Raw genomic sequence first — 57671 nt, 5'->3', positions numbered from 1 at the left:
AGTCAAAACCGCTTGGTTTTAACGGTCTTGAGTGATGCTCCAGATTTGCCGGATAATCAGAGCTCGATCAACAAAGGACGGCACAGCGAGGCCGAAACACCCTGGATATTTAACGGTGCGGCGACCAGTAAGTACGTGCCGCTTGTGACGACCGCCAGATCAATGACGAGCGGGGCGATCAGCAGCAGGCGCGGGTTCGACATAAAGAGGTTTTTCACCGCCCCAAAGGGCGTGATCGGGTGGTCGATGATCGGGACGTCGACACCGAGAAGATGCAGTCGCGTTTGACACAACCATTCGACAAGTCGTCTCGAAAAATAGGGGCACGCGTCCAGGTAATCTGACGCCGCGTGATTCATCCCCCAACCAGTCGCGATTAGCAATGAGTCCCCCGCATTTACGCTGAGGCCCGATTGATCCATGGCGGATTGAAACTCGTCAAGCGTGACCTCTTTGCCTGGCTGACCGGACGCCAGACACAAAACCTTGCAAGTGCAAACGAGGTCGGTGAGTTTGAAATCGTCCAGCAGAATATTGTTGGCAAGTTTGTGCTGACTCGTCTCCACATACGTGCCGGTGTGCGAGCAAAGTCCGAAACGATACACCGTGCTGTTGTCGCCTGCGACCGTTTCCGCCAATGGCGTGACCTCGTTTTCCCATCCCGGCCGATAGTGCCACATCCCCTTGTAAATCGGCATCCCAATGTCGTGAGTTTTCTGCGCGTCAGGCATTTCGTTTTTCCGTCAAGAATTCAATCTTCTTTTCACACCACTCGCTTCAGCGATCCCGGTCGCTGGCGGTGGGTTGAAAACATACTACGGCTGAAACCGCGACGGGCTGCATGGGGGCTTCCGACATCTCCATTGACAAATAGAAAAACTCCCATCTTGCCTAGAAAACCCAACCTATAGTTGAGGCAGCACGGGTCTACCTACCGCGACGGAGCCAGTGGTCATTGTGTCACCATCAATGACCGCGAAGCTGGATTTTCGTTCTTATCCAACGGTTGTTCCCATGCCTAAAGATTTTCCATGGTCCTATCGCCAAATCACTTTCGCCGTCCCTCGGTCTCCCCGCAAAACCTTTGCGGAAGATACGCCTAGGAGCATCCGAGCAGGCCCTATATACTCCCCAGCCTAGGCAAATTACTCACGCATTAGAGTTGATGGAAGATTTCGTGACTGGGGCAGAGTCACCGATTCTTGCGCGTGAGGCCCTGCGGCATGGTCACTGCCTGTTTTCTACGGAGAGCGTCTGCGTTTTTCTTGTACGTACGCGTCGCGACCTTTCTCCTCGTCAGACCAAAACGTTTGACCGGCAAATGGCACTGGCGACCCCGCGCAATTGTATCGACGAGCCGACGGTTGGTCGCCGCTGAGTTCATCGACATCGATCCATTGTGAACCGACAAGACGCTCGGGCCGAACGAGCTCTTGATCCATCAAGCCCCAAATCTATCGAGCCCCACAACCACAACGACTGAGCACCGGTAATCCAGACATGATGCGTCAATCGACTTTCCAGCAACTTGAGTATCGCCAGATGCTCGCTGCCCACATGCACGGAGCAGCAATGGTGACGGACACTGCTGTGGTGACCTCCCACGATACCATTCCTCGGATGGTCGGTGCAGATGTCATCGCGATCCAAGACGGCGCCTGGTCGGACCCGGCGACTTGGGGAGGTCGGGCACCCGGGCCCGGCGACAACGTAAGAATCGCTCCCGAAATCGATGTCGTTTTTGACGAAATCACCGGGATCGGAAACTTGGAGATCTTCGGCTCGCTGAGATTCGCCCCCGACCGAGCGACATCGCTCGAAGTCAACACGATTCACGTGATGCCGTCAGGCGTGTTGCAGATCGGGTCGGAAGAGTCGCCGATCGTGGGCTCAGCCGAAATCGTTTTTGCCGACACCCCGATCGAAACCGACTTCGATCCGTTCCAATTCGGTAACGGCTTGCTCGTGTTCGGCTCGCTCGAAACGAACGGCCGCGATGTGACACCCTATGTCCGCGCCGCGACCGACATCAACGCTGGGGACACCGAGATCGTCGTCGGGTCGGTTCCCAACGATTGGCAAGTCGGAGATGAAATCCTGTTGCCGGGAACGAATCAGCGAACAGGCGTCAAACAGTCATTGACGACGGAAACGGCGTTCATTGCTGATATCCAGGGAAATCGGATCGTACTGTCAGATGCCGTGACTCACGATCACCACGGGATTTCCGATAACCCGTTCGGTGTTGAAGTGTTTGCTCATATCGCCAACTTGACCAGAAACATCGAGTTGCGATCGGAGAATCCGGACGGAACAAGAGGACACTTTTTGTCGACCGGGCACGCCAACGTTCAGATTGTTGACGCGTCGTTTACCAGCATGGGGCGAACGACCGGCGACCGTTTGGACGACACGATGGTCGATGAATTCGGGAACGTCATCAACATCGGCACGAATCACACCGCCCGGTATCCGATTCATGCCCATCACAATCTTGGGCAGTTCGATGTCGAGTCGTCTGTCGTCCGCGATGGATTGAAGTGGTCGATCACAATTCATGCAACCGATGATGCGAACATTCTCAACAACATCGTCTATGACGTCGACGGTGGCGGAATTGTCACCGAAGATGGATCCGAAGAACGAAATCGATTCATCGGGAACCTCGTCGCGAAAGTCGACGGCGGGGCTGCGGTCGGTAGCCGGAACGGTGGCGGCGGTTCGAGGGACTTTGCACTCGACGGATCAGGGTTTTGGTTTCGCCTCGCCAGTGGAACGGTCGAAGACAACGTGGTCTACGACGCCCGTGGCTTTGGCTACAACGCCAACGGCTATGGCATGTCATTCACGGACAATCGCGGTACCTTCGACGCCTTTGATTCCTTCAAAGGCAATGAGGTTGCATCGAGCCGCGGCGGAATTTGGCTGACATGGTCACAGGGGCAAACACGGTTCCGCAACTACGAAAGGACTCTCATCGAAGACACGTTGGTTTGGCACGTGCGGTCGGCCGGCGTCGAATCCTATCATGATGCCAACTACACATTTCAAAACTTTACGGTGATCGGGGACCCTGCGGTCAGCAACGCCAACGAAGGCTCCAACAGCAGCATACAGTTCCGCGCCACCGTCGGGATCAACATGCTCAAGTCCACCTACGAAAACTGGTCGATGATTTTTGATGGACTCTACGTGTCCGGAGTGAATGTTGCATTCGGCGCCCCCGGCAACGCGGGCGTTGAGGGGACCATTCTTCGAAACGCCATTTTGGAATCTTACATCAACATCGCGTTCGATCGTGACGCCGAATCCGACACGATCGTTACAGACAACATTACGTACTTGCCCAGCAAGTCGATCAGGCTGGCTCGTTCCTACCCCGATCAACCGGCCAATTTGTGGCACGAAGCGGTTGGAATCATTCAGCCGGGGCAATTGAGCGATAGTGTTCCTCCACCTGTGGTGCAGGACGATTCGGACCTGTTCGTCCGCATGTCCGACACCGGCATCCTGGTTGTCAAGGGAACTTCCAGCGACGACCAGATCACGATCGATCAAGTCGGTGACCAACTGGTCGTGCAGTTCAACGAAGAAACATTCCAGTTCGATTACGACAGCGTCCGGGTCGTGACAGTCCAGGGACGCAGCGGAAACGATGTGCTGACCAGTAATCTTACCGATCAAAAAACGGTTCGATTCTACGGAAACGAGGGCGACGACACGCTGATCGGTGGTGCCGGGCACGACAAGCTCGATGGCGGCGACGGAAATGACACCATCGATGGGCGATCCGGTGACGACGTCATCTATGGTGGTGACGGGATTGACATTTTGATCGGAGGGCTCGGGCGTGACAAGCTGCGCAGCGGAGACGGCGACGACCAGCTATTCAGCGACGCGGTCGACTGGTTGGCTTTGCAGTGAGCCCCCGCTGCACTCGCTTTCCCATTGTTCCACCGTCATCATTCGTGTCTCGTCGGTATTCGACAGAATGTAATGCTTTGATTCGAACGACGACGCGAAGTCGAGCCAGCAGCGGTAGTACTGGACGATCTTGTTTGCGTCCTTGTAGTCTTCTCGCAGCCGAAGGGTCTTGCCGCTCTTCGGCGCGACGCCGGTGCGACGGATGTGATCCTGGATCTCACTCGTCTCGAACTGCTTTCGTAATTGGTCCGGCGCAGTCCACAATGTCACGATCTTCAGATTCCGGGCACTGTTGACGATGTCGACGAACTCGAACATCTGTTCATGTTCCAGGTTCCATTTCAAGCGGGCATGAAAATCGTAGTGCATGATCACATTGGGGAGTTCCGCCCGCGGATGGTTGATCAGGTCGTAGAACTCCATTTGTTGCCAGCATGAGATGTCACCAATGCCGAGTTCCTTGCAAAGCTCGTTGGCCTGCCCAGAGGCAAGTTTGTTTTTCAGAGTCGTCTTTCCCGCAGAAGTCGGGCCGGCGATGACGATCAGATTCTCGATCCGGCGTTTGTATCCGATCAAAACATCATACCGCCGATCCGACGGATGGGCCGTCTCCACGTGAGAAAACACTTGTCGGCGTTCCGTCAAGATGCAACGGACGGCCTCGGTCGACAAATAGAATCGCCGGCGTCGCCTGCGAGGCGCATTCGGGCTCACGAACGCGATCGGCGTGGAGGTGAACGCGCCGAAGAGTAGGCGTCGCCACCAGTTGAGTTTCAATTCCTTCAGGATCGACCTGTTCAGCCGCTCGACGCCGATGATCAGCCGCTCCCTGCACGAATCCACCAAACGATCTAGCAGCACCACCGGTGCAACCGATTGGCTCAAGCCTGTCAGGCAGATGACGTCATCGAACGTCTCCTCAGGATACCGCGCGTCGAAATCAAGCTGTCGGAAATCGACCGCCATCCCCAGCGATTCGGCGCGTCGTCGGGCAGCATCAATATGATCGTGGCGCACGTCGATGCCGACCACGCGGCTCGCCCCGCGTCGGACCGCTTCAAAGCAACAGGTCCCATCACCAGCGCCGACGCAAAGCACCGAGCGTCCTGTCAGGTCATCGGGGATGGCGTCAACCAGGCTGCCTGTCGACTGACGGTTGCGTCGCTCAGAAGCAAGTTGCGTTGAACCGCCGTGGGTGTTCGATGACGCATTGGATCCGCACTGCGTTCGGTCAATGCTCTCCATCTTCAACTCCCGGTTCTTCGAGAAGCATCCGTTCAGCCTTGCCAATCCACCGATTGGATCCATTGCATTGGGTCCGACAACGCTGGCTGATCCTGATTCGCAATCACGCTGTGTTTCCAGCCGCCTGTCGAAACGAAATCGAACCAGTGTTGATAGAAGTTGCGCACGGCTTCTGGGTCGCGGTAGCTGTCTCTCAACTCCACCAGTGGCCCTTTGTTAGGCTGTTTGCCGTGCTTCTTGACGTAAGACTGGATTTTACTCGATTCGAATTGTTCTCGAAGCAGCTCAGGCGTCGCCCCAACCGTGAGAACTTGAACCTCTTCGGCACAACGAATCAGATCCATCAATTGCAGTTTTCGATAGTCGGTGATGTTCCACTTCAGTCGCGACAAGAAATCGAACGGGACCACGATATCACCGTAATCGGCAACGGTGGACTTAGAAAGGTCTTCGACCTCCTGCGTGCTCCAGGTCGACGGATCTGACAAATTCAGGTGTTCGGCGACGTCAGACGCTTGCCCCTTGGACATCCGGTCGATCAGCGTGGACTTTCCCGCGGCGGTCGGGCCCGCAACGATGACCAGCCGACGTACGTTCCGGCGGTGCCCGATCGCGATGTACCGCCCCTTGAAGGGTGACGGAATGATCTCCACGTCGGAAAAGACAAAACGGTGCCCAAGCAAATAGTTCTTCATCGCCGGCGCGGAGATGAAAAACTTTTGCCGGTTGCCGGTCAACGCCTTTTTCCGAACATAGATCAGCGGCATCTTTTCGATCAACTTGCCTGCCACCCAGGGGATCTTCAGCTTCTTGCGCTCGTGGTATCCTAGCCCCGCGACTTCCAAGATCAGCCTTTTCTTGGTGACCGAGATCAGCTTCTGGATCACCTCCAGCGGGTCGATCAAATGGTGCAGCACGTTGAGGCAGGAAACGTAGTCGAACTGGCCCGTCGGAGTTTCGAAATCGATGTCCAGTTGATGGAACTCACCGGGCAGTCCCTGTTTCTGCGCCAGAACGTTCGCGTTGTGCACGTAGTTGGCATTCATATCCAATCCAACCACTCGGCTGGCGCCGCGGCGCAAGGCTTCGAACGGAAAGAAACCCTCCATCGTTCCGATATCCAGATAGGAGAGACCGGTCATATCGTCCGGGAAAATCACCTGGGAAGTGATGGAGCGATCGAATCGGCCTCCGGTCACCGAACCGTCCGGCATCACGATCTTTTGATAAGCCGTGGCGTTCTTTCTTAGAGTCGACGCAGATTTTGTCGCTTGCAATTCATTTGACATCGGATTCTCGATCAATCAGAAGACGGTTTCAGGCGTCGAGCAGCAGAAAAAGACGATTAGGACGGAAGGGGATGTGGTTGGATTGCACATTATTTGACAATGCACGCGAATGCAATTCGTTGTGCCAGGGACGCTGCGTTGCTCTGGACATGTGGATGCATCCTGGCGATTGTAACGGTTGGCCATGCGTTGGCAATTCGCTGAGTTGCGAGGCGGATCCGCGAGCCATCCAATCCTGTTTTTTTGAGTGCCTCTTAGCCGGAACTTGGTTTCGCACGGTAATGTTCACTGCTGTGCCCGGCCAGTCGTCTCATCTGCGCGAAAGCGAGCTGGAATGTGGCCTCGGTTCAGCCCCGTCCCAATGCCACGCATGGCGATCTCCGTCCGAGCAAGATATCATGGAACTCCCCGCTGTAGACGCCCGCCAAAAGGCGACGTCATACGTCAGCGACCCCGCGGGATTCCATTCGGCGGATCATTTGCGTACCGCGGGTAAGCCACTCTTGATCCCAAAAACTGGCCGTGTTGAGATCAAGAGGGCTCGATTTTCCTGGGGGGGATTTGGCGACGAACTGAAAACTTCAATGTCGCTCAGGCATGATACCTGGAGCTTTGATGGCAGAAAGTCGCAATTATGATGTTCAACGAACGCGGGTTTCACAATCGCGAAAAAACCGGTGCGGGGAACGGTTCGAACAACTGGGTATTCGGCTCTTCCACAATACTGATACAACGTCACCAATCGGATGAACAAACTCTTCACTCTAGGCCTGAGCCACACAGGGACCCGAAGCCTTGATCGATCGCTTTGGCTTTTAGGGATTCGATCGATCCATTGGCCCACCGACAAGCAGACGTTCAAAGAGGTGTCCAGCGGGAATTACCGGTTGAGTATTCTCGAGCAATATCAGTCGATTACAGACATCAACACTATTCCGATTTACCCTCAACTGGACAAGGAATACCCAGGCAGCAAATTCATTTTAACCATGCGTGACAAGGACGCATGGCTTAGAAGCATGAGTCATGTGAATCGGGTGGATTGGCAGAGGTATCTGAATAAGAGTCGTTTCCAGGTCTTCGCCATGACGCTTCAGGACGAATTGCGTAGAACTGGATTCCGGAAGGCCCTGAAAAGGGCATGGCGTCGAACACGAGATGACGAGGCGATACGGTTTATTCGCAAATCTACTTATGGCGTCTTGGCATTCGAAGACGAGGAAAAACTAGCAGAAGTCTACGATCAGCATCATCGCAACGTTCTGAAATATTTTGAGAACCGGCCGGATGACCTTCTGGTGATCAACATCTTCGAAGGTGATGGCTGGGAAAAGTTGTGTCCTTTTCTCGGCAAGCAGATTCCGGATGTGGAATTCCCGCATGTGAAGAGCAAGAAGTAGCCTCGCTTCATGTGCACGACGACCGCAGGAAAGCTGCTCTCGGTATTCGTCAAAGCATTGTTCTGACGAATCGTTCTGCCAATAGGTTCGGCCGAGCCGGTCGTTCACTGCCCTGTGATGAAGACGGCAATCGTCTCGGCAATCGCCGGCTAGCATCGAAGGTTCCGTCGATGATCCGTAATAATACTGGGTGTTGTTGTTTGGGGGTCAGTTCACATGTGACGACAAAAGCGGGCTGATGAATTGCACCATCGCTTCTGCCCCACGGCCTTCTGCGGTGGGCCCGAGGTGCCTGCGGACAAATGCCTCTCGTCGCATTTTTCGCTGGTCAGACCCCTGGTCACTCAGTAGCGTCTCTATGGAGCGACGAAGTTCTTGATCATCCCTGGCTGGCAAGGAAGCACCATCATCAACGTAGGGAAAGCGATCTGGTTCTTCGGAAAAATTTGCGCAAATCGTCGGTCTTCCCAGTAACGTGGCTTCCAATACCGTTGTCGAAGAACCGCTGATCAGAAAGTCGCAGGCGATCAGAAGCGTTTCAAAGTGGTCGCCGAAGAATTTCACCGACGCATTGCCGGAATGCTTCGCGGCCTCTCGGTAGGTATTCAACATTCCCACGTCTCCGGGATGTGTTTTCACACAAACGACGCAGTCGTCTTGATCGGCCGTCGCCTGGAATACCGATTTGATCACTTGAATGAACCACGGGTAGGTGCGGTACGTGTGGGTCGCAAGCAGTATGATTTTTTTGTCCGTAGGAAGGTCCAGCTTCGCCCGCGCGCTCGCCCGACCAGCCACGTTGTTGACAAGAACGTCCATTCTGGGGCATCCGGCGATCCAGACCCTGTCTTCTGGATAGGCGCCTAATTTGCAAACAATGTCCTTCACGTACTCGCCGTACACCGCGAAGTAACTGGGGATTGGAGCGCCGCCAACATGGCCTTGAGGAACTGTGTAAACAAGATGCATTGGCATGATCCCTCCGTGTTGAACACCGATGGCAGGGATGTTCAACCGTTTTGCCGCGGCAATGTATCGCATCGAAGGCCGATAAAACTCCGCCAACAGCAAGACGGCTTTAATGTTCCCCGCGCGAGAGAACGTTGTTGTGAGAACACCTACTTCACGTTCCCATTCAGCCATATTTGAAACAGCCTTACCTAACGCCGGAATGATCAATTCATAGATGTTTGCATTCGCGAAGGTAAACGAGGATCGAAAATCAGCCGACTTATCAATTCGGTAAAACCGCAGGAGGGCAGCGATTTGTTTGGGCAACGCGATGCCCCAGCTGATTAGTCCTGTAGAGCGTTCAGCAGGAGGCAACGCCCCGTCCAGTTTATCAAGCAATTCGGCTCCGGAATCTCGCAGCCATCGAACCATGTTCCAGTGACCCTTTTTCGCTTGCTTAGGGAACAGCAGGAATTTCTGCCTCACGTCCGGAAACTGCTTTTTTAATTCATTGAGAAAGGCGTCCCAAAACGGGATCTCGACGCCTGCATCTGTCATTTTCACCAGTCGTGAAAGATTCGGGCTCAGGAGGATGGCCGGGGCGGACCGCGTACTCCGAGATTCCTGGTGGCCTCGAGTCAGAATTCGAACGAAAAGGGCCAGAGTCGTGATCTTAAAGGGGACTGCGGTGAGCTGCACAAGCTGCATTGCCAGCCACTTGGCTCCGACAACCCCGGACGTCGCTTTCGTGCTGAGCGTTCTGCCATTTCGCTCGACCAAGATTGAATCGCGTTGACAGCGCAACGTAATCGCATTGTCGAGCTCGCGTGAGCGACCATTGAGCACGACTCGTTCGACCTTGGTATGCTGCAATGCCCGATCGAGAACCCAAAGTTGTTTTAGCATCTTGACATTTGAGTTGCTCGGTGTTCGAACGGCGCCCACACTGGTCCACCAGACTGAATATCCGTCTCGCAAACGAAATAGCTCGTCGAAGCATTGTTGTTTGAAGATGGCTTTTTTAGGCCATTCTTCAAGAAACCGAAGAAAGTCGCGACGAAACATATCTGGGTCGAATAGTTCGCTGCTATTCAGCCGTTTCCAGCTATCCGGGAGTTCGCTTTGGATCCCACTCTCTGATAGGTCAAGAAAGAGCACGTGAACATCGTGAAGATTACGGATAGTCTCCGGCGGAATTCGTTCCGTCTTATCGAGTGTGACGTAGAGAAGTGTGTTCATTTTGCGCAGGACAGGACTGTCGTCCGAATCAACCGCTGCTAATTGGAAATCTGTTGCAGCTTATCGGTGTCGCCTTTGGGGTGGATCAATGCTCTCAGCAATGGCTTGGGGCGAATGAGTGAGGCGACAAGCCCACGGCGCGTCAGTTCACGGCAAACGGTCCAGTAGGGGCGAATGCCATATCGCGACGCCCTCTCCATCGCGCGGCCGGTTCTCCTGGTGAGTTCACCGCGCACCGCCGCCACCTCGTCGTCGCTCAGCTTCATTTTGTCTGCATCTCCCAGCGCTATCGTGAGTGCATCGATCGCACAAACGATATGGCTGGCAATATGGCGTCGGTGAGTCGTGTTGTCGTCGTGTTTGCGGAGCAGTGTGACCGGTGCCATGTAAAGACCGAAGGTCCCAAGACGCGATAAGCGAAGGAAGAACAGCTGATCTTCGTATGAGCGGAGTGATTCGTCAAACAATCCAACTTCGACCGCTGCCGCCCTTTGGAATATACAGCTAGAAGTCTGAATATAGGCACCCTTCAAAAGGCTCTTGAATGCGGACCCTCGAATAATCCGCAGGCCAGCATCATCGCAATCATACTCGAATTTCTTAAATAGTTCTTCTCCGTAAGCCTCTCGTTTAAATTGGGGCAGATCGTCCAGACGTTTCGTGTTGCCGGCGCTGACAACGAGATTGGGATGATTGTGAAACGCTTGCAGCAGAATCTGAACGTGATCCGGGACCCATACGTCATCGGAATCCAACGGGGCGATCAGGTCTGCGTCGGTCTGGCGGATCGCCGTATTGCGTGCCGACGCGGCGCCGCCGTTGGATTGCTGGATGATCTTGATCGGAAACGAGTTCCGGTCTGCCCATCGTTGAACCACCTGAACGGTGTCATCCGTTGAACCGTCGTCGACGACAATCACTTCATCGGGAACCCTGGTTTGGCATGCCACGCTGTCCAACGCTTCACCAATCAGATGGGCGCGGTTGTAGGCGGGGATCACCGCACAGATTTTGAAGCTGGTTGTCATCAAATCACCATTCTTGATGGATCGTGTCGGGAGGCGAATTCGTCCAATGATGCGGCTTTGTTGCCCTTGTGGGATCCCCTTAACGGTAAGCGTCGAAGCGCTCTTCGCAGTGACCGCGACGTGATCTGTCGCATCCCCATTCCTTCCGGATCAACTCGTCGCGCCAGTCGAAAGAGCTGATACGCTGCTCCCCAATTCAGTCCGACGTGGTTGACATGTCGAAGTACCATTCGTCGGATCGTTTGGCGACAGCGGCGGCACGCCGCTGTCGCGTCGTCCGCCGGATCATCGAAACAATGGAAAAAACGATCGACCATTTCGGGGAACTGGTTCCATTGTGGCCTGGGATAGTCCCAGATTCTGTGGGGTTCACCGGAGCGGGCGGCAAAGGCCAGGAATAGTTCTGACTGATCTTGGCAACCGGCAACGCCTGAATCCACCAAGTGCGCCATACTCTTTTGACGCGTCACTCGCATTTGTTCGGAACGCTTCGTCGCCGAAATCGCATTGGCGTGCAATCGATAGCGTACTAAACGTTCCGGAAGATTGGCACATTCCCCTTCCAAAGCCAGCCGGCACCACAGATCGTAGTCCTGCGCACAACGAAGATTCGGGTCATACCCTCCGACCCGTTTTACCGCGTCGGCCCGGAAGATGACGCTGGGGTGAATAAATGGGTTGGCTGACAGCAGGTGCCAGCGAATTTCAATGTTGTGGTGCAGACGCTTGATGTCCCGCAGGTGCTGTCCTTGGGCGTCGATCCGTTCCGCTTCGCTGCCGCACAAGACCACGGAGGGATGGGTCTGCATGAAGTCGACCTGGCGTTGAAGTCGACTATCGACTGAGAGGTCGTCGGCGTCCATGCGGGCGATCAGCCGGCCTCTCGATTCGGCGAGTCCTCGGTTCAACGATGCCGCCACACCGAGTTGTGATTCGTTGGTCAGCCGGACCAGACGGGCGTCTCGGATCCCGTCCAGGATTGACGCCGTTTGATCGGTCGACGCATCATTGACAACGATCAGCTCGAAATCCGAAAACGATTGCCGCAGGATACTGTCGACCGCCTCGGCCAGATAGACTTGGCCGTTATGGACCGGCATAACAACCGAGACCAGCGGGGAGCATGAGGTGTCTACCGAGTTCACAATCGATCGAAAGGGACAGGAGTAACCGGACGCCGTGCGGCGAGGAATATTGGATCAGACGAATGGGCGCGTGGGGTAAACCTAACTTGCCCCCTCAAAATCGTCCCACCGCAACCGTTCAAATGCTTTTATGTCGCGCACCAGTTTCTTGCCGATCAAATCAAAATAGTTCCGGGCATCGATTCCTTCGTGAGGCCGCAGAGTCGTCAAATTGTCCAGCGATGCCACGTCACCGGCACACATGTCTTGCTTGAAGTAGCAGGCTCGGCGAAACTCCCAAATACGACGCGGGGTCTCGACGCGATGAACGGGGCGTTTGACGCCGTCTCCGAGCATCGCTTCACGGCGCGCACAAAATTCGATGAAATCGGCGAGTGACTCCTTGGTGTGGGCGAAATGATGATCTCGAAACTCGCGAGAGTTGTCATCGGTAAAGTGAGTTTCGATCACGCGAGCGCCCATGCAGACCGCAGCTTTGACGGCGACATTTCCCGTCGTGTGGTCGGAGTATCCCATCACGATTCGATCATCCAGGGCGTCACGCATCGTCTCGATGGCACGCAGATTGGTGTATTCGTCTAATGAATCGCCGTACATTGCGACACAGTGCATCACGCAGAGCCTGCCTTCAGGGATCAGCGTGGGATCGATTGAATCGAGGAAGTCGACCGTTTCCTGCACTTCGCCCAAGTTGCTCATCGCCGTCGCGATGCAGAGTGGCTTTCGCGTTTCCACCAATCGCTTTAATAGCGGATAGTTGGTCAGGTCCCCCGATCCCACCTTGTGCACGCTGATAAAACGGTCCAGCACTTCGATCGATTCCAGGTCCCAAAGGGAACTCATGAATTGAACGTTCCGCTCGTGGCACTCGTGCGCCAACGTCACGTATTGATCAGAGGTCAGTGCAAACTTTCCAAAGTGCCGGTGGCGTTCCGGCGATTCGACCTTGCTGACAATTCGGTCCGGAGTGTAGGTCTGAAACTTGACCGCATCGGCACCAGCTTCGACTGCGTCATTGAGCAGCTTGATCGCATAGTTAAAATCACCTTCGTGATTGCCGCCGATTTCGGCGATCACAAACGGGCGATCTAGATGATGGAATGATTTCACGTCGCTTCATCCGTTTGGGAGGGATTGCCGGTGCTGGAGCGCATCGCTTCCAATCGAACAAGATCGTCTGGCGTGTCGACCGTATAGTCGCCACCGGCCAGGTCGATCGTGACTCCGCGAGCATTGGCGATGCGGTATTGGTCCCGGTGGCGGTAGAACCACGGTGTAACGTGCTCGCGGTCATGGTCGGTCAAATGCTCCGCGTCGATTGATTTCATCGCATCGGCCCGGATCAATTCCGCATTCTGTCCCTTGGGGTACTTCGGGGCAAAACGAGTTGTAACGATATCCCAGTTGGCGTCGGGCATCGCATGTCGGCAAACTTCGTTCAGAACATTCGGACTGAGCAGAGGGCTGTCGGCGCACAATCGCAGCACCCAGTCGGACGGGAACCGCTTCATCGCCGCCAGGAAACGCCCGAACACGTCATCCAATGGACCGCGAAAGACATCGCAACCGATCGAATCCAAGTAGTCGACCAGCGGATCGTCCGAAGGTTCATCGCTGGTCACGACCACGGTCTGATCGATCAGGTGAACCGTCTGGACCGCATCGATGACGTGACTGATCAGCGGTCGTCCGAGAAACGGCGTCAGCACTTTGCCGGGAAAGCGACTCGATGACATGCGAGCCTGGATGAAAGCGGTAATCAAATTGGTATTGTCCATGCTCAACCTACAATCCCCATGCACAAATGATCTCAGACGCAAGCGACATGGCTTGACAATCGTTTTCGACACGAATCGAATCGGCCACTATGCTTCTTTTTGACACGGAGTCTGGTAGACCCAACGATGTGGATGGGCAATGGATGGAAGGTTGTTGCGATCCTTGAGCGGACGCCCATGCAATCGACCACTAATGACTTCGATCGCACACGCCGCTTTGACCTGATCTTGTCGCACGCCTTCGGCAAAGAGTTCTACATCCACTCGGTAGTGCCCGGGCATCAGCAGAACCTCGGGAACGCTGCATCGAATCACATCGGTCGACACATTTGGCAAGTCATCCTCGAGCGAGTTGAGGCGAGAGTCAAATTGAGTGATGAAATGTCCCTTGTCGTCATAAACACGCAAGGCGCACTGGGGACAGTTGACCGAATCGGAAATCTGGACGGCAACGGTTGTCGGTTGACCGGTCGCGACGGTGTTGATCGCAACGTCTTGTTCGTCGCGTATTTCGATCGCCTGCACCCTGAAGTCACCTTTTCCGCCACGATCGGTGCGCGTCGCGAGGTCTTCCTGGGCGGCGACGGAGTTCAGCGATGAAAGGTAGAAATCGAGGACTTCTGGTAGCGGGCCGTCCATCACGCTTCGTCCTCCTTGCAGCAAGATTCCGCGTTGGCACAGGCTCCGAAGCGCGACCGCATTGTGACTGACGAATAGGACCGTGCGGCCACTCTGGGCCACGTCCTGCATCTTTCCGATACACTTTCGTTGAAACCCTGCATCGCCGACGGCCAGGACTTCGTCGATGATAAGGATTTCGGGATCAAGGTGTGCGGCGACGGCAAATGCCAGCCGCACCTTCATGCCCGATGAGTAGCGTTTGACGGGCGTGTCAAGAAACTTATTGACACCGCTGAATTCGACGATGTCGTCAAACTTTCGATCGATTTCCCGTTTGGTCATCCCGAGAATCGTTCCGTTCATGTAAACATTTTCGCGACCGGTCAGTTCCGCATGGAATCCCGTTCCGACCTCGAGCAGGCTGCTGACGCGCCCCCGAATCACCGCTCGGCCGGTCGTCGGATCGGTGATGCGGGAAAGCACCTTGAGCAACGTGCTCTTGCCCGCGCCGTTGTGCCCGATCACACCAACCACCTCCCCCTGGTTGATCTCAAACGAGATGTCCTGCAACGCCCACACAATGTCTGTTTCGATGTCGGTCGACAATCCGCCATCGTCCGGGGCCGCCATCGACCCTTGTTGGCTGCGGTTGCCCGCACTTCGCGCCGTGGCGACCTCTTTGTGAAAGGTGTTGAGACGACGGAGACGATTCAGGTTGCGAAGCGGGGACTGCAGCCAGCCGGTCAATGCGCCCATGAACGTATCGGGAATCTCGTCTTTTAACCCAATGCGATACGCCTTTGACAGCCCTTCGACAGTGATCAGTGGAGTTGACATTCTGTTTGTCTGGATGGAGTGTTGGGGCACCGACTGAATCGTGCAACCTTACGCGACGTCAGCGAACAAGCGTTCTCGGTTTCGGAAATACACCAACCCCGTCGCGGCGATCAAGATGCTGGTTGCAAATCCGATCGCGATGAAATCCCATGGCATATCTCTAGTCCCCAGCAACGCCGCACGGAAGCCCTCGATCACTCCCACCATCGGGTTGAGAGCGTAAAGGTATTGGAATCGTTCAGGAACCAGTGAGGTTGGGTAGACGACCGGTGCCGCGTACATCAACAACTGCACGACAAACGACATCGCATGTTTAACGTCGCGATACTGGACAGCCAGTGCGGTTAACCATGTCCCCAAGCCGGACGCCGTCAAAATCATCATCACGATCAGCAGGGGCGATGCTAAGATGCCCCACGTAGGAACGACCTGAAACCATACCATCATCAACGCTAGCACCCCCATCGCGATCGCGAAATCGATCAGTTTCGCCGTGACGGCCGAAAGCGGCAGAATCAACCGGGGAAAGTAGACCTTGCTGATGATGTTTGCGCCCGTGACCAGACTGTTGGTTCCGTCATTGACTGCGTTTGAAAAATACGTCCAGGGGACCAGTGCTGTAAAACTGAAGATCGCATAGGGCACACCGTCCGATTCCATGTTGGCCAGCTTGCCAAAGACGATATTGAAAACGAGCATCGAAAAAACCGGTTGGATGACTGCCCATCCGATCCCGATCGCCGACTGGGCGTACCGCACCTTTACCGAACGCCAGACGAGAAACATGAACAGGTCGCGGTACTGCAACAGCTCAGCCAGGTCAAGCAGCCGCAGTCCGTTGCGCGGCTCAATGACTGTGACGGTCAAATCATCGATCGCAGTTTGATTCTCGCGTTCAACTGGGCGTTCAGCGTCCTGAGGCATTGCCGACGCGTTTGCTACGTTGTTGCTTGACATGTTTTCTCTATGCGTTTTTTCACGTCGCGAATTCACTCTGTTTGTTGATCACGCGCCTCAAGTGAAACGCTCATTTTGCGAGCCGTCGGATCGGATGCAATCGGTAGTCAGAACCGTGGTTCAACTTCGCAGGGGAGACGAAAGGCGTTTGCCAATTGTAGCGATTAATCGAAGAGGTGCGTTCCGTGGCGTAGCGACAGCAGGCGATTTGCGAAGGGTGGTCGCTAAACGGAGTTGGGCGTCCCAGGAGACTCAAGGACGTCGGGATCCTCGTGATGACGCCTATCGAACACAAACCTCGACATCGTGTCCGCAGCCAAGACAAGTGCAAATGGCCACAAGGGAACCGCAGCACGAGACGACGCGACAAATGCGGAAAGGGCGGGCATCACAAGAAAGTGGCCGGCCGCCAAAAGGACCAACCAGGCCGACAGTCGGTAACGCATTGGATGCCGGAGCATCAACAGGGCTGTCAGTGCGGCAAAAGCGAGCGTCATTCCGCTCAGCATGAGCTGCCAGACGACAATTCCCACCAGGGCCAATGAGTTCTTAAAGACGTCGCGAAACGCCTGTTGGTCGCCTTTGACCAGTCGACCGAATCCCGGGGGATTCCATTCCATCGCGAGCGCGAGTGCCGAGTTCGCCGCCGTATGCGATCCGACCGCCCGCAGGATTCCGGTGGTGCCCGCTTGAATCGTCGCGATGGGATATTTTTTCAGGACCGGTCGGACCGCTTGCTTCACACTGAAGTACTTCTCCGACAGATTCCCCCCCACGAAATCATGATTGTGAAGCTCATGGTTGGACGGAATCTGGAACTCGTTTTGGATCATCTGAAGGGCTTCCTCGCGGTCCACCCCGTGATGAATCTGATATGCGGCCGCCCCCAGGTAGTACACGGGCATCCCGACATCCGTTGACGTGAGTTTGGCAAGCCCGGTCGCGCGATGATTCCGCCAAGTCCACGCATATGCCGGCAGGTACACGACCAGTGCGAATAACGTCACTTGAACGGCGGTCGCAAAATACTTTCGACGGCTGATACCATTGACGGCAACAGCGGCGATGCAAAGCAATGGCAGATACAAGCCGGCAGGCCGAGTCAAGATACAGAGTGCAAAGAGTATCGCCGCGATCAAAAGACTGGCTGAAAGCCTGCGATCATCCCCGGATGAATCGAGTGAGACCAGCACGTATCGCACGCCGCCCAAAGCGAGAAGCGTAAAGGTAACCTCTGACAGCGGCCGAAGATTTGCAAAGACAAAAATGAAGTTCAGTGCGAACAGCAACGCGGCGAGGAAACCAGTTCGAGGTGTGAAACAACTCGACCCAATATCAAATAACAACACACACGACAGCGAATGAAAGATCGCCTGCGTCAGATAAATCCCGAACGCCCCGAAGACCAGATTTAGGGATCCCGCAATGACGGGAAACACGGGAGGGCGGTGCATGTTCGGTGTGTAGGGTGGCTCGGTATGCCGACTGTATTCACCCCGCAACAATAGATTTTCGCCAATTCGAACATAACCTTTTCCATCTTTCGCGCCGGCGACAGCATAATCCTTCATGTACTCAGGATTTCTGACAAGCACGGTTATCTGAACCACCAAATTGATGGCCATACAGACGACAAACACGGCCACGCGTGGATGTTTCGGGATGAACAAGAACGACATCGAAATGCCTCTCACGCGGTGCTTAACGATCCAATGCAATCACGACGCCTAGTCTCGGGCTAATCCCAAGACGCTGAAAAAGAAACTGAAAAGGGCGATTTGGCAACCTAACGCCATCGCGAGCACACTCGGGATGACCAAACGCATCATCTGAGACGGATCAAGCTCGCCAAATGATTCTTGCCCCCACTGGGTCACCGCAAAGACGGACCCGATCACTCCGCCCACCATGAGCACGCCGCCAAGAATCAGCCCCGTTTCCAGCTTCGCAATCTGAAACCATTTTTCCCACGATACCGGTTTGGGGATCAGGCCGGAGGTCACGGCAAAGACCTTTGTCAGGACCGAAAACAGGACCGCCTGGAAACCGATCAGGACGGCCCCGGCGGCATAGAGCAGTGTGTTGATGTCCAGAACGATATTCCCGACAAATCGGCTGCCAGGAAGCAGCCACAGCATCCCCACGACGCCGATCAGAAAAACCAACAGTCCCGGGTAGAGGAATAGCCAGCGCGGGCTGTACAGCATCATAAATCGGAGGTGCCGCCAGCCGTCCCGGAAACTCCGCAAGTGTGGTGCCCGCGATCGTCCATCCGGAGAAAGCGTAGTCGGAACCTCCGCGATGCGGACTTTGTGCAAGGTTGACTTGACGACCATTTCACTGGCGAATTCCATCCCGGTCGTGCGGAGGTCCAATCGCTCGACCAAGTCCTGGCGAAAACCGCGGAGTCCGCAGTGAAAATCTCCGCAAGGGGCAGAAAAGAACAAACGCCCGATCCCGGAGAGCACAGGATTCCCCAAATAGCGGTGCAGAGGCGGCATCGCGCCCGGTTCGATCCCGCCTTTAAATCGGTTGCCCATCACCAGATCATTTCCATCCCTCAGTTTTTCCAGGATTCTAGGAATATGGGTGAAATCGTAGCTGTCGTCGGCGTCACCCATGATCACGAATTTTCCCTTCGCCGCTGCGATTCCGCCTCGCAATGCACTGCCGTATCCTTTTGATTCGACAGGCACGACTCGGGCTCCCGAGCGACGCGCGATTTCTTGAGAGCCATCCGTGCTTCCATTGTCGGCGATTACCACCTCTCCATCGATGCCGTGCGCTTGCATCGTGTCGAGTGATTTCTCAATGCAGATCTGCAACGTTTCTGCTTCATTCAAGCAGGGCATGACGACCGACAACTCCAGTCCGCGGTCATCCCCCCCATCCCTGTCAGATTCTGTGTTTGCAGCCGTCAAGTCCGAATTCAGTTGCTCTGTTTTCATGGCTCGCTCTCTTGAAACGACGATTCAATCTTCGATGGGGGGAACGTGAGGCTTGGGATTCGTGACGACGCTAGCGACCAACAAAGTGGCGGCTGACGTGTGAGAAGTTGGGGGGGATGCCGATCGGCGTCAGCCAAATGTCGAACCGGCAGCGTCGGGCGCGTTGGGATCGAGTTCTATTTCAGGAGGCGCAAACCGCAGCCGATGTAGAACGACCGCGAAAGCGAGAAACCAGTATGCGGGATCGGTTTGGTGGTCAGAGTGGAACAGTCCGCCGACCAGCCAACCGATAAGTCCGATCTCGATCCCCATGGCGTAGACTTCAAGTTGATGCGGATTGCTTGGATCGGCAGCTTTTCTGATTCGACGCAAAATCCAAAACGTGGTCAGAACGGCTCCCAGCCACAAGCAAAATCCTTGCACGCCCGTTTCGCAAGCGACTGTACAGATCGTGCTGTGCGCGGCTTTACTGGCCCCATAATACTTTTTCGACTCAAGGATAAAACTGCGGTAGCCCACGCCAAGCGGGTGATCGGCAAGCATCTCACCACTAGCCTTGTAGAGATCATACCTGCTGGCTGCCGAACCCTCCTTTGTCGGCTCGTTGATGGTGTCCATCCACGACCAATAGTTTTCTGGCGTCAATACAGAGACGTAAAGAACGATCGCAACGGCCAGGACGGGGATCAAGCGAATCGCGATCCGCTTGGGTAAGAACAGCAGCAAAAAGACGCTTTCGGCAAGCAACCCAACAAAATAGGCACGCTGGTAAGACTCGACGATGCTGTTCAATACGATTGGAAGCCCCATCCATCCCAATAACTTTTCATAGCGGGTGCTGCCCAACATTGCGATCAGCACAAACAAAGGCAACAACAAAAGGTTGGTCGGCGCCTGCGCTTCTGGCAACACGCCGTATTCCGCCTTGTATTTCTCGGAGACCCAGTCCAGGTCGATTCCAACGGTGTGCATGAACGCCGCATGGAACCCACCGATCACACAAGCGATCAGCAAGATCCGAATGTCCCGCTCCGAGTGGACGATTTTGGTTAACAGCCATGCGACCAAAATCGTTTTGCCAAATTCGATTGCGTGGTCGATCGCCCAAAGGGGATCTCGCGACAGCAAAAGTGATACGACACAGCAGTCAGCTACATAGAACCAAAGGAAGGTAAAAACCCATTTGTCCACACCGACCGAGCGCAAGCGGCTCGCCGGATACATCATCGTCGAGAGAACGAATGCTGCGGTGGCGTAGAACTGATAGCGTTGCAGCGGGATTTCGCGGGCGACCAGGTGTGGGTTCAACAGGTACGCCAGGATGACCGTCACGCCACCCCACAGCGAACTGGAGATCGTAGCACCGATCCCGATCACAAACAGCAACAAGTAGATGAGCGATTTGAGCATTCAACGCAGTTCCGCGAGTAGTTGATACGGTGCGCTGCCCAGCCCCCAATGCAGTTTCGCCCACTGCTGAAATCGATCCATGCTCTCGGCAAAATCGATCGGCGGATCGTAGCCCCATGCCTTCTTGGCCGCGTCACAGGAATAGGTGACGTTCCGTAACTGTTGACTCAACAAACGCACGGAAACATTTGGTTTGGCCACGACTGGTGAGATTCTCTTTTGATCATCTCGCAACTGATCCTGGATCGTCTTGGGAAGCCGCTTCGCACAATTGACCGCAAACTTTTCCAGGCTTCCGATGTACGGGTCTTGCCGCAGGGACATCCGCACCCCTGATGAAACAAGGTGCCCCATCGACTTCTTGATCGACCCTTTTTGGGGCCGTTTCGACCGCGTCAATTCCTCCGCCTCGGCCGACGTCACGCTGGGGATTGGATTCGAAATCTCCAGCATCTCGCTCAACGCAGTGACCACTTCTCGCCACGTCGCCGTGGGTTCGTCGCAGACCAAGCGACGTTGCCCGTCGCCCTCGGACGCATTCAGTCCTTGGCGCAGTGCATGAGTCAGGTTTCCGACATCAATCAGCGGACAGGGGAAACGGCCTTCATCGACAAAGGCAAAGGTCCCCGCTTTCAGTTCACGGCAGATTTCCTCCAGAAACATCGAATAGGGACCCGAAATATTTGGCGGGCACACCACCACCGAATTCAATCCCCGCCGAAACGCCCGCTGGACCATTTCGTCCTGTTTCAGTTTCTTCCATCCGTACGATCCGTGTTCGGGAGTGGTGGCATGGTCCTCGCTGATGACGGGAACAGAAAACGCATCGCCGTACACCGCCACACTGCTGATGTGAACAAAACGCTCAACGTTCGCCTCGGCGCATACATCAATCAGGTTTTTCGCCCCGACCGTCATCGCCTCGCCTTTTCCGCGTGAGCAATTGACGACATGGCTGCAATCGGCAATCGCTCTGCGGACCGACGCGGGATCGAGCAAATCGACCATTTGCAAATCAATGCGATGCCGCGACAATCGCCACGCATTGCCCGAGGAATGGATCAGGCAGCGGACAGGCACTCCTTCGGCTAGCAACTCTTCTGCAAGCGTGCTGCCGACAAATCCCGATGCACCGAAAATCGCAATTTTGTTCATGCCTATTTATCCAATGCTGATGATTTTCAGTGAGAAACGCTCTGACGCAAGACGCCGGTTGAAGGTGCTTCGCCCAAGGCCCCGCTGTTGCGATAGAGTTCTTCGGTAAGGAGCACGGACTGCAGCGCATCGCGACCGCTGACCACGGATGATTCTTGTCCCCGACATGCACGGACGAAGTCTTCCACCTGTGCGTGAAAGATGTTTCCAGACTCATCGTCGGGTTCGATCGCCAATGTTGGCGAGTCGTCACCGGTACGAATCTTGATGCGGGCATCCGGGGAATCCACCAGACTGACAATCCCCTTGCTCGTTTTCATCACAAATCCCGCAGGCAGTGCAACGGTTTTGGAGAACCTCGCCGATCCGTGGATGGATGCGTCTTCTTCTCGGTCAAATCGAAAGGCGGCGAATGAGTTCGCTTCCGGACCGCCTTCGGAATCGGTCCATAGACACGATTCTGTAGGAATCCCGAACCAGTGAATCATTCGATCCAGAAAATGCGATCCCGTGACGACCAGCACGCCACCACCGGTGGCTTCTTTGTCCAGGTTGTACGCTGAAAGTGGCGCCCAGCCACCGCGGGATCCGAATTGGTAAGCGAATTCAGTGATCTCACCAAAGTAGCCTGATTGAATCAAGCGATGCATTTGGCGGTTGTTGCTCCGGTAACGCGTCACGAACCCCACCGAACACACCGTTCCCGCCCGCTCGTGTGCCAGGCAGATCGCTTCCGCGTCTTCGCTGTTCCCCGCGATAGGTTTCTCAATCAAAACATGAACGCCGGCGCCGGCACAGGTGATTGCGATCTCGCGATGGAAATTGTTCGGTGCCGCAATGATCACGCCGTCCAGCTCATTGATGCACTGATCAATGTTCGCTGCGATATTCGCAGTGACACCGAATTCTTTTGAAAGAGCCACGGCGTTGTCGATCGCTGGGTCAACAAGAGCCGTGATGGCAACCTTGGTCGACATCAAGCAGGCTTCGACATGACGCCGCGAAATCTTCCCGCAACCGACAATCCCGATTCGAAATTCTGAACTCATCGAGGTTTGATAGAAGTGTTATGAGTGGCAGTGGATTGTCGGTGCGATCGCAGCACGCAACGGAAGGGCAGTACGGTCCGGTGAAATAGTCGCTACGAACTGACACCCTGGTCCTTTGCGGAACTGGCTGCTTCAAGCTGCGAGTCATACCGACGTACTTCATCGGCGTTGTGCGTCCGATTGGAATCGTGGATCCGGTAGCGATACAGGGGGAACGGCAGATGCATCACGCAATACTTCTCCGAGAACCGATTCAACAGATCATGTCCTTCGCGCATTTTGAATTCCTCGTTGTAGAAATTCAGATTGCAAAGTGCCTCGTAGGTGTACATGATGCCGCAGGCGATCGGCTCGTCCTGGAATTTCAACGTTTCCAGCGGTGTTCCCACCTCATTGACTTTTCGATAGTCACAGGTCACCGCTTGGTAGGTGCGGTTCATATCCAAAAACAGCGACAAGACAAAAAGGAAATGTCTTGAGACGTAATCGTCGGCATCGACGCGAACGAAGTACTGGCCGCGGGATCGACGCAAGATTTGATTGAGCGATCCGGGCAGTCCAAGATTCTGCTTGTTGTTGATCAGGCGAATGTTGAAGGCGGAGTCCTCTTCGAAACACTCCTGGACGTCACTCAGGTCTTCGTCTGGTTCATCGTTGACCAACAGCACTTCGAACTGATCGTGCGGCAGGGTTTGGCTGGAAAGGCTTCGCAGGCAACGATAAAGCCATTGTTTTTGGCGATAGCAACAGACACCAACGGTAATCTTAAACATGGGTTTCCGTATTGGCTGGGGAACGGTTTGTTGGCAGACGCTGTATCACTTCAATAGCGATACGTCGCCGCTCATCTTCCGATCGATCCAATGTGATGTGAACGAGAGTGTACTAGCAACCGCCCATTATGCTTGCGGCGACCGTCCAGAGACGGGGCAACCGCAGGCAATTCCGGCAGGCTCGGCCGTTTGTAACGGCAGCTCCGAGATTGCGGATTGGGAGACCTCAGACCAGACTTTCGATGGGGACCGGGGTCGCAAGGCGGTCGACCAGCTGCATCGGGCGATTGCCGGGTGCGATCACTTCCAAACGGTGATCCAGCCCGATGATCTGGTAAACCGTTGCAAGGAAATCGGCCGCACTGACCGGACGGTCGAGCACGGTTGCACCTCGTTCGTCCGTTTTACCGATCACTTGCCCGCCGGGGATTCCACCACCGATCAAAAGCGTTGACCAAGCGGTCGGATAATGATCGCGGCCATTTCGATTACCGTCACGAAGCTCGGGGGTTCTTCCAAATTCCCCCATCCAGACGATCAGGGTGTCGTTGAGTAGTCCCCGGCTGTCCAGGTCAAGTGTTAATGCCGCAACCGCTTGGTCCAGTTCAAGTGTTCTGTATTTGATTCCAGACGTGTCTTCACTATAGATACCGCTATGCATATCCCAATGTGGCGAATTGACTTCGACAAATGAGACGTCGCGTTCGACAAGTCGGCGAGCCTGCAGGCACGCATTGCCGATTTTTGTTTTCCCGTATTGCTGACGAATCGAGTCGGGCTCATTCGCCAGATCGAACGCACCGGGGTAGTCGCTATGCATAAAGTCTAGCGTCTTGCGGAGCGTTTGACGGTGAGCCGTGAACAGTGCTTCGTCTTTCTTAGGGTGAGTCTGCTCCCAGTCCAGCAGTAGCTTCATTCTGCGTGAATACTCGTTCGGACGTACTTTGGACCGGAGATGGTCGATCTGTTCCACCACCTTCAACGGGTTGTGACTGGCACCCAGAAAACCGGAGGAACAGCCGCTCGAATCGCCGCCGCCCAGATGGACGTAGCGAGGTGGCCCACCTTCACTTTCGCTGTGAAAGTATGAAACGACTGACCCGATGCTGGGAAAATCGAGCGCCTGCGATGTCAGGTAGCCGGTGTGCAGGTGTTTCCGACCAACGGCATGTTGGCGCTCTTGAGTGCTCATCCCGCGGATGATCGCACCACGATCGATCAGCTTGGCGATGGCCGGCATGGATTCGGCGAGGTGAATACCGGCAACCGAGGTTTGGATCGGTCGAAGCGGTCCGCCGTGCCCATCCGGAGCGTCAGGTTTTGGATCAAGCGTGTCGATGTGGCTCGGGCCACCGTCAAGCCAGATCAAAATACACTTTTTTCGTTTGGTGGCGGCCTCTTCGGCGCTCGCCTTCAGCCAGCTTCCACCAGAGAACCCCGCCGAAAATCCGGCCAAGCCCGAGGAGAGCAACCAATTGCGTCGTGAGATCATGATTCGTCCACCTCCTGGCCAATCGCACCGTTAGGGAATAACGAAAAATTCGCCGCTATTCAAGAGTGTCCACAGCACGCCTTCATACCCCTGATCCGCCGATTCACTTTCCTGGATGAACTGGAGCATCGTTGACAACTCATTCGGACTGGGGCGACGTGAGAGTGTCAGAAGGAACAGCTCTTCAACTATCGCCGGGGGCGTGTCCCAAAGGTCCCGGTGCTGTTCGATCCGCCATCGCGTTCCGCCTTCGATCTTTTGTGAGTTTAGGACCTTGAGAAAGTCGCGCATTCCTTTGGAAAAACTGGTCGGTTTCCCGATGGACGCCTCGTCGCCGAATCCTCGAATAAATCCGCGACGTGCGCCTCGCGCCCCATAGATGCCCCGCGTATACGTCACCGCCTCTTCACCCAGAATCGAGTGAAAACAATCAAACAGTTGGTTGGGTGAGAGAACGCGGAGATTGGTACCCGCCAAATCTCTCGGGTCGTCGTGCGACACACCCTCCTGTTGGTAAGTCGCAGACTGACAGATCTCACGGTACAGCTTCTTGATCTTGTAACCGTCTTCGCGGAATTTTTTCACCAGCTCATTGTGCAGCTCAGTGTATCGCGGCGGATTGTTGGTGCGGTGGTCATCCACGGGGTCGACCAAGCCGCAGCCGAACAGGTGATGCCAAACGCGATTGACGAAGGATCGGGCCAGGTAGGGCGTTTCGCACTGCAAAAGCCAGTCGGCAAACTCCGCTCGGTAGCGAACCCTCCGGTACGCAGCGGCACGACCTTCCGTTCCGGTCTCTTGGTCGGGAAGTGATGCCACCACATTAAGCGCGCGATCCGGCGATTCGTAACGCCAATCCGGGGCGGCTGCGTCGGCAACCCCGACGACAACCCCTTCGACCTCATGGACCTCACGGGATGGTGCCAGGGCGCGGTTGGGCCATTTTGAAGTGAGTGTTGTATTGCCTAAAAAACCCGCAATGCCCCAATATTGTCGGTGGGTCCATTCGGAATTGGGGTGATCGTGACACTGGGCGCACTCCAGGGTGATTCCCATGAATGCCCGACCAACCAGATCGGTCGCCTGTTCCGGTGAAAGCGTTTGGTTCTTTCCCGCGCCAAAGAACATCGTAACGGCCGGATTGGAAAACTGTGCTCCCGTCGCAGTGAGCAATTCGCGGGCCGTCTCGTCCCACGGACGATCCTCATTGAATTGACGTTGCAGCCATCGTGTGAAGGGGATGAGCGGCCACTGTGAGTCCCCGTACGTCAATTCGGTATCCCACCGATCCGCCAAGTTGACCCCAAAACTGGGCCGTTCAATCAGTTCGTCGATCAGCGCATCGCGTTTGTTGGGTGCTTCGCTGTCAAGAAACTCCCTCGCTTGCGCTGCGGTAGGATTTCGACCAGAAAGATCCAGGTACACACGCCGCAAGAAGACCTCGTCGGAACACCGCGAAATCAAGGCGGTCTCGCGTTCGCCATGCTGCCTGGCAACCTCACGATCGATCAATGCGTCGAACTGGCCATTCGTCGTCCCCGCGACAAGGCTGGCAAGCACAAACGCGAAGAGCCTCCAAATTTGAGACTGTTCGGGACCCATCAAAGATCTTCCAAGGTGCAAGAATGCTTCGTGCGAAAGTGTCCGACCGGCTTAAATTGTAGCGGGGGCGGGCAGGGGCTTCAACTTGCGGCGGCCGATCGGGCCGCGTAACGGCCGGTTGATTTACTAGCCCGCAGCGCGAGCAAAGGGCGAGTCGGGCCCGTTCCCTTGCGTTTCGGGCTGGTGGGCTCCCGCTAACTCATCGCAAACTCGAAAATCAACAGGCCGTTAAGCGTCGGGGGGATCATGCGGGGGAAATTTATACGGCGCTGGCCCCGGCGTGTCCTGGCCCCGGCGTGTCCTGGCCCCGGCGTGTCGGTTGCGTCCCGTCGCTATGGCCAGCTCTCGGTCACATCGTGCAAATCCGGGCCGGTTCCTGTCACATCCAGAAGAATCTCTTTGGGAGCCTTGTGGCTGATAAAACCGAGCGGACTGGCGCTGCGCCCGTATGCTCCACTGCTTTGAATTGCGATCACATCGCCGATCTCAAGTTCCGTCAATTCAACATCGTGGCCGACGGTATCGATCGTCGTGCAAAGAGGACCAACCAAGTCATATTTCTGGGTCGCGGATTCTCCTGCTCCGTCGGGGGACACTTTGAACATGCGGTGGTTTTGGTGGATCACCGTCCCCAAGTGGCCACAGGCACCGAGATGATGGTTCATGCCACCATCAAGGATGGCAAACTCGGTGCCGCGTGAATGTTTTCTCGCCACCACACCGGTCAAGAAATAGCCGGCTTCACCGACGATGAATCGGCCCGTTTCCAGGACACACTTGGCTTCGGAAAATCGTTGCTCGCCCCGAAGCGCGTCCAGCATGGGGCAGGTTTCGCTGGCAACCTCATTCAAGTCAATGGGTTCGTGTTCTTGGTAATAGGGAATCCCCAGGCCGGATCCGAAGACCAATCGTTGGGGCGACAGATCATGGGTGTGGGCAACCCGACGGAAAAGATCAATCATGATCGAGTAGTTTTCGATGACTGATTGTGTGTTCAGGCACTGGGTCCCCGAATAGATATGCAACCCGCGTATCTCCAGGTTTGATAGGCTCTGGATTCGAGGCATCTCCAGGTCGATGTCTTCTTCGTCGATCCCGAACTGGCTCGGTCGCCCCGCCATGCGGACACCGAACCCTCGAGGCAACTTGGCGGGAGAGATCCGGACCAGAACGGGCTGGACGCGGCCGAGTTGTTCGGCGTACCGATTCAAGGCGATCGCTTCCGGGACGGATTCGACGACCATTTCGCCGATGCCCACCCTGACCGCCTCTTCAATCTCATGGGGGCGTTTGCCCGGTCCCGTAAAACTAAGCGACGATGCACTCCAGCCCGCATCAATCGCACGATGCAATTCGCCGACCGATGAAATGTCGAGCAGATCGACGCACTCGCGCAACCGTTCCAGCAGGCCCCGGTTGGGATTGCATTTCACCGCATACGAGATTTGAAAGCGCGACCCGAACACGTCTTTGACGAGTTGGCAGCGCGAACGGATCTGATCGATGCAGTATACATAGCAGGGTGTTCCGAATTCGGTTGCCACCTGCTGCAAGAGTTCGTTCATGTTGTTCAATCGTCTTGCCGCGTCTCGATGAAGTTGATGATTCGATCGACGGAGTCAAGGTTTTCGAGATTCACTTCACCGGGGCGCAACTTTGTCTGAGCTGATTTTTCGATAAACATCACCACGTCAACCATGCTAAATGAGTCCAGGATTCCGCTCGAGAAGAGCGCTGTATCACCCTCGATTTCGGAGGTGTCAACGCCCATCTTTTCATCAAGGTACTTCAGGAATTCGTTTCGATCGATTTGCATGTTTCTACTCGGAGAAGGAGGTGAAAAGTGATCTCAACCATCAAGGTAGGCAGTTCGAACGAGTGACCGGTCAATCTTACCGGAGCCCGTCCGCGGCATTTTCCCTGACCAACGGTGGATTTGTTTAGGGACCATGTAATTGGGCATGTTCTTTTGGCAATGCCGACGAATCGCCGCGACATCCACCAGCTCGTCCCCATCTCGCGCGGACACGGCGACGCAGATGATCTGCCCCAATTCCTCATCGCTGGCGGCGAATGCGACAACGTCACCGACAAGCCCACTCGCGAAGACCAGTTCTTCCACTTCTGTCGGACTGACGCGAAAGCCACTACATTTCATCAGCTCATCATTCCTGCCCACGAACCAAAGATCCCCGTCTTCGTCCATCGTGACGATGTCACCGCTGAAGAGCACTTTTTCGTCGCCCAGCAAGTGTCGCAAGTGATCGCAAACCCTGATTTTTTTGTCGGTCGCTTCGGGATTGCCCCAGTAGCCTTGGCTGATCAGGCTGCCACGGTGAATCAGTTCCCCTTTTTGCCCGGGATCGCAAAGTCCGCGTTCTTCATCGACGACGAAGACATTGACGTTGGGGATCGCCCGTCCCATCGAGCCTCTTTTTTCTGCGAATCGAGACGGTTCGAGGTACGTCGAACGAAATGCTTCCGTCAGCCCGTACATCAAATACAAGTCCACATCCGGAAAGACGTCGGGCATTGCACGCAGGATCGCGTCGGGGATCTTCCCCCCGGAGTTGGTGACGTATCGCAAGGATGGAAGCCGGACACCGGAATCTTCCAGGTACCGTACCAATTGAATCCAGATCGGAGGGACCGCGGCAAGTCCGGTCACTTTCGCTTCCTGTATCGTCTTTACGATTTCCGTTGCCATCGCCACGGGCTGCAGGACATTCGTTGCTCCGACCAGCAACGAAGTAGTCAACTGGCTCAAGCCGTAGTCAAAACACAACGGAAGTAGCCCAAGGATCCTGTCATTGGACGTGTTGTTCAGGTAGGACGCGACGCTACGGGCTCCGTCAATCAAGTTGCGATGCGTCACCATCACGCCTTTCGGCTTGCCGGTCGAGCCTGAGGTATAAAGCAAGGCTGCGAGATCGGCGTCGATGGGGAGATCGACTGAAGCATCGATTGCGTCCCCGTCGTTCGGCAACTCGGTGGTTCCCGGTACCGGCGTTTTTCCCGCGGAAGTCAATCCGATGTGCTCTAAACCCGACAGCACGTCGGCCTGATGAGCCCGCTTCGCTCGCTGGTAATCGGTCAGCAGGATGCGGATCTGGCAGTCCTCAACGATGTAGCTTAATTGTGCGGGCGTCCACGTTTCGCTGATGTTGACGAAGGTTGCGCCGACACGTGCACAAGCAAGCGTGGCAATGATCTCTTCGGGGCTCTTTCGCATGTGGATGCCAACTCGCATCCCTCGGCCCGCCCCGTGGCGATGAAGCCACGCTGCTAAAACGTCAACGCGTCGGGCAAGCGTTTGGTAGCTGATCTCCTGGTCGCCAGAAACAATCGCGATCGAGTCTGCATTGTCGCGGAGATTGGCAGACAGAAGGTCATGCAGTGTGAAACGAAACATTTCAAGAAACTGGTAGCGTGATGAAGAAAAGCTTTGCGATCACCCGTAGAGCGTCCAAAGAGGAAGCCGTCTCGATGAATGCAAAACCCATCGATACGAATGCCATGGTCAGCAACCACCCCCCGGCCCGAAACGCCGGACCGTTCAGTGAATCCCGGTAGCGTTGCCGTTTGAATCGACTCCACATGCCATAAATACAGATTCCCGTTGCGTGGTGAACACCCCACGCAACCCAATTGAGACTTGCTCCGTGCCAGATGCCCATCACGATGAATGACGCATAAGCCGCCACGTAGGGACTTCGAGTCCGTCCCATCGTCGGCATGTAGATGTACGACGTGCACCATCCGGTCAACGTCATGTGCCAACGTTTCCAGAACTCGGACAGGTTGATCGCGAAAATCGGAAACCGAAAGTTTTCCATGATGCGAAGACCGAAAAGTCGACTGGCACCAATGGCAATGTCGGAGTAGGCACTGAAGTCGATGTACGCTCGTAAGAACGCGGTCGCCAAGAAGACCCACGTTCGTAGCGGAGACATGCCCGGTAAGAAGTGCATCAGTTGAGACCGGGAAATGCTGCCGAAGAGCATTTCAACTAAAATATCCGCGACGACAAATTTCTTGATCAACCCGATGGCAATCCGCCACAAGCCTTCGGCAAACATCGCGCGACTGGGAGTCGTCTCCTGGTTCGCCACGTAATGATCGTATCGTTCGATCGGGCCGGATGAAAACGTCGTGAAAAGAAAGGCGTAGGACAATAGGCTCGGCAGTGTGAGGTCCCCTATCGAGCCACGGTTCAATTCGATTGCCAGATGCAACAGCTTGAAAACGTAATAGCTGATTCCAAGCGGTATCAGATACTGCGCGGATTGAAGTTCGGCTGAATTGAAACTCTGTAAGATCGGGCCCGCATATTTGAAGGCCGCGAGAAATGCAACGATCGCGACGGCGAACGCGACGTAGAGTGTTCCGGAACGCTCTCGCGGCACGGTCTTCGCAATCGCGTAGATCGCAATGCTGAATCCCAGCAAACACACGACGCTCAGTGGTGCGATCCATAGCAGGTAGCCAAATGAGACGATGGATAGGAACGACAGTCGAAATCCCTTGGCCAACAACCAGAATATCGGGACCGAAAGCAGGATGACCGCCCAAAACCAGATCGACTGAATCACGGTGACTTATCCGCCATCAAAAACCCTGGTAATCAAATACCCGGGCGCCAGAGGCAATGGAAAGCATTTTCCACAGGGCAACACTTAATAGAACGCCAAGTACAATGCCTTGCACGATGGAGCCGACGGTTCTAAAGGTTCGCTTCATCGTGTCGCGTCCAGTTGCTCGGCAACCTTTTTGGCGAGCGCGTCGGCGAACCGGGATTTCGCGTCGAGGTTTCGGAGATGTGCCCAATCCAAATAGCCAGACTCCGGAACTGAATCATTGATGTCCCAGTACATCACGTCGCACTCGTTGCTAACGTCGGCGATGACATTTTGGTAAATAGGCCAGAAACCGCGATCGATGTCATGGCGTTTCATTCGAGGACTCATCGTCGCCTCCAACAAGACGACCTGGACGTTGTCGTTCTGTTTCAACCGGCGGATCGATGCCTTCAGGAATTTTGACGTATCCGCAACATTCTGCTGGAATGATGCGAGCAAATCCGTCCGCTTTTCGATGTGGTCGGTCCAAGTCACCTGGTCTACCTGTTCCGCGGCAAGATGTCGTGATTGTGAAACGACGATTGGATCCATCAGGTTTTTCGGAATCGAAGGGATCCGGGCCAAAAAGAAGCGACGATTGTCCCAGGCGTAAATTCCCAGGCGCCTGGGAACCTGGATCCCATTCGCTCTCGCTGTCGAATCGATCATCGGTGACGTCACGCCTAGACGTGGCGATTCGATGACCTCACGCAGTCGATCGACACCTCTGCAGAAGTGCAGTGGGCGAACCTCGATGACAACGATGCCGTTGGTCAGTTTCGGCAACCGATCGACAACCTGAAACGTTTCCCAGAACGATGCACCGGCATTCGCAAAGTTGTACACGTTCACGCGTTGATCGGAGTGCGCGGCTATCGCCCGCTCAAGTTGTTTTTCCGTATGGATCGCTTCGCGTGTGGACGAGGAACCGAAAAGGTAGACTGCCTGTCCCTTTGGAGGCACGAACGACAAGACTTTGTGCGTCACGAAGTTGTCGGTGTCGTTGCTGCGTCGGTCGTAAAGGTACCGAAAGTTCTCCGAGACCATGAATTCCGGAGTGATCAGCAGCAAGGCGGTCAATAACAAGCTTGCCGGGATGAAAAAGGCGAGTGTTACGGCTAACAAGGACGGCGTGGTAGCGCCTAGCCAGAATTCCTTCACCGCATTCGAAGGTGGCGAATCTGATGCGTTACGCATCGCAATCGAACTCTCGGGAGACATCACACATGAATCAGGATTCGCTGGAAAGTCGTGTGCCAACGCCCAGATCGAGGTCGCAGAGAAGATCTGGTAGATCAACCGGATTCTGGTCCGCGTCGACGATGTCGGACATGCGAACGACCGCATCCGCCACACATATTTCTAACGAACTGCGATCGAATCCGACGACCTGCCCGGGCATTTCCCCGTCGGCGTTTTGACGACACCACTGAACAAGATGTGGATGAAACTGTTTGCCCTGATGGCTAAGTGTCGGCATCGAAATCGGGTTCGGCAACGGCAGGTAATTTAGACCACGGACAAATCGCTCTACCCGTTGCCAGGGCCAAGTCAGGTCAATCCAGCCCGAATTCGGAATGTCTTTGCCGGTGTAGGTGACTGCTTTCGAAGCGTCTTGGGGAATCCGACGGAAACTGCCGTCGAGCAGTTGTGGGACAAGGTCTTCGAGAAGCGCGACGCCCGCAGAAAATCCCTTTTTTGACAAGGATAACGGTGATTCATCGCAATCCAACGGAAAGTGCTTTTGCAGGATGACGTCGCCGGTGTCGATACCCTGATCCACAAAATGCCATGTCACTCCGTATTCCGATTCACCATTGACGATCGCCCAACTGTAGACATTCAGTCCGCGGTAACGCGGAAGCGGACCGTTGTGAAAATTGATCGTCCCAAGACGGGGCGTGTCGAGCAGAGCGTTTCGCAAGATCCTCATGTTATAGATGCTGAACAGATAATCCGGCTCCAGATCCCGGATTTCACGCACGATCTTGGGAGAGTTGACGGCTCTCGTCTGTTTCCATGGAATCGCGTGGCGATCGCACGTCGCTTCCAACAACCCGTGTAATGCACTGACGTCAGGGTCGATCAGTACCAGTGCAACGTCCACATCGTCGAACTTGCAAAAAACGTTCAAGCAATTCGATGCGAATTGCCCGTTCCCAAGTACTACGATTCTCATGTCCAAGGCTCGTCAGCGCGATTCAGTGCCTGCCGCATCAATTTGCCGTACTTGTCGTCGCCATGTCGTCCGTCGGGGAAATTGATCGGTTCCCTAACGCGTCCAGACACGCGCACTCAAATTGTTTTGCCGCCACGACCGGCGTGTGCGATCGGTGGACCATGGCCAATCCGTTGTTCGCTAATTCGGTTCGGAATCCGGGGTCGTTGGCTAAACCGACGACGTGCTCGGCAAATGTTGCCGGATCGTCGGCGATCAAAACGTTCTCGCGGTGCGTGACGTTCAAGCCCTCGATCCCGATCGATGTACTTACCACAGGTTTTCTCATCGCCATCGCCTCGTAGACCTTCAATCGGGTCCCGCCACCGACCCGAAGCGGAACGACGACAATATCGGATTCGGAAAGAAACGGGCGAACATCGGCGACACTTCCGGTCACGTGGATCCCGTGATTCCCGTTGAGAGCACGAATTGCGTGCGACGGATTTCGACCGACGATGGAAAAGGTGGCGTCGGGCAGTTGTTTCCTGATCAGTGGCCATATCGCTTGGACAAAGTAGAGCACGCCATCCTCGTTGGGAAGCCAGTCCATCGATCCCACAAAAACGCAACGCCGCGGTATCGGGGCAAGATCCAAAGGGTGGAAATAATCGGTGTCGACAGCGGTGTCGATCACCTCAACGTGCGTCCAACCGTAGCTTTCCTGAAAGGTCTCGCGGTCGCGATCGCTGACCGCGACGACGCGGTCGAAGTCATTCCCCGCATGTGCTTCGAACCGCTGCATTTTCTTCCATTGCAGCCACATGTACAACCGCCGCAGCGGGCCGCCGCCCCGCTTGGCTTGACGCTGGAAGATTTGCGCTTCGACGTTGTGCTGGAACAACAGCTTGGGAATCTGGTCAAAACCGATGCAGTTGCGCGCCATTTGCACAAAGTCGCAGACAAGCAGGTCAAAGTCCTGTTGCTGCAACAGTTCGGCGGCTCTTTGCCTTAGCCGGGGATCGTGGTCCTTGTTGACATTGAAGGGATAGCTCGAGAACAGGTTCTTCGCCAGATCGACATAGAATCGCCAACTCGTGCGCGGCGTTTCTGTCCATGGGATCGTTTCCATTTTCAATCCCAGGTTCTTCATCTCGTCCAGGTAGGGTTCTTCCGACGGGAGGATGTTGCACAGGTACGTGATGTCGTGCCAACACGCAAGATGCCGCAGGATGTTCAACGTCCGAATCTTGCCTCCGGTGTCTGTCGGAAAAAGCAGACGCTTCTGGAGAAAAAGGATCTTTTGCCTTCTCACTTCCTGATGCCGGCTAGTTTGGGACACCGTCCAGTGCCCGCGTGATCTTGGTGTAGATCGAGTGGAATCCTTCGACGGATCCGCCGTAGGGATCGGTGATGACTGCGTCGGCGTCGTCGAGCAATGTTCCCAGCAAGTAGGTTTTCGCCTTGGCCCGTGGATAGCGTGATCCGATTTCGTCGCGATTCTCTTCGTCAAAAACGAGGATCAGGTCCGCATCGTCGACCATTTCCTGCGAAAGTACGCTGGATCGATGATCGCCCAGATCGACACCGAACTGCGATGCGGCGGTCTGTGCGTTTTCCGGTGAGGGGCGACTTTGTTTGGGATAATACCCCGAGGATCGAATGTGCCGCACATGTCGGAGTTTCGTCAGTGCATAACGTTGGGCAAACGGGCTACGGCAGATGTTGCCTTTGCAAACGAATAAGACATGCTGGGCCGCAGAGATTCGACCGAGAAGGTGTCGCCGGGCACGGCGGCGTAGCGCTGGGACTTGGAGCGCTTTCTTGCTCAGCTTGCGGCGAATCCGACGCGGGATCGCTCCGGCCGAATCCGTCAACTCCCGGATCGCCGGCTGGGGGTCATCCCAGTTGAAAGTGTCGGACGATTCACGCAGCGTCATCGGATAACGCAACTCGCAGATCAATTGCCAAGCCAGCGCCGCATGTCGACGTAGCGATGTGCCGTTTGCGGATGCGGTTTTCTGCAGCCATTTCAGGTCCAACAACCAGTTTCTGCACGTCTGGTTTTCGCGGCAGTCCCGTGGAAAGTCCTCTCGACCATTGCAGAGCATGTCGAACAGATAGGCCGGAAAGTCGGCGCCGCAATTGACGGCAAGCGGCAGCGATCCCCAAAACCGCGAATTCAATTCGACGAAGATCCAGTCGCGACTGGTCGGGTTGTATTTGAATTCGGCCATCCCGATCCCGGTGTAACCGAGTGCCCCAACAAGGGCTTCGGTCGCCTCGGCAAGCTCCGGGTCAAGTTTGCAACTTTTTCGGTAGGAACTGCCGCCTCCACCGGGCGGTTCGTGCAGTCGTTGGTGCTGGAATGCCGAGAGAACTCGACCGTCTCGGGCGATGAACTCAACACCGACACCGACGCCTTCAAAATACTCTTGCACCGCGACCGGGGTGCTGCGGAGCATTCTGTCGATCGCCGCAACTGCACTCTGTTTTTCCGGAAGAATGGCGACGTGGTTCTTTTGCCCAAGGTTGCTGGAGACATACGATTGTGTCGGCTTCAGCACATAGGGCGGTGTGATCTGGTTGAGGGCATCGAAGTCTTCCTTGCCACGAATTGCAGCTTCCCTTGGCAATCGCAAACCTGCGGCCGATGCGATTCGGTTTACTTCCGCTTTATCCATCACCGTGTCAAAGATTCCTTCATCGATCAGATAGATTCGATGGTCGGAAAAGCGTTGGCGTTCTTGGTGCAGAGGCAGAATACTGGGGTCATTGCAAGGAATGACCAAATCGAACTGCTCGCGCTGCAGTAACGCTTCGAACTCCTCGACCCAACCGCCTGACGGTGGGCGAAGGGGGCTGTGCACCGAATGAACGTACTTCGATCGGACGGAAACACTGTCGCGTGCACACCACGCCACGTGGACTTCGACGCCACGTCGTCCGAGGGACCGAATGGTCGACAGAAAACTGCGGGTGTCGGAGCCGAGGACCAAGGCTTTGGGGCGATCTTCGGTCACGTCCAATTACCGACGCGATTTAGCGGTCGTTGAATTACCACTGCGATGTCTTGGTCGTGCTGCCGTCCGCATGATTTACGGTGTGACCGGTTGCGGGTTTGCGACAACCAGATCTCGCCTCAAGTCGAACACTTGGTTCTGCAGCGCCAGCGGAACGTCAACCTCGTTGGCGACATCGGTTCCCAAGATCAAGTATTCCGCATGCGAGCAGACTTCCTCGAATTCGGACACCAGCAGCGCTGCCAAGTGGGGAAGGCGAGTGTCCACGTAGGCCAAGTTCGTACCCATCAGCTTGGCGACACGCACGCCGGGATCATAGATGCGCAACTCGTATCCTTGTCCCAGCAGTGTCTCGGCGAGTGTAACCAGCGGACTTTCCCTCAGATCGTCGGTTCCCGCTTTGAAGCTCAGCCCGACCAGCCCGATCCTGCGACAGCCTTGGCTTTTGATCACGTTCAAGGCACGGCGAATGTGAGCCTCATTGGACGGTAAAAGTGATGACAACAGGTTTGTCTCCAACGCCTGAGCTTGAGCATAGCGGTTCAGTGCCCGGACATCTTTGGGCAAACAGGAACCGCCGAACGCAAACCCAGGACGCAGGTAAGCCGGCGAGATATTCAATTGAGTGTCTTTGCAGGCGATTTTCATGACCTCTTGACCATCAGCGCCCATCGAACTGGCCAACGCACCGACCTCATTGGCGAACACGATCTTGGCGGCGTGAAACGCGTTGCAAACATATTTGACCATGGCCGCGGTTCTGCAATCGGTGACCACACGTTCGCCGGGCAGGTCGGCGTATAGATCCAGCACGGCATCGGCATCGGCGGGATTCTGGCACCCGACGACGATGAACGGTGGGCAGTCATAGTCTTTGATGGCGGTCGTTTCACGCAAGAATTCGGGGTTGTTGCACACCCGGACGTGAGCGCCCAACGCGCACCCGGTCGATTCCAGGCACGAAATCAACTGGTCCTCCAGGATGCCGGGAAGCAGCGTGGAGCGAAGAACGATCGTGTAATCTCGGTCGTCTTGGTCGGCCAGCGTTTGTCCGATCGACGTGAGCACCGCACGGACCGCCTTGAGCGAAACCATGCCGTCCTGTTCGGACGGCGTCCCGACGGCGATCATCGCGACGTCCGATTGCGAAACCGCCTCCGCAACGTCCGTCGTCGCCCGCAACCGGCCGGAATCGACCTGCTGTTTCAGCAATTCGTCCAAGCCGGGTTCAAAAATCGGTGAACGTCCCGACGCGATCGATTCAACTTTGCCGGGGTCGATATCCACGCCGATGACGCTGTGGCCATCTCGGCTGAGACACGCCGCACTGACGCAGCCGACGTATCCCATTCCAAAAACTGCGACTCGAGTCACTGTAAACGCTCCGCGGGAGAAAAACTGTTGTGCGTCATATTGATTGCTTGATCACCCCTGTCCAAACCGGTTCGCCCAAACTCCGTGTGTTCTGTCGCTTTGGACGGTGTAACGCGAGCTTTAGCGATTATTCAAGCCGCCCCGGAGTACTTTTCCCAGAGCGCCACCAGCAGACAGGCAACCGACCGATTTTTGTACGGTGAGGGATGATAGACCTCCCGCTTCAGACGCTCGGGGATCAGCTTTGATGCCTTGACCGCCTGATCGAACGATTGACGATTGCTATCCAGGATTCCGTCGATCGGGGCGCGGAATCCGACTTTTGCCTGCTCGTAATGGAATCGTTTGTTGATCGCTTCGCGCAGCGGCAGCTTATTGACCGTCGGCCACTGGTATTTTGATTCCGGCGGCAAGCCTTCGAAACGTTCCGCAATTTTCGGGTCTGCCCAGGGAAAGAAGATCTTGGCTCCGGCCATTTCGGCCAGGGCGATCGATTTTCCACAAAAACTGTAGGTATCCAAATAGCGACCGCGCGACAGGGCGCGTCCTTTTTGAAACCCAAATTCCTGCCAGCGACGATCTAATTCGTCCAACGACCGCGGCTCTGCGATCTCGTTTCGCAACACGCCACGATCAAAGCCGTTGTAGAGCCCCTGACACTCGCTGAACGTTCGCAGCGGAATTCCGCAGTAATCGCGGTTGGGAAATAGACGCCTTTTGATGCGATCACGCAGGCCGCGGGGCACGATTCGATTCGCCACGGCACACCAATTTGTCGCCTTGAATTGATCTTTGGTCGGCAAGTGCCCCATGTAAAAATCGTTGCCCATGCCGTCGATGATCACCGATCCCTGAAAGACGCTCGCGGGCAAAAGCAAATAGGACAGGAACGCCTGGTCGACCGTCGGTTCAAAGACCTGGGAAAGCGTCTGTAAGTGATCATCGGGAATTTTCAGGTCGTCATAACGCACCACCTCTAAACGATGACCAAAGCGATGGGCGACGTCGGTCACCATGTCCACGTTGGAATCGGAGTTGGCAAACGTAACGCAGTCGACCTTCACTCCCAGTTCGGCCAGTGCGATCGCAATTCCGGTGGAATCTTTTCCCTCACTAAGGAGCAATTTGCACTGCGAAAGATCGACATCGGATGCATCCATCGACTCGGCCAAACAAGTGATCGGGTCAAACGGTTCCGGTTGACCGATGTCTTCTTTGAACAGATCGCTGGGCTCATCGTAGTCGGGTTCTGCTCCGTCAACCGATAGCGTCCCTCCAGGGCCGATCGCGTAGAAATTGCGGAACAGGGTGTCCGGCGGAAAAACGGTGCCGGCATACAACAACGTCGCGAGCGCTTGAGGATTGACCGCGTCAGGAGTGGGAGTCGGTCGCGAGATCGGAGTGCCATCACGGACATGGACCTCTCCGTCGATGGAGGAGTAGATTCGTCGCGTTTGGTCGAGTCGATGCTGCGAAAACTTCATGGTCCGACTCTGCTGAGGGGAAACTGGCGGTGATCGGCATTGCACATGATCGATGACGCTAGGAGTTGGTCTTTTCGATCAGCACGCGTTTGACTTCTTGCCAACGTTCGATCCGCTGATTTCGGGCGCTGATGGCACCGTTGCGCAGATCGTCGCGATGGGACTGAGCGTACCGAATGGCGTTGACGATGGACTGGCAGGTATTGTCGACGTGAACGGCGCCCCGGTCAAAGGAGGTTTTTAGGATCCCCCAGTCCGAGACAATCACGGGCGTTCCCTGGTAAATCGATTCCCACGCACCACGCAACATCGTGTGATCCTGAGTGGTCAGTGTCAGAACGACGTCGGCTTGCTGGAGCAGGCTCCCGTACTCCTGGTCGGATAGAAACCCGGTCAGGCGAACGTTGTCGGGCTTTTGTGACGCCACCTCGGCGGACAAGTGTTTGGGGTTGCCCGTAAAATAAAAGCTCGTGTCATCCAATTGCTCGGCCGCCTTGAACATCTCGGAAATCGGTTCGTCATAGTTGAACGAGCAAACCGCAGCGACATTGAATCCGTCGGACAGGGGATAGTTCTCAGTCGTCTCGAAAACGACTGGAACATCACGGACGATGACGGCCGTGCCACCGTGTTCCTCGACCAATTCTTTTAGGTGGTTATTGGTGACGATGTTCGCCGCCGCCTGCCTGCCCAGGAAATGTTGCAGCCACTGGAAATGACGCCAACGCCGATTGGTATAAGCGCCCGTGTGGCAATCGAGCACGAAAGGGGTGCGGAAGATCCATTTCCAAAGCAGGGCCGGTAGCGCCGCAAAGAGCGGCGGGGACATGACAAACACTGCTCCGGGACGATGGCGGGCAAGCTGCCAAAACGTCATCACCGTCTGACCCAAGTACTTGGGCAAAATGGTCAATGGATGGCTTCCCAACCACCCCAGGTAAACCATTTCGGAAACACCGCCTAATTCTCGTGCCGTTTGATCACTGCGGCTGCAGGATTCTGCCCAAGAGATGTAAAGAATTCGCTTATCCATTTGTCACAACTTGCTCATCGCGTGACGTCGGATGAGCCAACGCGAATTCCCAATGCTTCATCACCTTGTGCGCGGTGTGCGCCCAAGACCTCTGTTCCATTCCGGCCCGAATCGCCTGACGATCCCATGTTCTCCCCAGAGCCTTTGTGATGACATTTGCGGCAGTTTCCGAGGTTCGTTGTTCCATCAGGAAACCCGTCACCCCGTCAATGACTTCATCGGTTGCGCCGCCAACGGTCGTGGCAACGGCCGGTGTGCCACACGCCAAGGCTTCCAGCAGGACATTGGGCGAACCTTCTCGCGATGAGGCGAGCACGTACAGGTCGGCCGAATTGTACCAGTCAACCAGGGAGTCGTGGTCCTGTGGTCCGGCGATCATCACCCGGTCCTGCAGTCCTAAACGTTGGATCAGCGCCTGAATTTGATCCGAATAATCACGACCGTGCCGTCCCGGCCCCCCGACACAAACGTACATCGCGTCGGGATGCTGCTGCAGAATCTGCGGTAGCGATTCGATCACGACGTGAAAACCTTTTAATGCCAACCGATCTCCAACAGTCAACAGTATCTTGCGATCGGTAGGTAAACCGAGACGTTGGCGAGACGCTCGCGATGAAAGGGGGCGAAACTTCTCGATATCCACGCCGTTGGCGATCGTTGTCACACGCTCTGCTTCAGCTCCGTGTTGAATCATTGCTTGTGAGATTTGACGACTCACCCCGATCAACGCGTCGGCCGCTCTTAATGCCCGCCTGATGCTTTTGCCTTTCATCGGCATCGAGGGGAAACGCGTCATGTCTTCACCCCGCCCCGTCATGCAAACTGGCACGTTGAATTGCCGGGCGACTTTGGCAGCCGCAGCTCCCGAGGGGTACACCCAGTGCGCGTCGACTAAATCAAATTGGAACTGCGTGTGAATTCTGCGAGCCGCCGACAGCAACGAACCAGACATCAGCTGGGGATGAAAGTATCCACCGATCTTAGGCGGCAGCGGATAGCGTGGACGATCAACGGTGATCCCATGAAATACTTCCGAATTGGGAAGCTTGGAAAAGTATTCGAATTTTGGAATTGATCGAATTCCCGGTGCCCATGGGGTGGGCGAGATCACACGGACCGACACACCCGGCAAATTCGAAAGCGCTCGAATTCGTTCGTAGACGAAGATTCCCCGCGTCGGGTCGACCGTTGACGGGAACGCCGCACTAACTACCAGTACTTTCAAGTCGTTGTTGGTCATGCCGTCGTAGGAAGAATGAACCAGTTGCCTCGGCCGGCGCTGTCGCACGATTCTGCCTTGGAATCGTCTTCTGTCGCTGAAAACTGCACGCGACAGCCGTCGACATCGAAGCCAACGTTTTCAGCGCAATCCCCAAAGTGCGTCAGAACGACCGCCGCGGATTCGACGTGCGCCTGATAGGTCAATGTGCAGCCGCGTTCTATCACCCCGTAACCAGGACTGGTCCAGCCACGTTGCTTGTTCTCATCGCCATCACACAATTCACCCGTCGACAGGGGCACCGATCCGACCGCGCGGACCGATCGGGGTGTTCCCCGAACGTGAATCGCCGGTTCCGACGCGAGCATTGTCAGGTCCGAACCGGGAGGAAACTGCCAGTGCCATGTTGCGGTCCGGGGATGTTCGCTGTGCAGCAAGTCGGCGACCCAGAGGCCCCGTCCGGGAATCGCAAGAATATGCCGAGCGATGCGGCAATCGGGCCATTGAATTTCGCCAAATGCGATCCAGCGGTCGGAATCGCCCGAATGTCTTAATGTCGGTGTCTGGACTTCATTTGACCAATCCAAAACGCCCCTGGAACGAACCAATTCTGCGTCCGACAGGCTGACGGTGTTGTGCGCCTGAGGTGAACGAAAATGGGCGGCACGTTGCGGGTTGCCGGCGTAGTTGGGCATGCCGCTGTCGATCAAAACGGGCTTGCCGTCGAATTGATAAAGCAATTGCAGCGTATCGGCATGTCCGTGGGCCGCCGAGGGTGTCGAATCCCGATGCAATCCGTGAGAGATCGGCCCGGCGTCAAACACGACATGATCGCTGCCGTTCCCTGCGACGAAGTAGCCTGCATCGGGGAAGACGCTGATGGGGTTTGTCGGCCGAGCCGAGAGTTCTGTCCTGCGTCTGAGACCGTTGCAACCGGTCAACCAATACAGCTCGTCACCCAACCCGAAACCGTCTTCCTCTTGCGTGCCGGCATCCGACTCGACCGCGATCAGTGGATCCTCGAAAAGGACGGCGGCCAACTGGTGCATCGGCGAAAAATCCCAGTATTCGTCACGAGCAACTGGAATCGACTGCGCCGAATCAACGTCGCCGATTGCCGGCCAACTGCCGTCGGATTGTCGAAACGCAACCCCGGTGCGAAACGCCTGGACCATCAGATCGTCCATCCCCAGCCCCGCGCCGTTGTCGATGCGCATCGCCGACTCCGCCAACACCAGGAACCCGAGCGTGTAGTAGTGGTAGCCCATCGCCTGTTCCACGCAAAATCCATCGGCGTAAAACTGCCTTGGGGCGAAATCCTTGAGAACTTGGATCGCCCGTCGCTTCCAGCGATTGGCATGCTTCGACTCTCGCAACACGCAGGCAATCAAGCAGAGTCCGGATGCCTCGCCGATGACATGGTTGTATGGGCTGCTGTAGAACGAAAAATGATTCTCCAGGTAGTAGGCGTGTTGCCCCAGGCTGGAAATCACACGTTCTCTCTGCTGTGTCGCCCAAAAGGGAAAATCTCTCAGGTTGGCAAGCGTCCAAATCCACGAGATCGCTCGCATCGCCACCTCGAGTCCGCTGGTCCAGTGGATCCCACGGCAAAACGGATTGTGGAAGATCCAACTTAGCACCATGTCGCGGGCAAGTTCACCGTGCTGGCGATTCCCATTAAGCAGCCACGAACGTGATAATTCGACAGCATACTGCTGTCGTCCCAACTCCCAAATGTTTTTGAAATCGACGTGCCCGGGCGACTTGTGATATGCCACCTGTTTGAAAAAGTCATCGGACCAAGTATGCCCGGTGGTGGGGTCCGTGTTCCAGCAAATTTTGGGGTCTGCCGAAAAAGGCTTGCCCAACAGCGAGTAGGAGCCAGATGCGATTCGACCGCCGATCGATTCGGATTTCTTCTGAAGTGACTGGAAGTATTGCGGATACTGCGTCCTTAGACGCGCAAGCTCCGATTGGCCCGAACCGGGAACCAGGTCGATGCAACGCTGGATCGCAGTTTCAACTGGGACGGCGAACTCTCGATTACTGGATCCGTTTTGCCGAGCCGCCCAGTGCAGTTTTTTTACTTGCAACTCACTCAGCACACGACCGCCGACTTCCGCGGGCCCCATGCGTCGCAGTTTTCGGATTTTTCCAATCAAACTCACGATAACACACTATCCGTTGTATTCATGTCGCATCTGCGATGTGCAAGTGATCTCCGGCGAACCATTCGAAGAATCAATACCGCACCTTGTCATCCCGATATCGGGCGAGTTTCTCACTCGGGTTGTATTTCGCCTTGGGGTGCAACCAACTGTGAAGTAACCACTTGATGCCGCTGACTTCGAACTCAAACTCCAACTGGGTGTTCGCCCCGCCGTCCATGACCCGCCGTAAGTTGTAATTGTGTGTTTCGACGAAGTTGGGCCCCCGCCTCGTGGTGACGGCACTTCGAATTCCGTTTTCCTGCAACGCATCCCATGTGCTATGGGACCAGAGCCCGGTGGGAAAGCAAAAGTCGCGTGCCGGACGTCCCGTCGCCTTTTCGATGGCTGACCGACAAAGACGAAGATCTTCGCTCAACTTGTCGCCCAACGCGACCGCGTTGATGTGTTCGTGTGAGTGCAACTGCAACGAGAACTTCCCGTTGCGGTTTGCCAACTCGGCAACTTCGTCTTCAGTCATGCTGGTCCAAAATCTGCGTCGACGAATCTCGCCGACATCAATTCCCAGAGCCTCGCCGACTCGATTCACAAACGCGTCTTTATCGGCAGCTGGGGTTTGATCCAAGCATTTGAGAACTTGCTTCTCCGCACGGCGTCGATCCGAAGAGCTTCTCAGCGGCAGAGCCCGCTCACAGCCGATGCCGTCCGCGACCAATTCCGTGCAATTCGTGCGGTAGATACAATCGCGGAGGACAAGGTTGGGTTTGCTTCTCGCATCGAGCATCCGCGCCGATACAACATAATTAACCGCCGGTGCGTCGTATCGATCAAGGATCGGCACGGCCCGCTGTAAAAAGTTGTAGTACCCATCATCAAACGTTAGCACCACCTGCCCCGGCTTGATCGTTCCGGCTTCCTTTTGCGCAAGGCACTCCTCAAGCGAAGCGATCTGAAACGTGTTCTTTAGAAACTTGATTCGTTGCTCGAACTGCTCCGGCGAGATAAAAAGGGTGTGGAAATACTTGTGTTCATCTTCAAGGCTGACGCCGTGCCACCCAATGATCAGAAACCCCTTGCGGGTGGTCCAACGTCGTGAACAGCGCAATACACCGGAGTACTTCAATACGAACAGCATGAAGTGCTTGAGTGCTGGTTTAATCCGTCTGGCCACTAGACCTGTTCTTCCTCGATTCGTACTGCTCGCGTCTTCTGTGCGGCACACTCGACCAACTTCTGCTGGATGTTTTCACAACGCGCCAGAATCTCGGGATGAATGTCAAGGTCTTGTCCGCGACCGAGTGCTCGCTGATGAATGGATCGGTCGACCGGTTTGGTCGGCTGACTGATCCCCAAGAACCGGTAGATTCCTTTCACTGTATCGCGACTGGACTTGACGAGATCCTCGTAGGGCAGCAGGAACGTTCGATCGCAGTTCTGCAGCGACTGTTCAAAAAAGAGGTTGTTACGAGCGATCCAGACAAGGGCCGCCGCATCTTCACGCCTCATCTCGGGGTTCACGAAGGGACGAATGAAGTCGCGTGTTTCATCGGATACCCGCTCGCCCCTCCAATCTTCGGGCATCTCCAAGACCCTGCGGATGTTTTCAACTTGCCCCTTGAATTTGCGGAGATTGGATCCCACCACGCCACGAAAGTGACGGAACATCCAAATCGCCTTTGACCGCGGGTAGTCGTCAAGGAGTTCGTCAGTCCGTTGACTGTCCAGGAGTGGTTTTGCAACGACCAACGGGCAACGAGTTTTCGCCAGTATTGCCTTCACTTCGGCGTACGGTTTGATGCGAAGACGATTGCCTTGATGTCCCGATAAAACGCTGTCATCTCGAAACACAATCGCCCGAGCATCATTGTCGAAACAATTCATCACCAGCGTCGTTCCGGAGCGTTGGCAACCGACAACAAATACGATCTGCTGGTATTGTTCAAGTGAAGAAAAAGCACGCCAGCGGATCGATTTGGTGATCTTGCGTTGACGACTGACGACGCGCTGGACGATGCTCATGCGAAGCTAGATGCTGCAGGTTCTGATTGGATGAATCTCGGGCCGATTCAGCCGCGAACATAGCGACGGGTCTTGACTGCCGCTTTTTGAGGAATCCGCAGCAACAGATCTTTGAAATTGCGTGCGGCACACTGCAATCCTGTCGGCGTGTACTCGTAGCTGGCACCGCGTTCGTAATCGAATCGATCCAGCAAATCTGCGAATACCGTTTCCGTCGTCGCCAAATCACGCTCGGAAAGTTTTTTCCACTTACGGTGCTTGTTCGGCCGTATGTTCAGATTGGCAATCTGTTGCTGGAGTGTGTCGGGGATCGCGCAGTCGGCGAATTTGGCAACCCTCATCGCGCATTGATACGGATTGGTTAACAAGTCTTCGTACTTGACCAGGAGCGTTCGTTGCGGGTCTCGATCGGCAAACGAAATGTAGTGGTCCATTCGGTTGCGGACGTATCGAGAGGCGTTGTAGATCTCTCGTGGTCCGAAGTTCTTCTTCATGATGGAAATCGTGTTGTCTCGGGGATCCCGAATCAACAGCAACACGCGATAGTTGGGAATGATCTCGTGCAGAAGATCGATGTTCTCCCAGATGTCGTCGCTCTTGATACCCTTGTGCGATTTTCCATCTACGAACGCATGGTAGCTGTAGAAGAAGTTGGCAAAATCGGCCGGCGAATCCGTGATCGCGTGCCGCAAGTGTTTTTCGATCCCCGTGTATTTGCGGTTCTTGTTGAAGAACCGTTTGGACAACAGACGCTTTCGAATGGGACCCGGGAATAGCGATTGGACGATGCGTTTGGCTTCCACTTGAGCTCGCGACTGCGAACGATCACGACAAAGATTCGCCGCAGCATTGACGATCAGCGAGCGATCGAGCGTGACGGAAAAGTCGAGCGTTCGTCCAAGAATCCGAGACAGGAAATTTGTTCCCGATCCCTGGGCACCGAGAATGATGTACGTCGGTTCGTTCTTGATTCTCTCGTAATAGGCGTCAAAGTTCGGCGATTCATCGGTCGGGTGAGACGTCATCGCAATTGCCAGTGTAAGTGGACTGAAAGGAAGCAGAAACTTGAATTGGGGAGGCGGCGTTAGGCGATGTCTGCGGAGTTGAGTCGCAGTAACCGCCGGCGAATCATGCCTCGGACCCATCGGTCGTGAACTGCCTGTTTGACGCTGTTGGCAGGTCGGCGGACATACGTGTGAAGCCGGCAGATGAGATGCTTGATCATCAGCATGCGGTAGGCAGCGGCATGGTCCGATTCGGTCAGTCCCAAGCCCCGAAGCACCGCCCGGCGGATGGCATGGGACGGAAGCCGCAGCCACGGGCGGTACACGCGGTGCATTTCAATGCGATGGATCAAATAGGTCGCATCGGCCAACGGGTGGCCGTCGGAAACCATCGCAAAGTCGATCGGGGTGAGTGTGCGACCGTCCCACATCAGGTTGCCGGGAGAGAAATCAGAATGAACCCAAACACGCTGATATCGCGTGGCGTTCACCTGACGTTGCAATTCGGCAATCGTCTCCAAAAACGAATGACGGAGCGATGTCTTCGGCCAGTTGTATCCATACTCTGCGAGTGAATCCAATCGGAGCCCGCAATACTCGACCATGTCCGTCGGATCACGTCGTGACGTGGCTTCCGTGGCCCGCTCGGTCAGCGGGATCGAGTGAAATGCTTTCAACCAGCGTCCGGCAAGAAACCACGGGGCAAGATTGTGCACAACGTCGCCACCCTGCATCACATATTGATCCAAGGACGCGCCAGGAATCTCGTGCGTGGCGATCATCGCCGCATCAGGATCCGACGCCGCAATTTGTAGCAATCCTAATCGCCCTTTGAACAGACCACTCGCGGCGAGCTGATTCAATAACGTTAACTCGTCGGCCGCACGACGCCGGATGACATCCATGTCGTCGTCCCAATCATTGGTGACGTAGTGTTTTTCGTAAACAACGGCTCCATCCCAAGTTCGCTTGCACAGGCGGCTGCTGGTGCGGTGTTGGACGACGGCTGACATAGGCGATTACTAAACTTCTGACTGTTGAGGTCGCTTTTGCATCGACAGGTCGGCAAGTCGTTGTGCATCACAAGGTGCGGTCGTGCCTTTGTGATGGCCCATCAGCCGAATGTACAAGTCGCTGATTCGACGATTGAACGTCTCGTCACTGTAGAATTGACGATGGCACGAACGAGCCGAATTCGCACATCGAGCTCGCAAACCTGAATCACTGGCAAGTTTTACGATTTGTCCTGCGATTGATTCGACGCTGCCAGGTTCGCAGACGAGTCCGCATTGAAATTGGGAACCTTGAACCAACAAAGCATTGTCTCCGACGTCGGTTGCAATGATCGGCAACCCGACCGACATTGCCTCGATCACCGATTGGCTCATCCCTTCGCTGCGGCTGGAATTCAAGTAGATGTCGAAGGAGTCTAGCCAAGCGGGAACATCCTCCCGTCGACCGACAAAATGGATATGATCGGAGATGCCGCATCGGCCCGCGATCGAATTCAATCGCTGTTCCTCCGGTCCGTCACCCAAGATGACAAGATGAACATTGGGTTCGGACTGCAAGACTTGCTGGATCGCGGTGATCGCCAAATCGAATCCTTTGACATCGACCAAACGTCCGGCACTGCCGACGACGATCGCGTCGGTCGGCAAGCCAAGCTCCGAACGAATTTGTTGCCGATTCTGGGCGTGATCGGTGTTGACCGGATTGGGAACGCCATTCGGGATGATCTGGATATTCTCCGCCTTGAATCCGCACCGCGATTCGATCCGCTCGGCAACGGCGTGTGCGTTACTGATCACTTGATCGACGCTCCCCAGGGCCATCGACATGACCTTCGCTCGGCACCAATAACGCAATCCGCTCGCCTCGACCATCCCCGCGACGGTTCCGCGTTCGGCGTGGATGTGCACGGGCGTTCGTGCCAGCTTTCTCGCAATGACCGATTCGACGAGTGTGCCCCAGTTGTGCGATTGAACGAGATCGATTTGGTGTTGACGCAAGCAGTCGGCAAGCCGTTTGACGGCCAAGACATCGTTTCCGGAACGTTTTCCGATCTCAATCACTGGAACGTCACGTTCGAGCCAGTCTGCGGCGGGACCTGTCGTGTCTAAGCAAATGATGACAGGTTCAAAACGCTGGGCGTCCAATCCATTGACGATCCGCGTGATCGATCTTTCGATCCCGCCATTTTGAAATCCATGGACGACCAGCGCGATGCGAATCATCGAACGTCCCCGTTGATGGAAGACGCATTCGCATGGTTTTCTATGGCCGCCCGAAGTGCCGTGTCGAATTGCCTGATTTGCTTGCGCCCGTCGTAGCGTTCGGCCGCTGACCCGTCGGGCAATGGCATCCGGTTTTCACGGAATTGGTGAACGAATTGTTGCAGGCAAGTTGCGAGCTGGTCGCTGTTTTCCGGATCGACGCAAGGACCAAGCTGTTCCTTCGCGACCAGATCGGCGGTCGCTCCCTCCCCGGCCAACGTCAGCACAGGTTTTTTGACCGCAATGTATTCGAACACTTTTCCCGGAATGCACAGCGGAGCTTCGGTTTGGACCAGCAGCAATGCGTCGGCCGCACTCATCTGTGCCAGGCATTGGGCATGCGGCAACGATGGCAAGATGTTGATCATGTCGGCCGCCCCCGATGATTCGGCGACATTCCTCTCATGCGTCCGACCAGGCCGTTGCGCTCCGATCAAATCGACTTGCAAATCTGACGACGAAACTTTGCCCTCCTGCACCAGTCTGCCAATCGCTCGGATCAACGCATCGACATTGCGTTTGCCGTAGAACGCACCCGTATGCACCAGACGCAGGGGACGGTTTCCGTCCGGAAGAGCGGGGGACGCAGACGGATCCCCATTCAGGTCCTCGAAATCAGCGGGGTCAAACCCATTGTTGATGACCACGAACTTCTCCGGCGGAAGCTCGCGATAACGCTCGAGCACCGATTGACGTGCGCGATCGGTGTTAAGGATCACAATGTTCGCCGATTCAATGACCCGCTTTTCAAGCATCTGGTGACGTCTTCCGACCCAATCGTCGCCCTGGCGACGTGGACGGAAGTTGTTGCCAAGCCATGGGTCACGAAAATCGGCAACCCAAGGGATCATGGCATGTCGACGCAACTTTTCGGCGACCAAATGATTTGTCCAAGGAGGCCCCGAACTGTAGATCACGTCCGCAGGCCGCGTGTTCAGGATTCGTCGGCCCTTTCGAACCGCGAACGGCAACCAGCCGATCCAACGATCCGGTGTCATCAGTGGGACCGTGATGGCATCTTTCACTCGCTGCGGAAGCGAGACCGATTGCAATTCGGGGGGGCGTTTGGCCGTTTCGCCCTTGGGCGTTGCAGTGCCGACGGACTGGCCGTTGCGTGAGTCGCTTTTGCCGCCCTTCCAGGACTTGATCGCGGTCATGACTTGCAGCGGATGGACCGCCATCGCGCGATGTATCTTGACGTCTTCGGGAATCCGCCGAAGCAGTTCCGGTGATTGGCTCGAACCGGCGAGATACGACTTTGGGTCGACGGTCAAAACCTCGATCGACCATTCGTGTTCTGGAAGGTACCGAGCGACGCGAATCGTCCGAAACACCCCCGCGGACCGAAACGGCGGGAAATGCGATGCGACAATCAGACAGTTAGGCATTCAATTGGTAGCTACGTTTGACCGACGATTTGCAGTCGTTGTTGTGCAAAGTGGCGCTGTCCTGCTAGACCGCGCGGCAGGCCAGAGTTTCGCGTGCCACGTCCATGCCCAACACGTCCGACATCGTTCCAAATTCAAAGCTATCGAGCAATCGAATCAATCTGGCTTGCGTGCGTTTGAGACCGACGTAATGGCGAAAACGGGTCGCATGCCCGAGTCCCGACAATTTGGGTTGATCGGGATCAAATTCCCAAGGGTGCGTGTAGAACATCGCCGGCCGCCCGGCCGAGCAAACCGCTTGTATGGCACGCTGTGTCAACTGAAACGGGAAAAGTCGAAAGTATCCGCCGCCGATCGGAATGTGGATCCGTCCCTGACTCCAGGCCGACGGTGGGAATTCCCGGACCGTTCCGTGCGGCGTCTCGATGTCATGAATTTCCTTGGGGGCATCGGCCAAACCGTAGCGGTCGTGGCCGCCGATCGGAAAGATACTCGAATCGATCCGAAAGTCGTATTCGGCAAGGATGTCCAACGCCCACAGGGATTCTTCCACGATGGAAAAACTGGGGGCCCGATAGGCGTTGACTTCGATGCCGCAGGCAGACGCGATGGCGTCTTTGCTGTCGGTGATGTCTTTGGCGAATTCAGCCGGTGAGAGTTCATACACCAGCTGATGCCAATAGCCATGAGAGGCCAGCTCATGGCCTGCGTGTGCAATTCGTCTCACCAGATTTGGATAGCGTTCGGCGACCCAGCCGAGAATGAAGAATGTGCCGCGAACATTGTGTGTGTCCAGAATCGAGAGCAGCCGGTCGGTGTTTGCCTCGACACGACACTCATATTTGTCCCAATCCTTGCGACAGACACGATCAGCAAAGGCCGAAACTTGGAAATAGTCTTCGACATCGACGGTGAACGCGCTAAGCATTGTTGAATCGACTGATGGTGGGGAGAACAACGCCATCTCAATGGCAGGCTTCAAGACGAACAATAGCAGCGGTTGACCGCATGGCAACCGTTGCCCGTTGGCAACCGATTTCTTCTTACCGAGTGAACACCGCTCTCAAATGCGCGGACTTCGTCCACGTGGGTGGCAGTGATGTTCAAGCCCCCCGAAACGATTGCTAAAATAGTGCATCCGTTCATCATGAGAAAGCAGATTCCGCTCTCAATGCGACTTCTTCGTGAAGCGCCGTAGGCTTGGTCGGGATGCAGTGATCACGCCAATTTCGCCAGTTACTGCGACTCAAGTCAGACCTGGCGGAGATTGAAACGTCTTGCAGTGAGGGACCACACCCGTTGGGTTTCGGCTTCCGTCAACTTCCGCCGAATTGCTCCGGACGGTGGGCTGCACAGATCGCTTGCTGCAGCCAGCAAAACTTCATTCCATTGCGATGAGATGCCGAACATCAATTGCTCGAGCACAAACAACTAATCCGGAAAAGCTTGAAACCCTTTTGATAAGACCGACGCGCGGTGGCGGCCGGCAGGCTCGGTGAGTGACCATATTGGGGCGGCCACTATTTTAGGCGACGCTCTTGCGCTCACGTTAACAGATGTTGCACACTGCGACCGCAGCGATTCGCTAAACGACCGTTCGCACTACTTGGGGCGGGGGGCCCGATCGACTCTCAAACGCTTGTCGGCACAACATGGTTCGGAGGATCGCGAACCCGATACTGCTAAATCGACCTCGATCGCATCGGGCTCTCTGCGACTGTGCATTTTCACGACCTGCAGGCCCTGTGCTTCGATGACGTGTTTCCGGCAAAGTCCCATCCAGCGCGTTACGACCGACCCCCGAATGCCGATCATCCGAAGCACGGTGGCGAAGAGCATTCGTAAGTCGAGCCAAAGGTTTGCGTGATGGATGTAGTGCAGGTCCAGGCATTGCTTGCGTCGCACATCGTCAATCGTGCAATCGGGTTCCAGGTTGATCTGTGCCAGTCCGGTGATGCCAGGTTTAACCTCGGTGCGCGCGTAATAATTTGGAATGTGTTGCTTGAGTTTTTCGCAAATCGATGGTCGCTCGGGACGCGGCCCGGTTAGCGACATGTCGCCAATGACAACGTTCCATAGTTGGGGGAGTTCGTCGAGGTGTGTTCGCCGCAAGAATCGTCCCAAGGGGGTAATCCTCGGGTCACCTTTTTGACTCCACTTCGCCCGACCATCAGCTTCCGCATCCTGGTACATGGTGCGAAGCTTAAACACATCAAACGATTTGCGTCCCAGTCCGACACGTTCTTGACGGTAGATGCCTGGTCCCTTGGAAGTGGCCCGAACCAGGATCACCAGAATCAAGATGACCGGCGCGACAATCACCAGAGCACCCAGTGCCAGAACCCGCTCGCAAAAGTATTTGACGGGAAAGTAGATCGGGTGAATGGCTTTTGGCGTGGCGTTCATCGCCAGTCGACCACGACGGGCGACCGCGCTGGGTTCAGACGCACGATAGGTCGTTGGATCGGGGCGATGCAGCGCGGGTTCCTTGGGCTCGGTGGCAACCGAGCTGTCGGAATCGGAATCGTTGAATTCAAACACGGTAGCGTCCTTCACTTGATGTGTTGCTCAAGGTGGGGCAAAAAATCAGTCAAAAATGACTTGCAGGGAGAAAAGGATGAATAGGTTGACGGCCCCGACAACTGAATTTTGTACAAGTCGTCAGTCAACCAAAAGCGAGGATGTTCAGCTGCCGTCCAATTGGCACCACTCGTCCAGCCGTACCAGACTTCGAATCTTGAACTCGGGTCATCCCTACGGGCAAATTCCACGGACCAAAACTGATTCGGACCGCTGTCCGTTTCAACGGTCTCCTTGGATCGTTTACGCGTCTGTTCGGTTCCTTCGGAACTGTAACAAACTTCGGGCGTGTGAACCGCGATCGGCCCGCGCGGCCCGTACATCACGGCAACATTCAGTAGCGTGTTGGTCGGTCCGTGGCGGTACACGTTCCTGACCGACCCGTAGCACCTCAATTGTTGCAACGCACCTTCGTGAATATCCCCGTGTTCGACGAGTGTCCACTCACCGAAGGACTCCGGCAGGTCATTGAGCAAGTTGCCATGGGCAACTTTATCTTCATGGACGCTCCAGCGGCCATCCAGCACGCCGTGAACGACGCCGGACAACAGCGTTAATACCAACAGCGAAGCAAAGACCTGCCGGCGCGATCCGATTTGAGGTGCAGTTGTACTAGGCATCAATATGCGACATTAATCATGAATGGGGTTCGGAAGCATCCAGCTTGCACGTAAAAGTGATAGGTCTTGATCACCCTTGGTATGGAATCTCGGGTCAGTTGACTTGTAGTGTTTGGGAGTTATCCACCATCTCTTGAAGCTGTTTTTGTTCTTCCTTGGTGAGTCCATTCAAATCAAGGGCTTTGACATCAAGTTGTTTCCACAACTGCTGCGCGTCCTTGTCGCGGCCCAAGGCCTTGAAGGCCAGAATCTTGTGAAACTGATAACGCGGCTCGGAACCGCCGACGGATTGGATGGCCTCGTCGAATACTTCCAACGCTTCGTTGACGCGACCGGCTTTCATCAGAACGAAGCCTTTGGTGTCCAACAGTTCGGGATTGCGTCGCGTCAGTTTCAAAGCTCGATCGATCGGTGTGATTCCTTCGACAGCCATCCCCGGGATTTCCGCGTACGCCATCGCAATGTTGTTAAGCGATCGGACGCGTAGCGGATCCAGCGCCAAAACTCGGTGGTACAGCTTGACTGCTTCTTCGGGTTTACCTTGCTGCGTCAGCAGCGTTGCGACACCTTCCAGCAAGGGAGCATCCCGATCATGCCGTTTGATCGATGAAATCACCAAGGCGGAGTGTTTCGTGATCGACCGAATCGAATTAGCCGCCAACAGCGTTTCGACCAACAATCGAGCGGATGTTACATCACCGTGCTTTTCATAGTGTGCCGCGGCGATTTCGGCGGCTTTGTGATGTTGCTGAGATGCCCCCAACGCAATCACATAGCTTCCCACCGCGTCCGGATTCAATTCGTAGGCGTTCTTATACCAATCCAGAGCTTCCTCATTTAATTCGAATCTCATCAAAACACGTCCCGCGGTCGACTCGACCTCACCGGGGCGGAGGCCGGACTGTTCGCTTTTTACCTTTGTCGCCCAATCCTGGACGACACGCGAAACGTCATCAAAATTACCGGAACGCTGGCTGTATCGGATCAACAAATCGAGTGATGCAACGATTCCGTCCGGGACCGCACGCAACCGAATCGCGATGGACTTTACCGATTCAAGATCGTCATCGTTCCCGTACTGCAATAAGAACGCGGCATACCGATGGAGGTCCACCGAAGACGCGTTTTCGGCTTCCGACAAATGCCGAGCTACTTGGCGCATCTCATCGAGGTATCGATCGCGGAGCGTCGATTCCTCCGTGGTGTCACTGGAATCCAATTGCTCGATCAATTTATGCAGTACCGAAAACTGAAGTGCGTCGGCACCATGATTGGAAACCTGTTCGTCAGCAGAAAGTTCACGAGAAATCGCAAGGGCCTGCTGTAGTTCTTCCTCTCCGCCACGTGCGCTCAAGAGGACCGCATAGAGGAAGCGGCTGTTGGCAATGCTTCGACTCCCGTCCTGCAACAGACTTTCCACTTCGTCCCAGTCGGTGTCTGCTGCCGCATGAATCACAAGTGCTTTGGCCAGTTCGGTCCGCACATCTTCACGATCAGGGGCCAGTCGAACCGCACGGCGAAGCGTTTCGATAAGCTCGGACGATCGGTTTTGTGTTTGATACAACTGAGCCAACTGAAGCAATTTTGAGATCGATGGCATCATTTGATTGGACAAGTCCAGCTTCTCGATTGCACCATCAAGGTCACCCTTGGAGAGCAAGTACCGGGCATGTAGTACTGCTCGTTGATGTGAGGGCAGAGACGACTGCTCGATTCTTGCCCAGGTCGCGTCAATCGCTTCGGGCGTCCCGTGGCGAAACTCAAGTTGCAATGCGGCCTCGGCGATGACGAACTCATTCTCCTGGGAGAGTGACTCCGCTTTTTTCAGCGCCTCTCGCGCTTCGTCGATCAACGCGATTTCCTGTTCTTTGCTCAGCATTTCGCTTTCGTTACCCAATGACCTCGCTTGCCGGTGCAAATCCACAGCGGCAGATGAGACCTGAGCGAACACCGCGAGGGGAAACATGTCGTTGGGATGGTCTTCGATACTCTTGCGCGCACGATCCACGGCGGCCAGCAAATCTCCGCGTCCGAGGTCTTCCCGGATGTCGCTGGTCGAGTACAAACTGGCGACGGCAGGCAACGGATTGGCCAATTTTTTTAACTCGCCGTAGACCTCGTCACCTCTTCCCAGTTTCACCAACTGCTCAAGCAGCAATTGACGCGTCTCGTAAGTCCTATCACCGGCCGCGATGCCCGTGCGAAGTTGCTCGACAGCCTCTTCGGAACGGCCCAAGACTGCCAAGAGTTGGCCCTGCATTGAAAGGGCTCGCCCCCAATGCGGCCGTTGAACCAAGATTTCGTCGAGCAATTCCGTCAGTTCTCGCACCTTGGGGTCATTCCGCGAAATCGTTCCGTCGACGTCTCGCAATTCACTCATTTCCTGCTCAACCACGATCATTCGCCAATACGATCCCGGGTCAGCCGACCGTGATCCCTCGTCCCCGGTGCTTTTCATCAGTCGCAATTTGTCGGTCCATTGCTCTGCTTGCTTCCGATAAGATGCGGCCTCGGAAGCTTCAGGTGCGGATGATGCGAGCTGATCCGCCAATCGGTACAAGCGGTAAAAGTCGACAGGAAGCCGATGGTCCTCGGGAACTCGCTGCAGCGCCTCGTACGAGTTCTTCATGTCGTTGGCCATGAGGAACAACGCGGACGCTGCGTGTGCGATCCTCACCTGCTCTTGGGGGCTACTGCCGGCCTTTCCCAATAGTCGCTTCGCCGCCTCGGCGGGTTTCCCGCGGGCGGCATCGATCCGAGCCCTCACCATCAGTACAGGAAGAGCGTCAATTCCCAGGATCGCCTCCATCTCCACCAGCCGTTGCTCCGCTCGGTCCACCAGGTCGATCGCCGCTAATCGCTCGGCGGCATAGCCTTGGACTTGGGCGCTGTCGGGCAACTCGTCGGCCAATCGATCTACATTCAGTGCGTGTGTTCGCGACGCCAAGTGTTTCTCTAGTGATCCACCCTCCGGAGGCACTGACAATGCCAGAAGTCGGACCGTTGATTCGAGCTCGGCGATTTCGTCGTCGGCGTTTTCAGTAGACGAATTCTTTTCCGCCAGAACTTTGTCCAGGTCCTGCTGGAGCCTACTGGTCATGGTCCGCAGCCTGGAGAAGTCCCGCGCGTCAGGGGGAGTCTGGAGTTGGACGTCAAATTCGGCTTTCGCGGCTCGCACGCGAACATCAAGTTGGTTGCTTCCGCTGACGAAACGCCAGTTTTCAGCAGCCCGCTGGTGATTCCCCGCTTTCGCCCAGGCTTGCCCTGCGCGTGCCCGCAGCTCGAGGTCGTTGGGCATCAATTCCAGTGCGATCGACAAGACATGCGCCGCTTGATCCCACATCTCCATCCGCGTGTAAAACGCTGCGAGGTTCGATGCCACCAGTGCCTTCTCTCGGGGTGTGACGGCGGCGTCACTTTTGAGCGCTTGTTCCAGCTGGTCGATTGCCGCGGAGATCTCTTTTGTCCCACGGGCACCGCGAGTGCTGAGTTCAGCGCTGGCGACGTTGTAACGCCACATGGCCATGTCGATCTCGCGCACCATCTGATTCCGCTTCGCCTGAGAGAGCTCTCTGGTGGTGGACAGCAGCAGCCGGTTTTTTTCGGCATCGATGGCGCGGCCAAAGGAATCGACCGCCTCATGAGCGGCCTGTAGCTCGGCATCGGTCCCAGCCGACTGGGCCAACTGCATCACGATTACGCTATTGAGATCCAAGTTGTTGCCATCGATTTCTTTCAATCCGCGACGCCAGATCTGTAGCGCAAGACCGTCGTCGCCCATCGTCAGGGCGTGAAGTCCGGCGAAATGGAACGTGCTCTCACGCATTCCCGCGGTGACTTCGGGCAGATCGGAATCCATCAGC

General features: G+C 55.5%; 44 protein-coding genes (1 of these 44 running past the window's edge). 2 read left to right on the top strand and 42 right to left on the bottom strand.

The genetic code is table 11. The features are described 5' to 3' along the window. Nucleotides 1-56: 56 nt before the first annotated feature. On the bottom strand, nt 57-698 hold the full coding sequence (locus tag Mal15_RS17875) for a cyclase family protein (RefSeq protein WP_261344638.1): 642 nt from the start codon (nt 696-698) through the stop codon (nt 57-59). Between the two features lie 805 nt (nt 699-1503). Here Mal15_RS17875 and Mal15_RS17870 point away from each other — a divergent pair. Beyond that, entirely contained in the window at nt 1504-3924 is a 2421-nt protein-coding gene (locus tag Mal15_RS17870) for a G8 domain-containing protein (protein WP_167546890.1), read from the top strand. Here Mal15_RS17870 and Mal15_RS17865 read toward each other — a convergent pair. Both Mal15_RS17865 and Mal15_RS17860 read right to left on the bottom strand, forming a co-directional pair. After that, nucleotides 3886-5169 (bottom strand): class I SAM-dependent methyltransferase, encoded by a 1284-nt coding sequence (locus Mal15_RS17865; RefSeq protein ID WP_167546889.1) that lies wholly within the window; start codon nt 5167-5169, stop codon nt 3886-3888. The genes Mal15_RS17870 and Mal15_RS17865 overlap by 39 nt on opposite strands. A gap of 32 nt (nt 5170-5201) precedes the next feature. Further along, entirely contained in the window at nt 5202-6458 is a 1257-nt protein-coding gene (locus Mal15_RS17860) for a class I SAM-dependent methyltransferase (protein ID WP_147869012.1), read from the bottom strand. Nucleotides 6459-7204: 746 nt separating this feature from the next. Between Mal15_RS17860 and Mal15_RS17855 the strand changes: the two genes are divergently transcribed. Continuing rightward, nucleotides 7205-7858 (top strand): sulfotransferase family protein, encoded by a 654-nt coding sequence (locus Mal15_RS17855; protein ID WP_147869011.1) that lies wholly within the window; start codon nt 7205-7207, stop codon nt 7856-7858. A gap of 207 nt (nt 7859-8065) precedes the next feature. Here the strand turns inward: Mal15_RS17855 and Mal15_RS17850 are convergent, their stop codons facing one another. The 39 genes from Mal15_RS17850 to Mal15_RS17665 form a co-directional block, all read right to left on the bottom strand. Next, nucleotides 8066-10048 carry a CDP-glycerol glycerophosphotransferase family protein gene (locus Mal15_RS17850; RefSeq protein ID WP_147869010.1) on the bottom strand — a complete coding sequence of 661 codons (1983 nt, stop codon included), beginning with the start codon at nt 10046-10048 and terminating at the stop codon, nt 8066-8068. 38 nt (nt 10049-10086) lie between these two features. Then, on the bottom strand, nt 10087-11049 hold the full coding sequence (locus Mal15_RS17845) for a glycosyltransferase family A protein (protein ID WP_167546888.1): 963 nt from the start codon (nt 11047-11049) through the stop codon (nt 10087-10089). Between the two features lie 26 nt (nt 11050-11075). After that, a complete protein-coding gene (locus tag Mal15_RS17840) occupies nt 11076-12176 on the bottom strand; it encodes a glycosyltransferase (protein WP_147869008.1) in 1101 nt (366 codons plus the stop codon). Nucleotides 12177-12302: 126 nt separating this feature from the next. Next, nucleotides 12303-13331 carry an N-acetylneuraminate synthase family protein gene (locus Mal15_RS17835; protein WP_147869007.1) on the bottom strand — a complete coding sequence of 343 codons (1029 nt, stop codon included), beginning with the start codon at nt 13329-13331 and terminating at the stop codon, nt 12303-12305. Beyond that, complete coding sequence (locus tag Mal15_RS17830; protein ID WP_147869006.1) at nt 13328-13999, bottom strand: cytidylyltransferase domain-containing protein; 672 nt, start codon at nt 13997-13999, stop codon at nt 13328-13330. Before Mal15_RS17830 ends, Mal15_RS17835 begins: the two co-directional genes overlap by 4 nt. Nucleotides 14000-14086: 87 nt before the next feature. Then, complete coding sequence (locus tag Mal15_RS17825) at nt 14087-15457, bottom strand: ABC transporter ATP-binding protein (protein WP_147869005.1); 1371 nt, start codon at nt 15455-15457, stop codon at nt 14087-14089. Nucleotides 15458-15505: 48 nt separating this feature from the next. Beyond that, nucleotides 15506-16414 carry an ABC transporter permease gene (locus Mal15_RS17820; RefSeq protein ID WP_233902864.1) on the bottom strand — a complete coding sequence of 303 codons (909 nt, stop codon included), beginning with the start codon at nt 16412-16414 and terminating at the stop codon, nt 15506-15508. Between the two features lie 224 nt (nt 16415-16638). Then, nucleotides 16639-17868, bottom strand: coding sequence for an ArnT family glycosyltransferase (locus Mal15_RS17815; RefSeq protein WP_167546886.1), 1230 nt, complete (start codon nt 17866-17868; stop codon nt 16639-16641). 273 nt (nt 17869-18141) lie between these two features. Continuing rightward, a complete protein-coding gene (locus Mal15_RS17810) occupies nt 18142-19362 on the bottom strand; it encodes a glycosyltransferase family 2 protein (protein WP_147869003.1) in 1221 nt (406 codons plus the stop codon). A 129-nt stretch (nt 19363-19491) separates the two neighbouring features. Then, entirely contained in the window at nt 19492-20739 is a 1248-nt protein-coding gene (locus tag Mal15_RS17805) for an O-antigen ligase family protein (protein ID WP_233903552.1), read from the bottom strand. A 33-nt stretch (nt 20740-20772) separates the two neighbouring features. Continuing rightward, on the bottom strand, nt 20773-21927 hold the full coding sequence (locus Mal15_RS17800; RefSeq protein WP_147869001.1) for an NAD-dependent epimerase/dehydratase family protein: 1155 nt from the start codon (nt 21925-21927) through the stop codon (nt 20773-20775). A gap of 26 nt (nt 21928-21953) precedes the next feature. Then, complete coding sequence (locus tag Mal15_RS17795; RefSeq protein ID WP_147869000.1) at nt 21954-22976, bottom strand: Gfo/Idh/MocA family protein; 1023 nt, start codon at nt 22974-22976, stop codon at nt 21954-21956. Nucleotides 22977-23068: 92 nt separating this feature from the next. Then, on the bottom strand, nt 23069-23749 hold the full coding sequence (locus Mal15_RS17790; RefSeq protein WP_147868999.1) for a glycosyltransferase family 2 protein: 681 nt from the start codon (nt 23747-23749) through the stop codon (nt 23069-23071). A 226-nt stretch (nt 23750-23975) separates the two neighbouring features. Next, nucleotides 23976-25241 carry a DUF1501 domain-containing protein gene (locus tag Mal15_RS17785; RefSeq protein ID WP_147868998.1) on the bottom strand — a complete coding sequence of 422 codons (1266 nt, stop codon included), beginning with the start codon at nt 25239-25241 and terminating at the stop codon, nt 23976-23978. A gap of 30 nt (nt 25242-25271) precedes the next feature. Further along, nucleotides 25272-26801 (bottom strand): DUF1549 domain-containing protein, encoded by a 1530-nt coding sequence (locus Mal15_RS17780; RefSeq protein ID WP_167546884.1) that lies wholly within the window; start codon nt 26799-26801, stop codon nt 25272-25274. Nucleotides 26802-27175: 374 nt separating this feature from the next. Continuing rightward, the gene (locus tag Mal15_RS17775; RefSeq protein ID WP_147868996.1) at nt 27176-28408 is read right to left on the bottom strand and encodes a type III PLP-dependent enzyme domain-containing protein; all 1233 of its coding nucleotides are present in this window, start codon (nt 28406-28408) and stop codon (nt 27176-27178) included. Between the two features lie 5 nt (nt 28409-28413). Continuing rightward, a complete protein-coding gene (locus Mal15_RS17770) occupies nt 28414-28659 on the bottom strand; it encodes an acyl carrier protein (RefSeq protein WP_147868995.1) in 246 nt (81 codons plus the stop codon). 33 nt (nt 28660-28692) lie between these two features. Continuing rightward, nucleotides 28693-30255 carry an AMP-binding protein gene (locus Mal15_RS17765; protein ID WP_147868994.1) on the bottom strand — a complete coding sequence of 521 codons (1563 nt, stop codon included), beginning with the start codon at nt 30253-30255 and terminating at the stop codon, nt 28693-28695. Between the two features lies 1 nt (nt 30256). After that, complete coding sequence (locus Mal15_RS17760; protein WP_147868993.1) at nt 30257-31435, bottom strand: MBOAT family O-acyltransferase; 1179 nt, start codon at nt 31433-31435, stop codon at nt 30257-30259. Between the two features lie 16 nt (nt 31436-31451). After that, nucleotides 31452-31583 (bottom strand): hypothetical protein, encoded by a 132-nt coding sequence (locus Mal15_RS34920; protein ID WP_261344504.1) that lies wholly within the window; start codon nt 31581-31583, stop codon nt 31452-31454. Further along, nucleotides 31580-32659 (bottom strand): hypothetical protein, encoded by a 1080-nt coding sequence (locus Mal15_RS17755; protein ID WP_147868992.1) that lies wholly within the window; start codon nt 32657-32659, stop codon nt 31580-31582. The genes Mal15_RS34920 and Mal15_RS17755 overlap by 4 nt, the downstream gene beginning before the upstream one ends. Nucleotides 32660-32693: 34 nt before the next feature. Next, nucleotides 32694-33641: a methionyl-tRNA formyltransferase gene (locus tag Mal15_RS17750; protein WP_147868991.1), complete on the bottom strand. Its 948-nt coding sequence runs from the start codon at nt 33639-33641 to the stop codon at nt 32694-32696. Between the two features lie 37 nt (nt 33642-33678). After that, the gene (locus Mal15_RS17745; protein ID WP_167546883.1) at nt 33679-34860 is read right to left on the bottom strand and encodes a glycosyltransferase; all 1182 of its coding nucleotides are present in this window, start codon (nt 34858-34860) and stop codon (nt 33679-33681) included. Nucleotides 34861-34948: 88 nt separating this feature from the next. Continuing rightward, on the bottom strand, nt 34949-36643 hold the full coding sequence (locus Mal15_RS17740; protein WP_147868989.1) for an arsenate reductase/protein-tyrosine-phosphatase family protein: 1695 nt from the start codon (nt 36641-36643) through the stop codon (nt 34949-34951). A 75-nt stretch (nt 36644-36718) separates the two neighbouring features. Further along, entirely contained in the window at nt 36719-38017 is a 1299-nt protein-coding gene (locus Mal15_RS17735; protein WP_147868988.1) for a nucleotide sugar dehydrogenase, read from the bottom strand. A gap of 131 nt (nt 38018-38148) precedes the next feature. Beyond that, the gene (locus Mal15_RS17730; RefSeq protein ID WP_147868987.1) at nt 38149-39501 is read right to left on the bottom strand and encodes an asparagine synthetase B family protein; all 1353 of its coding nucleotides are present in this window, start codon (nt 39499-39501) and stop codon (nt 38149-38151) included. A 58-nt stretch (nt 39502-39559) separates the two neighbouring features. After that, nucleotides 39560-40534, bottom strand: coding sequence for a glycosyltransferase family 4 protein (locus tag Mal15_RS17725; protein ID WP_147868986.1), 975 nt, complete (start codon nt 40532-40534; stop codon nt 39560-39562). Next, entirely contained in the window at nt 40527-41774 is a 1248-nt protein-coding gene (locus tag Mal15_RS17720; protein WP_147868985.1) for a glycosyltransferase, read from the bottom strand. Before Mal15_RS17720 ends, Mal15_RS17725 begins: the two co-directional genes overlap by 8 nt. Beyond that, nucleotides 41771-43921 carry a heparinase II/III family protein gene (locus tag Mal15_RS17715; protein WP_147868984.1) on the bottom strand — a complete coding sequence of 717 codons (2151 nt, stop codon included), beginning with the start codon at nt 43919-43921 and terminating at the stop codon, nt 41771-41773. Before Mal15_RS17715 ends, Mal15_RS17720 begins: the two co-directional genes overlap by 4 nt. 73 nt (nt 43922-43994) lie before the next feature. Continuing rightward, the gene (locus tag Mal15_RS17710) at nt 43995-45092 is read right to left on the bottom strand and encodes a polysaccharide deacetylase family protein (protein WP_147868983.1); all 1098 of its coding nucleotides are present in this window, start codon (nt 45090-45092) and stop codon (nt 43995-43997) included. After that, nucleotides 45092-45940 (bottom strand): sulfotransferase family protein, encoded by an 849-nt coding sequence (locus Mal15_RS17705; RefSeq protein ID WP_147868982.1) that lies wholly within the window; start codon nt 45938-45940, stop codon nt 45092-45094. Before Mal15_RS17705 ends, Mal15_RS17710 begins: the two co-directional genes overlap by 1 nt. Before the next feature lie 47 nt (nt 45941-45987). Then, nucleotides 45988-46965: a sulfotransferase gene (locus tag Mal15_RS17700; protein ID WP_167546882.1), complete on the bottom strand. Its 978-nt coding sequence runs from the start codon at nt 46963-46965 to the stop codon at nt 45988-45990. Between the two features lie 59 nt (nt 46966-47024). Further along, nucleotides 47025-47957 (bottom strand): phosphotransferase, encoded by a 933-nt coding sequence (locus tag Mal15_RS17695; protein WP_147868980.1) that lies wholly within the window; start codon nt 47955-47957, stop codon nt 47025-47027. A gap of 9 nt (nt 47958-47966) precedes the next feature. Beyond that, on the bottom strand, nt 47967-49181 hold the full coding sequence (locus Mal15_RS17690) for a glycosyltransferase (protein ID WP_147868979.1): 1215 nt from the start codon (nt 49179-49181) through the stop codon (nt 47967-47969). Then, nucleotides 49178-50608, bottom strand: coding sequence for a glycosyltransferase (locus Mal15_RS17685; RefSeq protein ID WP_147868978.1), 1431 nt, complete (start codon nt 50606-50608; stop codon nt 49178-49180). The genes Mal15_RS17690 and Mal15_RS17685 overlap by 4 nt, the downstream gene beginning before the upstream one ends. Nucleotides 50609-50672: 64 nt before the next feature. Then, a complete protein-coding gene (locus Mal15_RS17680) occupies nt 50673-51536 on the bottom strand; it encodes an XrtA system polysaccharide deacetylase (protein WP_147868977.1) in 864 nt (287 codons plus the stop codon). Nucleotides 51537-52210: 674 nt separating this feature from the next. After that, nucleotides 52211-53164 (bottom strand): sugar transferase, encoded by a 954-nt coding sequence (locus Mal15_RS17675; protein WP_233902862.1) that lies wholly within the window; start codon nt 53162-53164, stop codon nt 52211-52213. Beyond that, nucleotides 53161-53808: an exosortase-associated EpsI family protein gene (locus Mal15_RS17670; protein WP_147868976.1), complete on the bottom strand. Its 648-nt coding sequence runs from the start codon at nt 53806-53808 to the stop codon at nt 53161-53163. The genes Mal15_RS17675 and Mal15_RS17670 overlap by 4 nt, the downstream gene beginning before the upstream one ends. Nucleotides 53809-53902: 94 nt before the next feature. Further along, on the bottom strand, nt 53903-57671 hold the 3' portion of the coding sequence (locus Mal15_RS17665; protein WP_167546881.1) for a tetratricopeptide repeat protein. The gene runs 1265 nt beyond the window's last position; only the last 3769 of its 5034 coding nucleotides appear in the window; its start codon lies off the right edge, out of view; it ends in the stop codon at nt 53903-53905.

The organism is Stieleria maiorica (assembly GCF_008035925.1).
Taxonomy (GTDB): domain Bacteria; phylum Planctomycetota; class Planctomycetia; order Pirellulales; family Pirellulaceae; genus Stieleria; species Stieleria maiorica.
This window is presented reverse-complemented; position numbering and strand designations above follow the sequence as displayed.

What these genes read in the sequence shown, in the direction of transcription:
- Mal15_RS17840 (WP_147869008.1), bottom strand. Translation starts at nt 12,176, where the DNA reads ATGCCGGTCCATAACGGCCAAGTCTATCTGGCCGAGGCGGTCGACAGT.
- Mal15_RS34920 (WP_261344504.1), bottom strand. Translation starts at nt 31,583, where the DNA reads ATGAAGCGAACCTTTAGAACCGTCGGCTCCATCGTGCAAGGCATTGTA.
- Mal15_RS17775 (WP_147868996.1), bottom strand. Translation starts at nt 28,408, where the DNA reads ATGAACGAACTCTTGCAGCAGGTGGCAACCGAATTCGGAACACCCTGC.
- Mal15_RS17855 (WP_147869011.1), top strand. Translation starts at nt 7,205, where the DNA reads ATGAACAAACTCTTCACTCTAGGCCTGAGCCACACAGGGACCCGAAGC.
- Mal15_RS17790 (WP_147868999.1), bottom strand. Translation starts at nt 23,749, where the DNA reads ATGTTTAAGATTACCGTTGGTGTCTGTTGCTATCGCCAAAAACAATGG.
- Mal15_RS17825 (WP_147869005.1), bottom strand. Translation starts at nt 15,457, where the DNA reads ATGTCAACTCCACTGATCACTGTCGAAGGGCTGTCAAAGGCGTATCGC.
- Mal15_RS17865 (WP_167546889.1), bottom strand. Translation starts at nt 5,169, where the DNA reads ATGGAGAGCATTGACCGAACGCAGTGCGGATCCAATGCGTCATCGAAC.
- Mal15_RS17820 (WP_233902864.1), bottom strand. Translation starts at nt 16,414, where the DNA reads ATGTCAAGCAACAACGTAGCAAACGCGTCGGCAATGCCTCAGGACGCT.
- Mal15_RS17795 (WP_147869000.1), bottom strand. Translation starts at nt 22,976, where the DNA reads ATGAGTTCAGAATTTCGAATCGGGATTGTCGGTTGCGGGAAGATTTCG.
- Mal15_RS17705 (WP_147868982.1), bottom strand. Translation starts at nt 45,940, where the DNA reads ATGAGCATCGTCCAGCGCGTCGTCAGTCGTCAACGCAAGATCACCAAA.
- Mal15_RS17765 (WP_147868994.1), bottom strand. Translation starts at nt 30,255, where the DNA reads ATGTTTCGTTTCACACTGCATGACCTTCTGTCTGCCAATCTCCGCGAC.
- Mal15_RS17755 (WP_147868992.1), bottom strand. Translation starts at nt 32,659, where the DNA reads ATGCGTAACGCATCAGATTCGCCACCTTCGAATGCGGTGAAGGAATTC.
- Mal15_RS17810 (WP_147869003.1), bottom strand. Translation starts at nt 19,362, where the DNA reads ATGAAAACAGAGCAACTGAATTCGGACTTGACGGCTGCAAACACAGAA.
- Mal15_RS17870 (WP_167546890.1), top strand. Translation starts at nt 1,504, where the DNA reads ATGCGTCAATCGACTTTCCAGCAACTTGAGTATCGCCAGATGCTCGCT.
- Mal15_RS17800 (WP_147869001.1), bottom strand. Translation starts at nt 21,927, where the DNA reads ATGAACAAAATTGCGATTTTCGGTGCATCGGGATTTGTCGGCAGCACG.
- Mal15_RS17875 (WP_261344638.1), bottom strand. Translation starts at nt 698, where the DNA reads ATGCCGATTTACAAGGGGATGTGGCACTATCGGCCGGGATGGGAAAAC.
- Mal15_RS17750 (WP_147868991.1), bottom strand. Translation starts at nt 33,641, where the DNA reads ATGAGAATCGTAGTACTTGGGAACGGGCAATTCGCATCGAATTGCTTG.
- Mal15_RS17730 (WP_147868987.1), bottom strand. Translation starts at nt 39,501, where the DNA reads ATGAAGTTTTCGCAGCATCGACTCGACCAAACGCGACGAATCTACTCC.
- Mal15_RS17695 (WP_147868980.1), bottom strand. Translation starts at nt 47,957, where the DNA reads ATGTCAGCCGTCGTCCAACACCGCACCAGCAGCCGCCTGTGCAAGCGA.
- Mal15_RS17720 (WP_147868985.1), bottom strand. Translation starts at nt 41,774, where the DNA reads ATGACCAACAACGACTTGAAAGTACTGGTAGTTAGTGCGGCGTTCCCG.
- Mal15_RS17815 (WP_167546886.1), bottom strand. Translation starts at nt 17,868, where the DNA reads ATGCACCGCCCTCCCGTGTTTCCCGTCATTGCGGGATCCCTAAATCTG.
- Mal15_RS17680 (WP_147868977.1), bottom strand. Translation starts at nt 51,536, where the DNA reads ATGCTTAGCGCGTTCACCGTCGATGTCGAAGACTATTTCCAAGTTTCG.
- Mal15_RS17830 (WP_147869006.1), bottom strand. Translation starts at nt 13,999, where the DNA reads ATGGACAATACCAATTTGATTACCGCTTTCATCCAGGCTCGCATGTCA.
- Mal15_RS17670 (WP_147868976.1), bottom strand. Translation starts at nt 53,808, where the DNA reads ATGCCTAGTACAACTGCACCTCAAATCGGATCGCGCCGGCAGGTCTTT.
- Mal15_RS17700 (WP_167546882.1), bottom strand. Translation starts at nt 46,965, where the DNA reads ATGACGTCTCACCCGACCGATGAATCGCCGAACTTTGACGCCTATTAC.
- Mal15_RS17725 (WP_147868986.1), bottom strand. Translation starts at nt 40,534, where the DNA reads ATGGATAAGCGAATTCTTTACATCTCTTGGGCAGAATCCTGCAGCCGC.
- Mal15_RS17785 (WP_147868998.1), bottom strand. Translation starts at nt 25,241, where the DNA reads ATGATCTCACGACGCAATTGGTTGCTCTCCTCGGGCTTGGCCGGATTT.
- Mal15_RS17860 (WP_147869012.1), bottom strand. Translation starts at nt 6,458, where the DNA reads ATGTCAAATGAATTGCAAGCGACAAAATCTGCGTCGACTCTAAGAAAG.
- Mal15_RS17770 (WP_147868995.1), bottom strand. Translation starts at nt 28,659, where the DNA reads ATGCAAATCGATCGAAACGAATTCCTGAAGTACCTTGATGAAAAGATG.
- Mal15_RS17685 (WP_147868978.1), bottom strand. Translation starts at nt 50,608, where the DNA reads ATGCCTAACTGTCTGATTGTCGCATCGCATTTCCCGCCGTTTCGGTCC.
- Mal15_RS17690 (WP_147868979.1), bottom strand. Translation starts at nt 49,181, where the DNA reads ATGATTCGCATCGCGCTGGTCGTCCATGGATTTCAAAATGGCGGGATC.
- Mal15_RS17850 (WP_147869010.1), bottom strand. Translation starts at nt 10,048, where the DNA reads ATGAACACACTTCTCTACGTCACACTCGATAAGACGGAACGAATTCCG.